Genomic DNA, 57,671 nt, shown 5'->3' on the forward strand with positions numbered 1-57,671 from the left:
ACGCCGCCGCCTACGGGCAGGCGGACGACAACGTCGGCGTTCTGGCCCCAGCGGTAGTGTAGCTTGGCGAGGTTGTTGACGATCTGGTTGAACCCGCAGGTTACGAAGTCGCCGAACTGCATCTCGACCATGGCTTTCCCCCCGGCGATACCGTATCCGAGGGCCGCACCGATCACGCCGCTCTCGCAAAGGGGGGTGTTGCGGACACGCTCGGTCCCGAATTCTTCGACAAATCCCTGCGTAATCTTGAAGACGCCGCCATATTCAGCGATATCCTGTCCCATCAGGACAAGGTCGGGATAGGCGCGCATGGCCTCCCGCAGCCCGTCGCTGATGGCATCGACGAAGCGGAGTTCCCGCGCTTCTCCGGGCCGGGACGTCACCTCGGGGGTAGGGGCAAAGAGGTCAGTTACTTCGGTGGCCGTATCGGCTACGATCTCCGGAAGTTCAGCGGCTTCCTGGAGGCCGGTTTCTATTTCCTGACGAATGGTATCCTTCAGGCGGTTTTCCATCTCCTCGTTCAGCAATCCTTCGCGGTGCAGGTAGGCGGCGAACGTATCCACCGGGTCGCGGGCCTGCCACTCCGCGATCAGTTCGCCGGGTACGTACTTGACGCCGCTGGCTTCCTCGTGGCCGCGTACGCGGAAGGTCCGGCACTCGATGAGTACCGGTTCCGGATGTTGGCGAAGCTCCCGGGCGAGTTGGCGGACGGTGTGGTAGACTTCGATCACGTTATTCCCATCGATCGATAAGCTCCGCATGCCGTAGCCGGGGCCGCGGTCCGCCAAACTGCTGCAGGCGTACTGCTCGCTCACGGGCGTGGAGAGCCCATAGCCGTTATTCTCCACGACGAAGATGACCGGGAGTTTCCAAACCGCGGCGATATTCAACGCCTCGTGAAAGTCTCCCTCACTGGTGCCGCCGTCGCCGGTGAAGGCCAGGCTGACTCGCGCCTCGTCGTGCAGCTTATGCCACAGCGCCACGCCGGCGGCCAGCGCGAGCTGTGGACCCAGGTGGCTGATCATGCCGACGATGTGGTGTTCCTGCGATCCGAAATGGAAGCTGCGGTCGCGGCCCTTCGTGAAGCCGGCCGCCTTGCCCTGCCACTGCGCGAAGAGCCGGTAGAGGGGTACCTCCCGGCTGGTGAAAACACCAAGATTGCGGTGCATGGTGAAGATGTACTCTTTGGGGTCCAGCGCCAGGGTACAGCCCACGCTGATGGCCTCCTGCCCGATACCGGAGAACCACTTGGAAATAACGCCGCCGCGGAGCTGCTTCAGCATTTTTTCTTCGATCAGGCGGGGGCGGAGAAGGTTCTCGTGTAAACGCAGCAGGGTTACTTCGTCCAGGTTGTGGCCGGAAAACGACAGCGGGGTAGGGGTGGCGGTCATACCGGCAAGGTAAGGGGGGAGAGGGAAGATTAGGGTTTACTGTAATGGATTAATATCCGGCACTCGCCGGATGCCTATTTCCTGGATGGCGTGATCTTGTAGCTATTAAAGGTTTGCGCGGATTTAGCCTGTGCCTGATAGACGATCACCGGCAGGGCACCGGCCGCGTATGCGATGAATCCGACGTTCCAGAGTGCCGCGGTGGCTACTAGTCCGGCTACGCCCCCGATGACGGTAATTACCGGATTAGGCTTAGCCAGTATTTGATTGACGTGAATAGATCCGGGCTTGTGGCAGTGTGCGCAGTTAGCGGAGAACCGTTCCCCGCGTTCCCGCTCGAGATCCACGCGGTCGGTAGCGGAGGTGGCCACGTAGGTACTTTCGTGACAAAATTTGCAGACGAAGTATTTCTTGATGAAAATCATTAAAGGTAGAAGTGAATAGCTGGTGACCTCCGGACACTGCCGCCACATTCCATACCGAACAACGGCCATGGCTGTACCGATACAAGGTATAAACCATTTATAGACATGACCAACGTAGAAGCACAAAAAAAATTCGGTGAGGCCGTCAATACCGGTAAGCTGGAAATGATCCGCGATGTAGTCGCCCAGGACGCGAAGGACCACGACCCCGCCCCCAATCAGGGCCCCGGCCCCCAGGGGTTCATCGACTTTTTTACCATGATGCGCACCGCCTTTCCCGATCTCAACCTCGAAGTGGACCATATGGTCACCGATGAGGACAATGTCTCCTTTGCCTACCGCGTATCCGGCACGCACCGGGGCGAGTTCATGGGGGTGGCCCCGACGGGTAAGTCCTTCAAGGTACGCGGCCTCCAAATCGGCCGCTTCGAAAACGGTAAGCTAAAGGAACGGTGGGGTAGCTCGGATGAACTGGGTATCCTCAAGCAACTGGGCGTGGAAAAGATCCCATCCTAAATAAATGCCGCTTATCGCCAGGAGCCAAAAGGAAGCGAAAGGGTAGTGATTTAGCCGGATGAGTGGTAGATTGCCGGTATGCTTGATCGCGCGCTGTTCTTTCTTCTCTTCTCTCTCATAACCCAGGTCGCGGTGGCGCAGCAGCACCCCCGGGAAGTGCTGGCGCGCCTCTTTGACGCGATGCGATCGGCCGATACGACCGGCATGGCGCAGCTGTTTCACCCGGCCGCGGACCTCCATTCGGTGAGCGTGGACCAGCAAGGACGGACCCAGGTACAGGAAGGGTCGTTACCCAACTGGATGGCCGGCATCGCGGGTGCCGAGCCGGGCGCCCTTGACGAGCAGTTGCACTATACGGCTATTCGCGAGGACGGCGGACTGGCCACAGCCTGGACACCCTACACCTTCGTGTTAAACGGAGAGGTGAGCCACTGCGGTACGAACGCGTTCCAATTGGTGCGGGACGGTCTGCAGGGTCAGTGGCGAATCATAAACATCGTGGACACGCGCCGCCGGGAGGGGTGTGAGCCGGTGGATACGGCAGGCGCGGTGCCCCGTATCGAGGCACTGGCTACCGATTGGCACGCCGCGGCTGCGCGGGCGGACAGTGCTGCTTTCTTCGATGCTATGATGGACGGTGGAATTTATATCGGTACGGATCCCGGCGAGCACTGGACGAAGGAAACGTTCCTGGCCTTTGCCGCACCCTACTTCGCAAGGGGAGAGGCTTGGAGTTTCGAGGCGGCCGAACGGCATATATTCTACGATGAAAATCAGGACATTGCTTACTGGGATGAGCTCCTGGACACCTGGATGGGACCCTGCCGGGGAACGGCCGTCGTGAAGCGCGTTGGAAACGGGGACTGGAAAATCGCCCACTATACATTGAGCGTGGCCGTACCCAACGGTGTCATTCAACCGTACCTCGAGCTGCTGGAAAAAGGAAATTAACGGATCGGCTGCTTACCTTGCAGTATCCCGACATATAAATTGTCTTATTGACAATTAATAATTACTTTTGTGTTATGAAGGCCTACGATCAGCAATCCCGCCTCTTAGTGGCCGTCGACTGCATAATATTTGGTTTCAAGGAGGGGAAGCTGAATTTGCTGCTTATACGTCGGGACTTCGAACCACGGCGCGGGGAATGGTCGCTCATGGGGGGCTTCTTAAAGGAAGATGAAAGCCTGGATGATGCCGCCGCCCGGGTCTTAAAGGAACTGACCGGCCTCACGGAAGTGTACCTCGAGCAGTTCAGGGCCTTCGGTGAGGTAAACCGGGATGAAGCGGAAAGGACGGTCTCCGTTGGGTACTACGCGCTCGTGGAGCAACCCGTAGTGGATAAGCAGCTTTCCCGGGACTATGCTGCCCACTGGGTTTCCGTTGATGACATTCCGCCGCTGGTTTTCGATCACCGGGAGATGGTCGCCGCCGCCCTTCGCCGTCTGCGCCACCGGGCCACGCACGAGCCGGTCGGCTTTGAATTACTGCCCGAGAAATTTACCATCACGCAGCTACAAGCACTATACGAAGGTATTTTCGGCACTTCCATCGATGCCGGCAACTTCCGCCGTCGACTGCGCAAGATGGATTATCTCGAAAGACTGGCGGAGAAGGACACCTCCGGCTCCCGTAAAGGCGCCTGGTACTATCAATTTAAATCCGAGCGCTACGCCGCCGCCAAATCCGAGGGGTCGGATTTTCTGCTTAAACCATAACGATTATGCAAGTTTCAGACTACACCATTGGCATTGACTTCGGCTCCGATAGCGTCCGCGCCCTCATCGTGGACGTGACGACGGGCGAAGAGATCGCGACGGGTGTGTCCTACTACCCCCGCTGGAAAAAGCAGCAGTACTGCGATGCGGCCGCCAACCGCTTCCGCCAGCACCCCCTAGACTACACCGAGAGCATGACCGACGCCGTCCGGCAGGCCGTAGCGGAAGCACCCGACGGGGTAGCCGATCGGGTAATCGCCCTGGCCGTCGATACGACCGGTTCCACACCGGTGGCCGTCGATGAATCGGGCACGCCGCTGGCATTGCTGGATCGCTTCAGCGAGAATCCCAACGCCATGTTCGTGCTCTGGAAAGATCACACCGCCATCGGGGAAGCCGCTGAGATCAACGCCGCCTGCCGCGCGGCGGTTACCGACTACACCAAATACGAAGGAGGCATCTATTCCAGCGAATGGTTTTGGGCCAAAGCCCTCCACGTCATGCGCGACGACGATGCCGTCGCCAAAGCCGCCTACTCCTGGGTGGAGCACTGCGACTGGATTCCCTTTCTGTTGAGCGGCGGAGCGCAGGTAAAAAACATGAAACGGAGCCGCTGCGCCGCCGGGCACAAGGCACTCTGGCACCCGGAGTGGGGAGGCCTGCCCCCCGAGGAATTCCTGACCGGTCTGGATCCGGTGCTGGCGGGAATGCGGGACCGGCTCTTTGACGAAACGTACACTTCCGACGAAGTGGCCGGAAACCTGACCGGCGAATGGGCGGATCGCCTGGGCTTACCCGCGGGTATTCCGATTTCCGTCGGCGCCTTCGACGCGCACATGGGCGCCGTCGGCGGAGAGATCGAGCCCTTCCACCTTTCCAAGGTCATGGGTACTTCCACCTGCGATATGCTGGTCGTTCCCGCCGGACACGAGGGCGCCGGAGCGCAGGTAAAGGGCATTTGCGGGCAGGTGGACGGTTCCGTAATCCCCGGCATGATGGGCATGGAAGCCGGTCAAAGCGCCTTCGGAGACGTATACGCCTGGTTTGCGCGTCTCGTCGCCTGGCCGTTAGAGAACGTACTCGCGAAGAATACCTCGCTCGATGAAGCGACGCGTACCAAACTGATCGAAGAAACCCGTTCCGCGATCATTCCTCAACTGAGCGAAGCCGCGGAAGCGCTGCCCATCAGCGACGATATATTGGCCCTCGACTGGTTCAACGGCCGTCGCACCCCCGATGCCGACCAGTCGCTGAAGGGCGCGATCATGGGCCTGAACCTGGGGTCGGACGCGCCACGGGTCTTCCGGGCACTGGTGGAATCGACCTGCTACGGTGCCCGCCGCATTGTCGAGCGCTTCATTGAGGAGGGCATCCCCGTGGAAGGCCTGATCGGGCTCGGGGGGGTCGCCAAAAAGTCGCCCTTTATCATGCAGACCATGGCCGACGTCATGGACCGGCCGATCCGCATCGCCCGCTCGGAGCAGACCTGCGCCCTGGGGGCCGCGATGTTCGCCGCCGTCAGTGCGGGGAAATACAGCGACGTATCGGCCGCGATGGAAAAGATGGGGGGTGGCTTCGACGCCGAGTACCAACCCGACGCCAAACGTGCCGCCGTCTACGAGGGGCTGTACCAGCGGTACTTACGGCTTGGGGAAGCGATTGAAAAAGAAACGCATGAGGACCGCGACGATGCCGCCGCTCCGAAACCGGACAAGCGGTCGGTAGCCGAGCCCTCGGAATCCGAACTGCTCTGAGGCTATTCGGATTCATCTTATCCTGCGCTCCGGCGCCAAAAATTAGATATGAGTAAGTACGCAACGATCAAGCAGGCGGCCTACGACGCCAATATGCGCCTGCCCGAACTGGGCCTGGTGCTTTTCACCTTCGGCAACGCCAGCGCGGTGGACCGGGAGCGGGGAGTATTCGCCATTAAGCCGAGCGGTATGCCCTACACCGAGCTAAAGCCGGAGGATATGGTCGTGCTGGATTTTGACAATAACGTATTGGAAGGCGACAAGCGCCCCAGTAGCGATACCAAAACGCACGCCCTGCTGTACAAGGAATGGAAGACCATCGGAGGCATCGTGCACACCCACTCCACCTACGCGACCGCCTGGGCACAGGCACAGGCCGCGATCCCGATCATGGGCACCACCCACGCCGACCACCTGACCGTCGATATTCCCTGCGCCCCGCCCATGGCCGACGACAAGATCGCCGGTAACTACGAGCACGAGACGGGTTGGCAGATCATCGACCACTTCCGGGAACTCAACCTGGACCCGGCGGAAGTCGAAATGGTGCTGGTCGGCAACCACGCCCCCTTCACCTGGGGTAAGAATGCGGAAAAGGCCGTCTACAACGCCGCAGTCTGCGAGGAAGTAGCGAAAATGGCCTACCTGGCCCGCCAAATCAAGCCCGATGCGCCCAAGCTGAAGGACAGCCTCATCAAAAAGCACTGGGAGCGGAAGCACGGTGCGGGGGCTTATTACGGACAGAATTAGGGTTTAGGTGATAGGGTAGAGGCTATAGGGCATACCCGCCAACTATACCCTATGACCTATGTCCTATACCCTACTCCCCAAACTCCTACCAAGACAATCAGACAACTAAAAATCATAACCCTTGAGTAATCCATTAACCATCACCGGCAAAACCCTCTATTTTCTTACCGGTTCCCAGCATTTGTACGGTGAAGAAACCCTGCGGCAGGTCGCCGAAGACAGCCGGCAGGTCGCCGATGCCCTGGACGGAATTGCCGGACTACCCGTACGGGTGGAGTGGAAGCCGGTGCTGAAGACGCCGGATGAAATTTACCGGCAGCTACGCTTGGTGGAAACCGACGACGACTGCATCGGCGTGATCTGCTGGATGCATACCTTCTCGCCGGCCAAGATGTGGATCAAGGGATTGCAGGTCCTGCACAAGCCGATGTGCCATTTGCATACCCAGTTCCTACGGGACATCCCCTACGCCAATATTGATATGGACTACATGAACCTCCACCAGAGCGCGCACGGCGGGCGGGAGTTCGGACATATCTGTACCCGACTGGGTATTCCTCGGAAGGTGATCGTCGGCCACTGGGCAGCCGAGCCGGTACAGGCCGAGTTCCGCCGTTGGTGTGGCGTGGCCCTGGCCCGCAATGCCGACCGCAACATGAAGGTGGCCCGCTTCGGCGATAATATGCGGCAGGTGGCCGTGACCGAGGGCGATAAGGTAGCCGCGCAGATCACGATGGGCTACAGCGTGAATGGCTATGGCATGGGTGACCTGGTCGAGCGCCTCGACGACGTCAAGGAAACCCAGATCGACGAGGTCATCGAGGAGTACCGCTCGCTCTATACCCTGGCGGACAACCTCCTCCCCGACGGCGATCGCTACCCGAACCTGCGCTACAGCGCCCGCATCGAGATCGGTATGCGGGCCTTCCTGGAAGACGGTGGCTTCACCGCCTTCACCGATACCTTCGAGAACCTGACCGGCATGCGACAGCTCCCCGGCCTGGCCGTACAGCGCCTGATGGCCGACGGCTACGGCTTCGGTGGGGAAGGCGACTGGAAAACCGCCGCCCTGGTGCGCACCATGAAGGTAATGGCCACCGGAATGGAAGGCGGGAACAGCTTTATGGAAGACTATACCTACCACTTCGAGCCGGGCAATGAGTCGGTGCTCGGCAGCCATATGCTGGAAATCTGCCCGAGCATCGCCGCCGACAAGCCACGGATCGAATGTCACCCGCTCGGCATCGGCGGGAAAGCGGATCCCTGCCGCCTGGTCTTCAACGCCGGTGCCGGCGAGGCCCTGAACGCTAGCCTGGTCGATATGGGCGATCGCTTCCGCTTACTGGTCAATCCGGTCACGGCCGTTAAGCCCGGTGGTGATCTGCCCCTTTTACCGGTCGCCCGCGTACTCTGGCAAGTCAAGCCCGACATGAGCAGCGGTGTCGAAGCCTGGATCAAGGCCGGTGGCGCCCACCATACCTGCTTCAGCCAGAACCTGAGCGTGCGCCAGTTGGTGGATTACGCGGAGGTTAGCGGTGTAGAAGCTTTGGTCATCGGCTAGCTTCGTCCGCCGATTGGAGCGTAGCGTAGTTCGTCTGCCGAAGCGATTTATTGTCGGGTGTCAGGTGTCGCCGGGCCCGGCTACGCCGTGCGTCGGCGTCTGGTTTAGCGTCGGAGGCGGGGTTACTAATTTTGGAATAGCACGCTCTTGGAGGTAGGAGGGATTTGAGGAAGCGCTGGGGTAGATATTCGTTGCCTCTCGCTGCGCTCGGGTTCGCCCGCTTCATGACTTGTAATCGGGTCATTACGGTGAGTAATGATTCAGGCGGGGATAAATGCCGTAGCGCAGAAGAGAATCACTGCTGACTGCCCAACAGGATCGATTAGAACGCCGGAACGGGAAAGACTGGTAAATCGGCGTTAAATACTTTTGCCGCACACGGAGGGATCGGTCTGGGCGTCTATCTTCCAGATATGAAACCCTACACCTTTACCCTGATCCTGCTTTTTGCAGGCCTGCACGCCTTTGGCCAATTGCGGCAGGGCGACGTCACGCTTAGCTTTTCCGATCGGATGTACCTTTCTCCGATACCGGCGCCTGCGGGCTTGTCGGACCAGTTGAGCGGAATACGAACGTATCCCGGAACGGCAACCGTTGCCCATATTGCGCCGAAAGCCTTTCGGATGGTGAGCGAACGTTTGGGCGTTGGCGGTCAACTCATCGTCGTTGGCGGATTGGGGGGCGGCTTTCCGCTCATCGCCTCGCTTGCCCCCGCGGTACGCTACTATTTTCATAATGATGCCCGACGGATGTGGTACGGTTCCCTGGGACCTACCTTTTTATGGAATGATACCTGGAGCTATGGCGTACAATTAGGGGGCGGCCTCCAGATACCGGTTGCTTCATCCGTGCTCTTCTCGCCTAACCTGGTCCTGGACTATGGTGGCGAGCGGGTAATTCCGGTTTTGGAAGCTGGTATCGAGCTTCTTTTGGGTAATAATCGCGGCCCGGCCGAGCGGAGGGCTCCGGAATTACACCAAGGCAGCTTTTTACTGGGGGCATCCTCTTTCCAATTAAGTGCGGTGAAGGATCTGCAGAATTGGTCGATGGATTTGTCGGCCCACTATTTCGTGCTACGCAGGTTTGCCCTCTCAGGACGTGTGTTGGCCAACGTTTCCCGACTAGAAGCCGATGGAGAGAACTGGACTACGGCGGGACACATCGAGCCCGGTATCGGACTCCGGTACTACTGGAATGCCGGACAGTCGCTCTTGTGGTTTACGGATGTCGCCATTGATTTTGGTACGTATTCTTCCGGCACCCTTGCGGGCGGTGTAAACTACTTTGTCGGTCAACACCTCGCCCTGGAGTACGGATTGTATCTACAAAGTTCGCTGGATAACAATCCGGTGTTCGGACAAAGCTTCGGAATGCGGCTGTATTGGGGGCAATAGAGCGGTCGCTCAGGAGGTGTCACTACTCCAATCGCCGCAGGGCTATCCGTCGGTAAAATACTTCCGCGCCTTCGGCCTGTAAGGCGATGTGGCCTTCGGCGAGGGGTTCCCATATTTCGTCATCGACGGGACGCCATTGGGCATCGGTAATCGCATTGACCAATTCTCCGTTGAGGTAAAATTGGGCTTGTTGACCGTCTACAACGATGCGAACGACGTTCCATCCGGGAAGCTCCGTTGCCGGGCGGCGGGTGAAGCGGACGTAGCGATTTCCGGTACGTCGCGCAGGTGTACCGCTCGGATCGAAGACCTTGCCGTCGGGACCGCGCAGACTGACGGCGCGGGTGCCGATGAGCCAGGTGTCGCCGGTGTCGTTTTCCTGGATCTGGTATTCCAGCGAGGTGGGCCAGAAGGCCGTATTCTCCTGAGCGTGAAACAGGATCCCCGCATCGCGGGGGGCATCCGTCCGTGGAGCGAATTTCTTATCTCCCCACCGGTATTCCAACGTCAGGGTATAGCTCCGGTAGGTGCTGTCGGTAATCAAAGCCGCGAAGGGCTGCCGGCTTCCCGCGACTGCATCGGGCAGTATATGAAGCAGGCTGTCTTCCCATACAAAATGGCGTTGTGAATCGACGGGGACCGACCCTTCGCCCTTCATTATTACGTGCCAGCCGCTCAATGTCGAGTCGGCGAGCAGGGCCTCGGCAGACTGGCCGGATGCGGCGGTGCCAATCAATAGGAATAGTAGAAGGGTAGGGAAGCGGACGATCACGGGCGGAAGGCTAGACTTGGGTACGAAAATGACGGGGTGAGTCTGCATACCACCGTCCGAATTACCGCGTACCGGTTTTACCCGGACTGACCGCGGGTCAGGTAATCAATAAATCATACTTACCACCTACTGGGTTCACGATCGTAACGCCGTGGGGGGGTCTCTGCTAGTCCTCGAAGTCGATCTTGTTCCCCTCGAAGTCGTACTCCAGTTCCATTTTATCACCGCTGAGGCGAAACTCGACTTCGTAGTGATCGTCATCTACGTCCCATTCGACGTCGGTGGCATTGGGGTGATCGGCGGCGAAGGAGGCCTGGATTTCGGCAGGTACTCCATTGCTTGGGTAGTCGACGGTGACTTCTTTATCGTCGGCGGTGGTTTCGTTGCTGTCGCAGGCCACAAGACCGAAAGCGAGGAGACAGGGAAGGATCAGTTTGCGCATAAGCTAATAGTTATTCGGAGAGGCAAGTACATCCTTTGGCTTCCTAACAGCGTATTGCCGGAGCATGCTCACTTCGTATTTGTTAAAGTACCATAGGTGAGTCCCCGAGCGTCATCGAGTCTGGCGACGATGCCCCAGCCGTAGAAGAAATTCGTCACGGCAATGAGCAATTCATTCTCCCCGGCCCGTAGGGGCAGGTCCCAGCTGCTGTTGTTGACGGACAGCCTGCCCTCGGGTTCCGTCATGCCGGGGGCCAGGTAGACCGTCCGGTCCATTCCGAGCAGGCCGCCGTTGAGGAACAGGAGCACGCCATCGCTAAAGCCGAGGTCCAGGCGGCGGACCTGAGCTTCTCGGGCGGTGATCGTCGTGCGGAGCCATACGACGCGTTGCTCCCCGGAGGGCGTTGCGCCGAATTTCCGGCTCAGGTTAATCAGTCCGAAAGTTTCCGATTCAATTGGTTGCCAACCATGACCGTCACCGGGGAGATCGACTTGCTCGTTTCCGATGGGCATAGCCAGCGGGGTCTGGTTGAGTTCCAGGCTACTCGGTGGTCCCACTTCCCACCGGCGGAGGTAATTCGGGTCGTTGTCCGTCAGGTCGAAACCGGCACCCGGGGGCAAATCGCCGGTATCGTTCGGGTCGATCCGCACATTTGAAATGAACACTTTACCGTCGAAGCCCACTGAGGAAGCTGAAAGGGGCCCATCGGTGCGCGGTACCACCAGGGCCGGCTTTTGCATGTCATTGACGTAGGCCACCAACCGTCGGTCGCGCATGACGATGCGCACGTGGTTCCATCCGTCGAAATGCAGGGATGCATTGGACTGGTATTCCGGCCGGAGGTCCCATAGGTTCGTACCATTGACCTTCGCGGCGTACTGGATATGGTTGTTTGCGAGCGAATCCCTTCCCTTACCGGTCCGGAAATAGACGTGCTCGTAATCATCACCGTCGATCCGGAAGTAAAGGCTGGTGAAGCGGGTGGAATCCGTGAAGGCGACATCGTACTCGATGGTGCCGTTGCGGAAGTCGGTGAGCGATTTGGTGAGTGCGCTGCCCCCGTCGGCGGGGGGCTGCATGGCCGCGCGACCGAGGTGAGTGGTAAAGCTAGGGGCGACTCCCCTGGCAGTCCAGGCATCGGGTCGGTTGGGAACGCTGACCGATTGCTGGGCAAACGCGGCGAAAGAGCAAATAAGGCAAGCGATTAAAAGGGGTAGAAAGCGCATGTTGTGATTGATTTGGCTGCCAAGTTGCCAGTAGGCGCGCGTTCGCTAAACCCAAGGCTGGTTCATCCTCGTTCAAATCCGTGCAAGGTAGGTAAGGTGCTGTCTATGAAGGTTTTACGCCCGGTAGGCGAATCCGCCCCCTATTTGTCTCTAGGGTAGTTTCCTTTTACCTTTACCCGATGTCGGAAGCTCAACTTTTGCAAGCCTGCCGGAAACGCATCGAGCAACAGCTTGGCTGGGGCCCGTCTGAGCAGTGGACGAACGATGATTTTCTGGCCCTCAGCGAGCGTATCGGCGAGCGCACTTCGGTTAGCCTCAGCCCGACCACCCTGAAGCGGTTGTGGGGGAGGGTGGCCTACTCCAGCAGCCCGAGTACGACCACGCTGGATGCACTGGCCCGCTTCGCCGGCTTCGACCACTGGCGTCACTTTCGAAGCAGCATCGCGCCCGAAACCCCCACCCGTCACCCTACGATAGAGCATTTTAGCTGGCTCGTACCCTCATTGGCTGTCGCCGTCATTCTGGCTCTGATCCTTTCCTTTGCCCTGCCGGCGGTCGATCGAACCGCAGGTCAGCCTGATGGGGCTACTGCATCCGTAAGGTTTACACCGGCGGATTTTGCCTTTGATTTACAGCCGGTTGCCGGCGGCATCCCCAATTCCGTCATTTTCAAGTATGACGCTACCGCCGCCGGCGACTCCGCCGTATACCTACAGCAGAGCTGGGATCCCAGCCGGCGGGAATTACTGGACCCCGCGGGAGACACGCACACCTCCATTTACTACCTCCCTGGCTTCTTCCGCGCCAAACTCGTGGTGGGAAGTCAAATCGTACAGGAGCGGGAGCTGTTCCTCCCCTCCGGCGGATGGATTGCGGCGGTAGCGGGAGAAAATTCCCCGGTGTACCTGAAACCCAGCGAAGCAAGGCAAGAAGGGCAGCTGGCGTTCACTCCGCAAGCCCTTGAGCGATACGGCATCCCCCTGGAACCGAACGTGCCTTCTACGACGCTGGTCAACGTCCGGGAGATGGACGGCCTACGGACGGACGACTTCACCTTCCGCACCCGCTTCCGGCATACCTACGCCGAAGGGTCCTCGGTTTGCCAACGGACGTGGGTAACGCTCATGCTTAAAGACGGAGCGATTAGGCTACCCTTTAGTGCACCCGGATGCGTGGCTGACCTGAGCGCCTACGTCGGTGGGCAATCGCTCAATGGACAGACTACCGACCTCTCAGTTTTCGGCGTGATGGGCCCCGATTGGACGGAGCTGGCGGTAACCGGCAAAGGGGATAGCTTATTTGTGCGCGTCAACGACCGCAGCATACTGCGCCTCGGACGTCAGGAGGAGGTCCGCGATATCATCGGGCTGCAGTACGATTTCAAAGGGACGGGGGCCGTGGATGCTTTTTCCTTCTATCGGAATGAAGACGTCATCTGGGCGGAGGCATTTTAGCTTCGTCCGCCGAATGGAGCGTAGCGGAATTCGTCTGCCGAAGCGGGTCGGGCCCCCTCGTTTCGTCGAACGAAGCGCCCCGATGGTCGAACGAGCAGGCTTGGGGAGTCTTAAAGAGTACCGTAGCTGGAACCCCACCGTTTGGAAGTCAACTTGGTAGTGGCACTGTACCTGGATCACCGCTGCGGTCGGTAAATTCTGCGGGCTGCTACCAACGTCTGCCGATAGATGCCCGTCTAAAGCAGTTTGTAGATTTTTTTTGCGCCACCTAGGCGCCCGACACCCCAACTACACCTCATGAAGAATTTTTACCTAGCATTTCTATTCCTGTCCTCCATACTTAGCGCGCAGGAAGGTTATATCCTGCCACGCTCCAGCAGTTCCTTCCGGCAGGACATGACGGTCACCCCCCAGGGCGACCGCATCCTCATCGGTGAAGTCACCCTGGATACGGTGATCGGCCTCGATCTCGATCCCGGCCCGGGCACGAACCGCTTCCAAGGGGTGCTGAAGAAAGACCCGGGTGACGGGGCCTTCGTCGCCTCCTACGATCCGCAGGGTAACCTCAACTGGTCGGTGCTCATCGCCGACACGACACTTGACCACAGCGACGTACGCGCCTTTTACGTCGACTACGACGACGAGAGCAACATCTACGTGCAGGGCGAATTTTTCGTGAGCGCCGACTTCGCGCCGGGCGACGCGGAATACCTCGTCACGCCCCCGGCGGGAATGTACTGGATGACCTTTATCGCCTCCTATACCCCGACGGGCGAATTACGGTTCGTGGTTACGCTTCCGACCTACATTCCCGCCATCTTTGCCGACGGCCTCCTGCGGCAATTCGGCGTGGACGGTGCCGGGAACAGCTACTCCATGATCGGCTATTCGAGTGAATTCGATTACGACCCCGGCGACGGCGAATCCATCATGGACGGCAAGCAACCGGTCATCGCCTCCTACGATAAGGACGGGAACTTCCGCTTCGCCTTCGAAACGATGGGCGCTCCCTACGTTCTCGGCGTATCCAAGATGGGGGATTTTTACGTCGGCGGTGATCACCGGCAGGAAGAGTACGGCGTAGACCTCGACCCGAATCCGGATAGCGAATACTTTATTCCCGAAACCGAAAAACTAATCTCGAGCATCGTGCTGTCCTTCGATACGGATGCCCAATTGAACTTCGCCCAGGTGATCGAGGGTGACGGGGTCTATCCATATATGCTCGACGGCGATAAGCACGGCAATCTCTACATGGCTGGCCCCATGCAACCCGGGAAATCCGACTTTGACCCGGGGCCGGATACCGTACTGCTGGAGGTGATCGATTCCTTCGGGTCCGAGGCGGACTTCTTTATGGCCAAATACCGGCGCGACGGCGAACTCGTCAAGGCCCTGCTGCTGGAAGAAAAACCGGGATCGTTAGCCCTGGAAGGCGTGCAAGATTTTGCCCTGAGCGACGACGGCGAACTCTACCTCAGCGGCCGCATCCTGTGGGATAGCCTGGACCTGGACCCCTCCGAGGAAACGCACTACATCAGCGGTCAGTACCCCTACGCCGAGCGAGCCTTTGTCGCCGGCTACGATTCCAGTTTTAACCTGTTGTTTGGTTACACCCTCGGGGATTCGCTGCAGGATGGGCTAGGCAAAGATGGCCGGTGGTTCAAAGTCGCCCCCGCGCCGGTTTGCGGCGACTACGTTCTGATGGCCGAGATCCCCCTGCCCCAGACGATCGATTTCGACCCGCGCGAAGGCTCCGAATATGTTCCTACGGCCATAAATTCCGGTACCGATACGATCGGACTGGCCGTGATCACCTACAGTCACGACCTCGACGCTGGGGGAATGGACTGCTTGTTATCCGGACTTGCCGGGCGAGACAAGCTAAGTGCTTTACCGCTGCGTGTATTTCCCAATCCCTCTGCTACGGGCGTGTTCGAGATGAAACTTCCCTTCGCGGGGGACAACCTGGCCGAATACCTCATTGCCGATCTGTCGGGAAGAATCGTCCGTCAGGGTGTCGTGCATAATTCTGATGAACCCATCAAGCTTGACCTGAGCCAACAGCCTGCGGGTGTCTACATCGCAAAAGTTTCTTCGGCGGGGCGCACCGCTGTTGCCAAGCTGATCCGGGGTGCCATCCGTTAACTAGCGCACTGTGGACAAAATCGTTATCCGAAATCCGTTTCGGGGGCATCCCTAACGTATTGAATTCCGGTCCTCCCCGGGAATAATCTTTTAAACGGGGAGGCTGCTTTTTTGGAATAACCTTCGAAGCTTACCACACTAAACCCCTCATGAAAAACCTACTATACCTTCTCCTATTTTTACCCATAGTAAGCCGGGCGCAGTCGTCCTTCATTCTACCCCAGGACACCGTCACGCACCGCAATGACCTGGCGATAAGCCCCACCGGCGATCGCATCATCATCGGAGAGGTCGCCTACGAGGGCCAAACCTCCGTGGACTTTGATCCGGGTCCGGCAGAAAAGCGACTGTCCCTTATTGGAACCGACGGTGGTTTTGGAACCTACGTCGCCTCCTACACCCCCGCGGGGGAATTGAACTTCGTTTTTGCAATTAACGATCCGGAACGCGTGTTCACCTGGGTCGAGGCATACTACGTCGAAACGGATAATGCGGGCAACATTTACCTCCAAGGTTCCTACTACGGAAGCGCGGACTTCGATCCGGGACCGGACACCTACCGGCTATCGGCATCCCGACCCAACGAGGATCGCATTTTTGTCGCCTCGTACACCGCGGCCGGCGAATTCCGTTTCGCCCTCGATTTCCCGCACTACGATCCGCCTATTCACGAGTGGGTGAAACGCAAGACCTTCGACGTGGACGGTGACGGGAACGTCTACGTGATCAACACCAGCCTACGGGCCTTCGATTACGACCCCGGCCCCGGGGAATACTTATCCGGGACCGACCGGGCGGTGCTGGCGTCTTACGACAGCACCGGAGCCTTACGGTACGCCTTTCCTACGGTACGCCTCCCGGCGCTGCTTAGCGTGGGGCACAACGGAGACTTTTACCTTATGAGTGAGTTTCGGAGCGAGGATGTCGGCTTCGACTACGATCCGAGCGAGGACGGGGAGCATTACCCCGATGCCAAATTAGATTCCACGGGTACGATCATCGCGGCTTACGACCGCGAGGGCCGTTTCCTTTTCGCTCATCCCTTTGCCGGTCAGTTGGTGTCCGTCGACTTGATGGACGGAGACGCGGACGGAAACGTGTACATAGCCGGATTTCAGTCGCCGGTTTCGACCGATTATGCTCCGGGACCCGATACCAAATGGCTTCGCAACCCCGCCGAGAACGCCGACGTAGCGATGTACCTGGCAAAATATACCCGCCAGGGGGAACTCTTGCTTGCCGATACGCTCGCGGATGCGAACCCGGAAGACGCTTATAATTACCTTATGGACTACCACCTCACTCCGGAGGGAAACCTGTACCTCAGTGGAATGCTGAGTGCCTCTTCGGTCGATTTCGATCGTGACCCGGACGCCGCGGCCGTAGTAGAGGGAGGGGTCGATCTGAACCATCGGGCTTTTGTCGCCAGTTACGATGCGAACCTGGACTATCGGTTCGCCTACACCATCGATGGTACGGAAGGTAAGTACTTAAGGGGTCGGCCCCTGCACTTTCGCATCGAACCCTCCGGGGACTGCGGTGAATACGTGCTAATGAACGACGTGGCGCTACCGCAGACGATAGATTTTTTGCCGGGCGATGAAACGTTCATACCCGAGCCTGCCTCGGAAACCGAGGACTCCTACGGGGTGGCCCTGGTAACCACGAATTACGGGAGCGCGGTTTCTACCCCTAATTGCGATCAACTGTCCAACTTAGGGTCTGCACCAGGGCGGTCGGTCACTTACCCGGTAACAGTCAGCCCAAATCCGTCCGTATCGGGAATCTTTACCGTCGACCTGTCGTTTGCCGCCGGTGAGGTTGTCCACTACCTGATCGTCGATGTTTCGGGGCGGGTCATTCGTCGGGGAGTGGTACACGAAACCTCCGTGTCTTTTCCGTTGGATATGCAAGCCGAGCCGGCGGGCATGTATACGGTCAGGTTCTGGGACGGGGAATCTGCCGCCGTAGCCAAGGTGATCCGGGGTGGGGGGCGATAATTAGCCCTCTTCATGGACGTGGATCGCGGACTGTGAGCTTTTGTTATTCGGATGGATTTTCCGGATATATGGGAGCATTGCGCTAAGGCGTAATGGTGTTAACCAGCAAGGGTCGCGAAATATTGGATTCACCCTCACCAGTTATGACAATATGAGATACCTATTTAGCTCGTTAGCGGTCCTCTACCTTTGTACCGGCATTGCGGGACAGGACTTTGCCGCTGATTTTACCGTTTCCCAGGAGTCGGGTGATACCGCCAGGCAACTTCAAATACTCGGAAAATGGGAGATAGATAATCCCCGGGATCCGGCTCTTTTCGTAGCATACTTTAATTACTACGTAAATACAGCAAGGAAGGAGGTTCTTTCCATGTCTGCGGAAAATCCTGGAGGGGAGAGTATCATGCTGCAGGACAGCATGGGTAAGACGGCCGGATTCATCGAAAGCCGTATCATCTACGACGAAAAATTACTCGAGCAGGGGCTAAATAAGATCGAGGAGGGAATCAAACGGTACCCCGACCGATTGGACATGAGGTTTGGCAAGATCTTCGCGCTGGGCGAAGCCGGATACTGGGGAAAATTTAAAGACGAGATTGTCCGGGCTATCAGGCAGTCGAATAAGATTGATAATATTTGGAGATGGGACACGAATGAACCGCTGGAAAGCGGAGCTGAAATATTTCTCTCTTCCCTACAAGACTACCAGGGAGCACTCTTCAATACGGGGGACCCAGCATTACTCCCCCACATTCGTACTATTGCCCAAAAGGTACTAGCGTACCATCCTGATCATATCGAAAGCTTGTCGAATTTGTCCGTCACCTACTTACTGGCCGGGGAATACGATAAGGGAATAGTGCCCCTGCTAAAAGCCGAAAAGCTTGATCCACAAGACGCCATCGTACTGGGAAATATCGCCTATGGCTATATCCAGATGGGCGAGAAATCAAAGGCGATCGAGTACTACAAGAAGGTTATCGACCACGGTGACGACGAATCCATTGCTTTCGCCAGGGAGCAGATAGCCGCCCTGGAGTAGTAAGGCCGACCCTGTTAACTCCCTAAGTACGCGCTATTCAGGTATCATGAGCAGATACGGTAACCTATTCAATGCACCGCCTCGCTATCCCACTGAAAAGCGAGATACGTGCAGGCGCTTTCCCCCGTATTACGGATTGCATGCGGAACCTGCGACGGCAAGTAATAGACGTCACCCGCCCTGGCGCTATAGCGGTCGTCACCGATCTCCATCTCGGTGGTGCCCTCGATCATGATCACGATCTCCGCGGCCCGGTGGACGTGGGGTTCGTGACTCTTGATGCCCGGATTTAGTTGGGTCTTGTGCATTTCGTAGTAGGGGCAGGTCGGGGTGGACCGCCGGAAGTAGTTCCATAGTCCGCCCCGGTCGTGGGGCTGGAAGGTGAGTTCCCGGTACGGCACGACGAAGGAAGCTCCCGGCCTCACCGGATGGTTAGCAGAGTAGTCCATACGGTAAGCTACCAGGCTATCCGCATTGACCGGGCGAAAGACGGCCACGTCACCTGCGGCCAGGAACAGGACGCTTTGCGGGCTTAGCAGCCACGTGCTGTCACCGATCTCGACCTTCATGCTTCCTTCCCGGACGATATAGATCGTTTCGGAGTCCGGGCTGCTATCCCAATTGCTTGACACCTCCGCGGAAGCACTCCATCTCATCATTACGAGGCTTTTAAAGTGTGCGGTGGGGCCACGGAATAGGATGGAACCCACACCCGCGTCGGGAAAAGAATAGACGCCCGCCTCCACTTGCCAGGGTACGTCTTCGGCAGCGGCCCGCAATGCGGTTACTAGCGCGGCGGTTGTCTCGGCCTCCGGCAGTGGCTGCCACTGTACGTCCTCGGCGACGGGGATATCCATGCGGCGTATTTCAGATAGTATCGCTTGCCGGCGCTCATCCGTATCCTCCGATAAGAGAACGGCGGCAACAGGTCGGATGGCCCCTTGCGCGATCAGGTTGTCCAGTATCCAGGGCAGGTAAACGGTACCCTTACTATCCAGCAATGCGGAGGGGTCGGTTACGATCGCTAGGGAATGGATCGAATCCTTGCCCGGCGGCAGATATACCGCCCTGGTGCCGTCAAGGTCCTGCGCTACTCGGCCGTGGGGTAGATTCTCGTAATATCTTCCATTCGGACTGGTCTGCTGCGCTATTACCTGGACGGAGAGCAGAAGAAGGGGCAGCAATCGGAGTAAAGTCATGGCATATTCGTTAACGGGCGCGCACTACATTCGCTCAGGGTAAGATACCCCGCCACCGAACACCAGCCTCCAAAACAAGCTCTAGGAAGGGTACGGGGCGGACAAATTCCACCCCGCAGATTCTTTGCCAATGTCGATCCACTATTCCATCCCGATCACGCTTTTCACCCTTTGCTCCCTGCTTATGACTTCCCCACTTTCCGCTCAACATCCAACCACGGGAATCTTCGATCGCGCACAGGATATCGGGAAATTCACCGAGCCGGGCCAGACCAGCTACGATGCTTCGACCGAGACATATCACCTGACCGCTCCCGCCGGCCCGGATGCCCGCCGCTTTGTCTGGACCACTGTCCAGGGCGACTTCATCCTGCGTGCGGAAGTCCGTATTCCGGCTTCTTCCACCCTCACCACCGGCTGGGCGGTGCGCGACCACCTGGGCGCCGCGGCGCCCGAGGTCCTTGGTACCATTGGGGCCGCCGAAGCTGCGGATCAATTCGTCGTACTGGAGCTATCGCGTGAGGGGGACAGCCTGACCTTCCGGACCGCGCGCTTCGGAGAACCGCTACACGAGCAGTGGACGCGGGAAGACTCCCTACGCAACGAGGTATTCACCGGGCTAACGGTTGCAGGGGGCGACGGAGCGCAGGTAGAATACCGTAACGTGCGGATTACCTACCCCGCCCCGGAAAGCCTGGTTCCCTACCGCGACTACCTCGGCAGCCGGCTGGAAATCCTGAACGTGGAGACCGGCCTCCGCACCATACGCCTGACCAGTGATCATTCCCTGCAGGCCCCGAACTGGACACCGGACGGCAAATACCTCATTTACAATTCCAACGGCTACCTCTACCGCTATCGACTTACCGACGACCACGTCGTGATGCTTAATACGGGCTTTGCGACGGATAACAACAACGACCACGTACTGAGCTTTGACGGGCGGCAACTCGGCATCAGCCACCACGTCGCGGAGGAAGACCGGGCCAGCACCATCTTCGTCCTCCCGGTAGAGGGCAGCGACGAGCCACGGCGGGTCACCCTGCCGAACGCCGGCCACTCCTACCTACATGGCTTCTCGCCGGACGCCAAGCAGGTCGTCTTCACCGCCGGCCGCAACGACAAATACGATATCTACCTGGCCGATGTCGCCACCGGCCGGGAAACCCCCGTGACCGACACGCCCGGGCTCGACGACGGCCCCGAGTTCAGTGCCGATGGCCGCTACATCTACTTCAACAGCAACCGCAGCGGCATGATGCAACTCTGGCGGGTGGAGGCCGACGGCTCGAATCCGACCCGGCTAACGCACGACCACGACTACAACGATTGGTTTCCCCATCTCTCTCCCGACGGCGATGACATCATCTTTCTCAGCTTCGGTACCGACGTGGAATCCAGCCAGCATCCCTTCTATAAGCACGTAACGCTCCGGACCATGCCGGTAGGCGGTGGCGAGCCGCGTATCCTGGCCTACCTCTACGGGGGGCAGGGCACCATCAACGTACCCAGCTGGTCGCCGGACGGGAAGAAAGTGGCCTTTATCAGCAATACGGGTCGTTAGCGGTAATGGGGGTGGCGGAGCTCCAGCTCCGCCAATGTATATGAGGAAGCACTGCCCGGAGCTGGAGCTCCGGGACCCTGGGCGGGGTGGCCGAGCTCCAGCTCGGCCGGTGTTCGTCTGACGGGGCCCCGCACCCGCCAAAGTGGCCATAACCCGCATCCGGTCACCATGAGAATCCTCCCCATCCTTGGCCTCCTCTGCCTCAGCCTCCTGGGATACACCCAAACGCCCCAGCGTATTCCGGCGTCGTTTACGCCCATCGACATCACCTTCACCTATGAACAATCCGCCTACCTCCACGAAACGGCGGTACGCGATACGACACGGGAGGGGTACCATCCCGGAATGATCGGCAACCACCTCTCCTTTACAGGACTGGCCCGGAAGGCGATGGTGGCCTTTGAAGGCGACAGCCCGGTGATGGCCATGGATACCGTGCGTTTCACTCGCTTCGTGGACTCCTTTCACGCCGTTGCGGCGGTTCCTACTATTCTCGGGGATGCGGAGCGGCACGAGGTCGTCATCATCAATGAAGCCCACCACGAACCGCGCCATCGCGTTTTTACCCGTTCCCTTTTGCAGGGGCTCTACGACCGGGGTTACCGCCACTTCGGACTCGAAACACTGGCAAACTACGAAGGAGCCGATAGCCTTATCCAGGCGATGCCTTACCCCACTTTGGCGAGCGGATACTATACCCACGAGCCCGGATTTTCGGCCATGGTACAGGCTGCCCGGGACATCGGCTTCAAAATATTCGGCTACGAATCCAACCATATCCTGGGCAACGAGCCCAGCCACCGGGAAACCGAGCAGATGATGTATATCGTGGCCTACCGGAAAAAGCATCCGGAAGGTAAGTTGTTGCTGCACGTCGGTTATTCCCACGCATACGAAGGCGAGCTGGGCGGTAGCTGGGGCAAAGCCATGGCGCAACGACTGGCCGATACCACCGGCCTTGACCCCCTGACCATAAACCAGACGCATTTTCGGGAAAGCGTGGATACCTTCCGCGAACGTTACGAGTACCGGGCCGCGGCCTCGGCCGGTTTGAGCGAACCGAGCCTGTTCGTCAACGACGTGGGTGCACACTGGAATTTTGACAACGACATACGCTGGTTTGACCGCTACGTCTTCCATCCTCGCACGGCATACCGCTACGGCCGGGCGGATTACGTTTTTACCTTCGGCCGCAAACCTGTCTATCTGGACGTCAATGTGGGTACGGAAGGGCCGTATCTATTGCAGGCCTATCGTCCCGAAGACGATATGTCGCAAGCCGTCCCGCGCGACGTAGTAGAAACTTCCGCAGCAGATCAACGCGCGCTGGCCCTCGAGCCGGGGGATTACCGGGTGCTGCTGATTGCTCCATCCCGGAAAATGTGGGTGGCGAATATCCGGGTGGAGTAGTAGGGGAAGCGTTCGAGGGTGGCGGAGCTCCAGCTCCGCCGGTGTGTATGAGGGAAGTACTCCCCGGAGCTGGAGCTCCGGGACCCTGGGCAGGGTGGCGGAGCTCCAGCTCCGCCGGTGTGCATGAGGGAAGGACTGCCCGGAGCTGGAGCTCCAGGACCCCGGGCGGGGTGGCGGAGCTCCAGCTCCGCCAATATGTATAGGGAAGGACTCCACGAAGCGGGAGCTCCGGGACCCTCACCTCCGGGACCCCGATACACCATGAAAGCCCGTACCTTCTGGCGCAGTAATCCCCTGTATATGCGCTTTACGCTCCTTCTGCTCATTTTCGCATCGCTACCCGTAGTCGGGCAGTCCGACACCTCGGCCTTCGAAAAACTACTGGTCGAGTACCAGACCTACGAGCGCTACGACTCCACCAATACCTGGGGCAGCGAAACGCCCGCCCAGGTAGCCGAGGAACTGGCCTTCATGCAGGATCTCCAGGAGCGGCTGGAGGAACTGCCGGCTATTCCGGATTCCATTCACATCGACCGCGAGCTACTCGAATTCGTACTGCAGGACCGAATCTATCGACTCCAGTTCGGTACGTATCATTTCCCATTGAATGCGGAGGGGGGCTTTCTGACGGACATCGTTTACCGCTTCGGAAACCGCCGCGTCCGCTCGGAGGAGGACCTGGGCCGCTACCTCCGGGAGCTGCGAAGCATCCCCGCCCACTTTCGGGCGCAGCAGGCAGCCATGACCGGTGGCCTCGGGGTGCAGCGGACCAACCCGCGGCTGGTGGTCGACCGGGTGCTGGCACTCATCGACCGTACCCTGGACCCGGAGTCCGGCCGTACGCTTTTCCTGCAGCCGGTTGCCGATTATAATGCCGGGGTGAATTCCGTGAATGCCGTGCTGCAGGATTCCATTCTGCCCGCTTATCAGTCGCTGCGCGACTTTCTCACCGATAAGTACCTGCCCCAACTGCCGGAAGGACCGGGCATCGCCACCATCGAGGGGGGAAAGGAATACTACCGTCACCTGATCCGCTACTTCACCACGACGGACGAGATGACGCCGGAGGAGGTTTTTGAAACCGGCATGCGGGAAGTGGAGCGCATCCGGGCCGAGATGCTGGAAGTGATGCGGTCCACCGGGTACGAGGATGACTTCGCTGCATTTCTTCAATACCTGCGCACCGACGCCCGATTTTACGCCGAAACGCCCGCCGAATTGCTGGAGCGGGCCGCCTGGATCACGAAAAGGATGGAGGGCAAATTGCCGGAATACTTCACGCAGCTGCCGCGGATGCCCCTGACGGTCAGTCCCGTACCCGCCGCCCTGGCGCCGAACTATACGGGTGGGCGTTACAGCCCGGGATCGTACCGGGGGCGCCGGGCGGGGGCCTTCTGGGTCAATACCTACGACCTGCCGAGCCGCCCGTTCTATACCCTGCCGGCCCTGGCGTTGCACGAGGGCGTGCCGGGTCACCACACGCAGATGATGCTGGCCGCGGAGCAGGAGGGGCAATCGAATTTTAGGAGGGGATTGTACCTATCGTCCTTCGGGGAAGGGTGGGCGCTGTACTGCGAGTACCTCGGGAAGGAGGCCGGCATGTACGAGGATGCGTACGAGGATTTTGGCCGACTAACCTACGAGATGTGGCGGGCCTGCCGGCTGGTGGTGGATCCGGGCATCCACTATATGGGCTGGTCGCGGGACCGGGCCGTACAATTTATGGCCGAGAACACGGCGCTGTCGATACGGGAGGTGAACTCAGAGATCGACCGCTACATCGGCTGGCCCGGGCAGGCGGTCAGTTACAAGATGGGGGAATTAACGATCCGCCGGCTCAGACGGGAAGCGGAAGCGGCGCTGGGCGATAAATTCGACCTGGCGGAATTCCACAGCCTCGTGCTGGCCAACGGATCGGTAACGATGTCGCTGCTCGAACGGATCGTCCGGCAGTACATCTCGGAGCGGAGCGGGGACTAGTCCTCGTCCATCATCATTTCCTCGCCGGTGCTGGAAAACTCGGCTTCCATTTCCTCGCCGTTCATGTCGAACTCGACTTCGTAGTGGTCGTCCTCTTCTTCCCACTCCACATCGGTGGCGCCGGGGTAGGCGGACTCAAATGCGCTTTGAACGGCGGCGGGTACTTCAACGGCTTCGGCGCTTTCGTCACAGGCGAAAAGGGCGAAGGCAAACAGGGTGGAAAAGACTAATTTCTTCATCGTGGGTGTTTTGAAGGAATGGAATTTCCTGTCGCTTCTCCGCATTTTTGCGGCGGAGCGCAGGTATGGTATCTTTCGGTAAACGGGAAAACTGTCGGGATGTGGACTATTGCCCCTATTTTATTCACCCCGTACCGTATAGCTGCGGTGGACGGACCGCTACCGGTTGTCGTTATACCGATGGTCCGCGGACCAGTTTCACCTAAACCCTCCATAACATGCGTAACCTCTTTCTGTCGCTACTATGCTTCGGCTGTGGCCTTTCCCTCACCGCACAGATGACCCGCGGCGACCAACTGATTGCCCTGACCTCTTCCTTCCCCGCCGCCCAGACCGTCGGGGCCTGGTCGCTCCCGCAAGCCGCTCACAACTTCGGTCTACAATACGACGGTCGTTCGGAATCTACCGCCCTCTACTACGGCGGCGAATACAGCTATGCGCTGCTCGACCGGCTCATGCTGGGTGCGGGTGTCTTCGGAATCAAGGAATTCGGAGAAAATGGCACCAGCAGTATCTTTTTTCAGCCCCGGCTGCGCTACTACCTTGTCAATGCACCCAGCCTGCAGGTCTTCGGTCAGGTAAGCAGTATCGTGGCGGGGGCAGATTCGGACAGGCAATCGGGGGGCGTGCAGCTGGCCGCCGGGGCGCATTATCCGCTGACCGATGTCTTATTGCTTACCCCCCAACTATCCTACTATATTGATGACGGTAAAAATTCGCTTATGCTGGAGCTGGCGTTGCAGTTACGCCTAAGCAAAAAGCAGGCCGATAAAATTTCGGCCGGTATCCGGCGGGGACGGGTAATGGTGGGTGCGCAGTCAGCCCGCTTAGCCTTTCGGGACGGGGCTACCGGTGCCGGATTGGAGGTCGGAGGACACTACTTCATAGCGGATCGCCTGGCCATTGGCGGGCAGCTAGGTTACAGTGGCGACTATCTGAAATTAGGCACCGGGGGTGGCAACTCGGCTACCCTCGATTACGTGCAGTGGAACGCCGCCGCCGCCGTCCGGTATTATTTATCGACCGCCGGCCGCCTGGCATGGTTTACCGAAGCGGGCACCGGACTGAGCCGGACGTCCATTTCATCGGATATCCAGATCGATGTCGATACGGCGTCGCGGGAGTATCTCTTCTTGGGAGGTGGTCTACAATTTTTTACGAGCGAGCAGTTTTCCCTGGAGGCGGCCCCAACGGTACGGTACAGCTTCGAATCGGAAGATTGGAGATACGGGCTGAATTTCGGTGTGCGGTACCTGCTTTAGCTTAGGCGTAGGGGATACCGCGGCTTACGACCTAAAAACACCCATGCGCATCTGATATAAGAGAAATTATGGAGAATCGGCGTAACGGCCCGGGCTGGAAACGTATGAAGCGGCACAAAACATCCGTGCCGTATCATGAAAAAACTTTGCCTCTGCCTGCTATTTCTTTGCATGCTCTCTTCCTTATCGTACGCCCAGATCAGGAAGGGCGACGGGTTGCTGTACCTGGATCGGACCACCTCCCTACAAGCGCCCCTGCCGATCTCCCCGTTTTCCGTCGGTGGTGGACTGTACCGCGATGGCGGGCTGGAACGAACGACCTTTCACCTGGGTGGTAGTTACGGGTTAGCCATTGTCGATCCGGTGGTTGTGGGCGCAAACTTGTACGCTGACGTGAGCTTAGGCGAGTTTGGCGGCCGACAGGTGGAGATTCTGCCCTTCGTGCGCTATTATCCACTGAACACCGCCGCCCTTATGGCTTATGCCGAGCTGTCTTCGGGCCTGTATGCCTACCGGGGCGGCTCCGAGCTGTTCAAGTCCGCCAGGTTGGCGGTGGGGGTCCACCTGCCGGTTGGCGGTGGGGCTTTGCTCACACCCAATTTGGGATACACGGTGCGGGAAGGCCGTAACTCGCTCATGCTGGGTGCCGACCTCCAGCTGCGTCTTCGTGCGGGCGAAGACGATGAAGCTCCTGTCGCGGATTTCAGCCGGGGCACCTTTATGCTGGGAGCGGAAAGCATCAAGCTGACGCTCTATGAGAACGGCAACGACATTGGTGCCGATGTTGGCGGCCACTTCTTCCTGGCGGACGGATTTGCCGTGACGGGGCTGATCGGCTACCAGCGCAGCTACCAGAATTACCCCTTCGGGGGGAACACGGCGGACCGCTACTTCCGCCTCAGCCGGCTACATCTCGGAGCCGGTGCCCGCTACTACCTGACCCGCGACGCCCGGCTGGTATGGTTTGGTGAGGGCGGCCTGGGCCGGGTGTGGGAAAGCCTGGATACGAACTACGGCATCGACTACCTGGACCCAAGCTTCACCTACCTGACCGCCGGGGTAGGGGGGCAGTACTTCCTGACCCGCCGGATAGCGGTGGAAGCCGGGCCGCAGGTCCGCTACGACCTGACGCACGAGTCGGTGATCGCGGGTATAAACTTCGGGGTGCGCTGGGTGCTGTAACTTCGGGGGGCTAACCCGCCCGCCTACCTTGCTTGCCGCCTGTATCGTACTGTATCTGCTGCTGACGTTGGGCATCGGTGCCTGGGCCAGCCGGCGCATTCATTCCAGCCAAGATTTTACGCTGGCCGGGCGGCAGCTGTCCACCGGCCTGGTGGCGGTGACGATCTTTGCCACCTGGTACGGACCGGAATTCATCATGGGTGTACCCGGCTACTTCGTGCGGGATGGTCTGCTGGGTACCATCACCGACCTGTTCGGTACGTTGCTTTGCCTTACGCTGGTGGGTACGCTTTTCGCCCGGCGGCTCTACCGGATGAAGATCGTCACGCTGAGCGACTTCTTCCGCCGCCGCTACGGAGCGCGGATCGAAATAGCCACTTCCCTGATCCAGGTGCTGGCCTACTTCCCCTGGATCGCGGCCCAATTCGTCGCCCTGTCTTACCTCTTTCACTCCGTGTTGGGAACGAGCGTACCGCAGGGAATCCTGCTCGGGGCCGGGATCGTGGTGGTGTACACCTACATTGGCGGGATGTGGGCGGTCACCCTTACCGACCTGCTACAGAGCGTACTGATCGTAGCCGGGTTGGGACTCGTACTATCGCAGCTGCTGGGAGAGACCGGGGGCCTTGGCGAATTACTCAGCGATCGCCCCAATACCTTTTATGATATACTTCCCGCCAGTGACCTGGCTTCGTGGAGTGACTACCTGGCGATGTGGATGGCTTTCGGGCTCGGGGCCATTCCTTCGCAGGAAATCTACCAGCGCTTATTCTCGGCTCACTCCGCTACGGCCGGGCGTAACGGGGTGCTGCTCAGTGGCGTGCTTCTCTTCTTGGTGGGGGCGGTACCCCTGCTGATCGGCCTCGCCGCCGCCAAGCTCCACCCGGAGCTGATGGATGTGGACGACGGTCAGCACCTCATCCCGGCGATGGTGCGGGAATACACCTCCCTTCCGGTGCAGATCCTGTTTTTCGGTGCGTTGATCTCCGCGATCCTGAGTACGTCCAGCGGTGCGATGCTGTCGCCGGCTACCGTCATCGGGGAAAACCTCATCCGACCGCGTATGCCAAAGCTCACCGACCGGCAGCTGTTGCGATGGACGCGCGTGAGCATCATCGGGGTGGCGGCCGTGGCCAGTGCATTCGCCCTGAACGACAGTCACATTCACGGATTGGTGGTGGATTCGGCCGTATTGCTGATGGTATGCCTGCTGGCGCCTCTTGCGCTGGGGTTGTACTGGAAGCGGGCGAATACCACCGGGGCCTGGACCGCCATCCTCACCGGTGCCGGGGTCTGGTTCCTGACGGATCGTCTCGGAACGATAGTGGATGCTACGATCTACGGCACACTAGCGAGTTTTGCGGGCATGGTATCGGGCAGTCTCCTCGGTCGGAAGGCGTAGTTTTGTGGGTCCCCAATTCCTTCAAGCATATGTCCGACCACCGCGATCAAGCCGTCACCTTACTCCGCCAACTGATCGCTACTCCCTCTCTGAGTCGACAGGAAGAAGCGACCGCCGCGGTCTTGGAAGCGTGGCTACGCGATCACGGCGTACAACCGCAACGGCACCTCAATAATGTGTGGGTAACGAGCCGCAACTGGATGGAGGGACGCCTGACCGTATTGCTCAACAGTCACCACGACACCGTCAAGGCGGCCGCCGGGTATACCCGAGATCCCCACTCCCCGGACATCGAGGACGGCAAACTTTACGGCCTCGGCAGCAACGACGCCGGGGGAGCGCTGGTGAGCCTCATCACCGCCTTCCTGACCCTGGAGAACGATCCGACGTTACCGGTCAACCTGGTGTTGGCCGCCACGGCCGAGGAGGAAATAAGTGGGCCAAACGGTATTGTGGCCCTGTTACCCCTCCTCCCGGAGATCGACTGCGGCATCGTCGGCGAACCTACCCTCATGCAACTGGCCGTGGCCGAACGCGGGCTGGTGGTCATTGACGGCGAGACGAAAGGGGAGAGCGGACACGCGGCCCGGAAGGAGGGAATAAATGCTTTGTATTTAGCCCTGGACGATATCGCCGCCATTCGTGACCACGTATTCAGCCGGCCGAGCGAGAAACTCGGGCCTACGGGCGCGGCGGTCACCGTCATCCAGTCCGGTACCCAGCACAACGTCGTCCCCGACCGTTGCACCTTCGTGGTGGACTTACGGGTGAACGAAGCGTACAGTAATGAGGAGGCGGTGGCGGAACTGCAGTCCGTGTGCCGGCACGCGCAATTAACGCCGCGCAGCCTGCGGCTTCAGTCGAGTGGTATTTCCGACGATCACGTATTACTAAAAGCCGCCCGGCGGATGCTGCCCACCGCCGAAACCTACGGATCGCCCACCCTCAGTGACCAGGCCCTAATGCCCTTCCCGACATTAAAGCTCGGCCCGGGAGATAGCGCCAGAAGCCATTCGGCAGATGAGTTTATCTGGGTGGAGGAGGTTGAGAGTGGGGTGGAGGGGTATGTTGGCTTGATTCAGGCTTGTGGGTTGTTTTTAGGTCATAGGTCATAGGTCATAGGTCATGGGTCATAGGTCATGGGTCATGGGTCATGGGGTGTAGGTCATAGGCATAGGTTATAGGGCAGCATTAGTATGCGAATGTGGCTAGAGGGTTGGGCATGGGGACTGGTGGATCACTTAGGCCTTTCGTTTTGCTTTTTCGGCTTTGCCCACGAATTTTTCGGGGTTTCGTTGCATGTAGCTTAGGAGACGGGAGACTTCTTCACATGCCGCCTGGTAGGAGGTGTGATGGCCTCTGGAGATGTAACCATGATCTCGAGCAAACATTAGCCATACTTCTGTCTCGTGGTTCTCCCCGGCGCAATCCGTGAGCTTGGCAATGAAGTGTTTTGGGTAGCGGCGCTTGGCATAGCATTCGGCTAAGTTGGCGCAGACTGATCTAGAGGAGCGGAGAACCTGATCGGTAAGCGCATATTTTTCCGCGGGTGGGAAAGTCTTACACAGATTGTAGATGGAAGCAGCGAGTCTGCGACTCTTCTGGAAAGCTAGCCAAGTGGTAAAGTGAGATGTACTCATAGGGGATTTTTTCCTCAAGGTGAGGGGCCCCGTAGTAATATTCCGTTTCTAAATGTTTATATTCGAATATATGCGTTTACAAACGCCTAGTGGGTCTTGACTTCCAGGTAATCAATAGCCGGAAGAATGTTATCAAAACCTGATTCTGACCTAGAAATATACGGTGATGGGAGAAGTGACCAAGGTGCTTCACTCTGTAGCATTGCACAAATCATTCACTAGCGGCCGAACGGTTTTACACGGTAGGCGCTCAGACACCTACAGCCTCAGGGTACAACTATATCCTATCACCTATTCCCTAAATTTTTCTGTTTGCAGAAAAATTCTCCCCCCCCAGGCAGCGAACACCAACCCCCCACCGTTACCCCTTTAGTTTTGATGATGGAATAACAGCAGCCTCACTTTATACTCACTAGTTCAACTAGGCTGTAACGCAAGCAGGGGAAAACGGACGCACCGTTTTCCCCTGCTGCTTTTAGGTAATCTCCGTGAAGACTGGCTTAGTCACGCTGAAGCACCGCGAGCAAGCGCAGGATCTCCAGGTACAACCAAACCAGGGTGACGATCAACCCAACCGCGCTGAACCACTCCATATACTTGGGTGCACGCATGGCGGCCCCGCGCTCGATACTATCGAAGTCGAGGAGGAGCATGAGGCTGGCGATGCCGATGATTACGACACTGATGCCAATGCCGATGGGGCCTCCCTGGTGGAGGTACGGTACGCTCATTCCGAAAAAGCCGAGTACGATATTCAGTACGTAGAGTAGGACGACTGCACCCAGCGCCATCATCATACCCGAGCGAAATTTCTGATTGACTTTGATGATGCCTGCTTTATAAACGAACAGCATCATAAAGAGAACCGAAATGGTACCCAATATGGCGTTGAACACCAGTCCGACACCAAAGCCGGCGGCGTAGGTGGCGGTTATAGAACCGATGAAAAGGCCTTCCAGGAGGGCATAGATCGGAGCCAGCGTGCCGGACATCTTTGGCTTGAAAGTCATGAAGATGACCAGGGCAAAGCCACCCAGTAGGCCGCCCCAGACGAACAGTTGGCTGGGGAAGAAAAAAGAATACACGGCAGTAGCGGTCAGCAGTGCTCCGAGCAGGAACGTTTTGTTGACAGCTCCGTCGACGGTCATGACTTCACTGCCGGAGCGTTGGATAACACCTCCATCCAGCGGTTGCGAAGACGCTTTGGCCAGTCGTTCCTCGCTAAGTAGCGGGTTACTGGATTTGCTAAAGCGATCGGATAAGGACATGTAGATAAGATTGGTTGTTATATAAAACGCCTGAAAGGCATTGTCGTTGCGGTTTAAACGAAATACTGAACAGCCAGCTCGTAGCCCCGCAGACCAAAGCCCACGATTACTCCCTCGCAGTAGGGCGAAAGGTAGCTGTGGTGGCGAAAGGCCTCCCGTTTGTGTACGTTGCTGATGTGCACCTCGATCACCGGCGTCTCGATGGCGGCGATGGCGTCGGCAATCGCGATACTGGTATGGGTATACGCCCCGGCGTTTAAAACGATCCCGTCGTAGTCGTAACCGATCTCGTGGAGCTTGTCTATCAAATCCCCCTCGTGGTTACTCTGGTAGTATTCCAACTCCACGTCGGAGTCGACAAACTTGCCCTTCAGGTGCAGCATGAAGTCGTCGAAGGTGTCCTCTCCGTAAATTTCCGGTTGCCGCCGGCCCAGGAGGTTCAGGTTCGGGCCGTTAATGATCATGACGCGTAGCAAGGTGAGTAGTACGGTAGTACGGTAGCGGGTAGTACGGTAAGCTTTAGTGGTCTGTTAGTCTTTGGGTACGTCCACCGCCGCTGGGTGAGTAGATACCGGAAAGATAGGTACTGCCGTACTACCGTACTAAAGCCGCCCGTACTACCGTACTAAGTACCACCGTACTATTGTACTACTAATGCTTGCCTCCTTTTTAAAGAACGTCCTACTGGTACTGGTCCTTAACCTGGCGGTCAAGGGTATTTACCTCTTTGGTATTGAGCGGACGGTGCAGAACCAACTGCCGGAGGGGGATTACGGACTGTACTTCTCGTTGCTGGGCCTGGGCATGGTGCTGCAGGTGATTGCCGACTGCGGCCTGCAGTTGTACAACAACCGGACGCTGAGCGGGCACCGGCAGTTGCTGGCGAAGTACTTCCCGTACTTTCTTGGGTTAAAGACGCTATTGGGTGCGCTGTTTTTGGGGGCACTGCTGATTGTCGGTTACGTGGTCGGCTATCGGGACTGGGAACTAGTATTGCTGATGATCATCGGTTTCGGTCAGTTGCTGAATAGCCTGGTCCTCTACCTACGGTCGAGCTTGTCGGGACTGGGTCGCTACGCCCTGGATAGTACGTTTAGCGTGCTGGATAAGCTCTTGGTGATCGCCATCATCGGCGGGGTGCTGATCTGGGCTCCCGACCGGCTCAGCATCGGACTGTTCGCGATCACTCAGGTCGTAAGTTGGGCGCTGACGGCCGGGGGGTTGGGGTACGTGCTCCGCAGCAAACTGGACCGGATCCGGCCGAAGTTCGAGCGACGGATGTTGCTCATGCTACTGCGTGGGGGTGCGCCTTATGCCATTGCCATCCTGCTGCAAGCGGCCTATACCCGTACGGATGCGGTCATGATCGAGCGCTTACTACCGGACGGAGCCGTGGCGGCCGGTCATTACGCGGCGGGATACCGCTTGCTTGACGCCCTGAATACCGTGGGCTGGCTGGTGGCCGGTCTGCTGCTTCCCATGTACGCCCGGCTTTACGCCCGGCGCGAGCCTTTTTCCGATTTGCTTCGCTTTAGCGTCCAGTCGTTGGTAGGGGGCGCTTTGGTGGTCAGCTTTGCGGTGGCGGCCTACGCCCGGCCGATCGTGGATTTACTGTACGACTTCGCGGAGCCGCGTACGGCGACCATCCTCTTTTTTCTGGCGCTTACCTTTATAGCGCAGTGTCTGAATTACGCCTATGGCGCGCTGCTGGGCGCGACGGGGCACATCGGCCGGATGAACTATATTTTTCTGGGGGGGATCGGGCTGAACGTGGCCGGTAATCTCTGGGCTTTACCGCGTTACGGTGCACCCGGTGCGGCTGCGGTAACGCTCGCGACGCAGTCGGTGATCGCGGGCCTTCAGGCGGTGTTAGCACACCGATGGTTGCAAATCACGGCGGGTAAGGTAGCCTGGTGGCATCTGATCATGCTGGGAGGTATTCTGCCGGTACCGATCGTAATGATTGCAAGTCTGCTGCACGTCGACTGGGTTTCGGATATGCTCCTGGCTATGCTAACGGGGATCCTGCTGCTACTGGCCTTGCGCCTGGTCGATCTTCGGGAATTATGGAGGTTATTCAGGGAACGAGCCTAAGCAATATCCTAGGATTCGGGGCAATGCGGGGTGCAAAAACTTCGCTATAGCAGGGTATAACCCCGCCCATGAAGATAGCCTTACCCTGCTTCCGCTTCTTTTTCTCCGTATGCTGTACGTGCCTCATTGCCTGGCCCTTTCATCATGTCATCGGGCAGGACGCCCGTCAATTAACCAGCTTTGAGGATACGCAGTACCGCAAGGATGCTATCCACGCCCTAAGTGTGTTTGAAGGTAAGGTTTACGCGATGAACATCGCGGGTGCGGCGGACCGGAAGGGTCGGTTCAGCATAATTGACACCTCCACGGGTGTAATGCGGTCGCTGACGGAGAATTCCGAATTTCTGGGAGAGTCAACGACTATCTATGGCAAACGACCCTTTCAAAAACTTGATGATAAGTTGTTTGCCCAGTACCGGGCGGATCCGACAGGTGGTGAGTTATACCGCATTGAGGGGGAGCGGGCCACTCGGTTGACCGACCTGCGCACGGAACCCATTAGCGACCTCGTCAAGCTAGGCGGCATGTACTATTTTCTAGTAGCGGGACGAGCGACCGCCATGCCAGCCCATGCTGACGTTAAAACCCACTACACCGAACTTTGGCAAACGGACGGGACACCCGATGGCACCTCGTTGGTTGAGGAGCTGCCGATCCTGAACTTCGAAGATGATACAGGTTTCAATGTGTACCCCCGTAATTTACTTACCGCCGGTACCGAAAGCCTTCTGATCTCCGGCTATTCGACGGTACGGGGACAGCAGTACACCAACTATTATCTATACCGGCCGGGGGGTAAGCTTGCCGCCGTAACGGCTCCGCGGATCAATGGCTTCGGATCGCCCCATGTGAAGGTCTTTGGCTGGGGTACCCGTCCGGTCGTCGCCTTCGGCAGTGGGTTTTACCTGATCGGAACCCGATCGGGGAGTACCGTTCCCGAATTGCTTCGCATTGAGGAAGCGAGCGAAGAGATGCTTCCGGTAACCGGTATACTGAACGGGCGGTACGGCGTTTTCGGACAGGAAGACGTTCGTTTTGCCGTGTTACAGGACAGCTTTTATCTCTACTGCAATGACAGGCAGCTTGGGCAGCGATTGTACGTGACAGGCTTAGACGAGCCAGAAAATTTTCGAATCATCCGCATCGCAGCGGAGGGAAGCCGCAGCGCAGTGATCACCACCTTCGGTGACAGTATTTACTTCGCCGGAGGCAGCTCAAGCGGCACACCCGCGCTCTTTCGGTACGTGGCTACGACCGGGGTGGTGGATACCCTATTCGTACGTCCGGAATTTAACGAGGCGTACGAACTGCTTGCCAATGACGGGATCGTATACTGGCCGGGCAACTCCGGTGGAGCGGGTGTTGGTCGCTACCGAATCAAAGATGACTCCCTGTCATTCTTTTTAGGGCTAAACCCTTCGGGACATACCGGAACCATGCACCCTAGCCTGACGCTCATTGGTGACGCGGTCATTTACCTCGGTGAGCGAGAAGACTGGCGCAGCGATAGGCCGCCGTTGTTGCTGACCCCTGAGGCAAGCGGGCCGCGGAATCTCCTCGCGTCGAATCCCGCCCCGCCCGCCGGCGTCTCCTTTCTGAATGGACAAGACCAACACGGAAGTATCCTCTTCCGGGCGCCTGCTCTAGACAAACTCGGTCGTTATTTTCGCTACGACACTACGCTCGAAACCGTCGTGCCCATCGCCTATCCGACATCCGAAGAATTGTATAGTGTAGCAGACCTACGCACCACCGTTGCCGGAGGACCTATGGTGCCATATTGCTGCGATACGGAGGACGGATCCGGGTTTACGGTCCATTTGGTTTCCGGAGACAGCCTCAAGCCCGCGCGATATGCCGATACCAAAGAAATCGTGCGGATCCAAAAGCAATGGATGCTAAAGTATCCACTGATAATAGAAGAAGCGCCCAACCTGACTTCCGTCTACCGCTACCACTTTGAGGGACTGACGATGGTGAAAGAATTAAGACAAAGTATCTCCGGAAGAGGGGCGCAAATTGCTTACCTAACGGACGATCTGGTTCGCATTAGCGTGAGCAGTGAAGAATATGGCCTTAAAACCGGCTATCTCCTCCGCCCGGACGGAAGTCTGGTATATCAGTTCGATTACCCGGAGAACCTGGCGGTGCTCGCCACGGATACGATGGGCTATTACCTGCTGGATATGCCGGCTGACGAACCGCCCACCATCGCTTACTACGACATTGGCGGCGCCGAGACGATCCATTTCGAAGTTCCCAATGGGGTCACACCCGTATACCCTAAATACTGGTTGCCCCTGTACCGTATGGTGGGGAATCGCCTCATTTTTCAGCCCCACGATCCCAATACGGGAACGGAACTTTACGTGGCCGATCCCGCCACGGGGCGGATCACCCTTCTGCGGGATATCCATCCGGGCTCGGGCGGCAGTGATCCTCACGCTATGACCCGCGTGGGTGACCGTCTCTTCTTCGCCGCATACGACCTTACCCACGGCACCGAACTCTGGCGAACCGATGGAACTCCGGAAGGTACTTACCTCGTGAGCGATATTCATCCAGGTGTGGCCACCAGTAATCCCGGTAATTTCGAATTGGGGCAAAACCAGTTATACTTCCGCGCTACTTCGGATGTAGGAGCGGAAGCTTACGCGGTGGATTTAGAAAGCGAGATGGTCCGCCTGCTGGCCGATATCAGCCCGGGCCGGGGCGGATCATATCCTGAGCAATTTCTCGAAACCAAATCTGGCCTCTATGTGCTTGCAAGGAGCCATGAGGAGGCCGGCAAACAGCTATTTCAAATTCAAGCGGACGGCAATACTACCAACGTGACGTCGATGATGCCGGAAGTAGGATACTTAAGCATTTTCCCAAATCCGGCTTCTAACTCGGTCGTGGTACGCGCTCAGGCCGGTGACTACCTCGAACAGCTTCGGCTTTTCAATATGACCGGTAGTTTGTTACGGACCGTCCCCGTTAATGGGGCGGAGACCTCGCTGTCGACACGGGAGCTGCCGTCCGGACACTACTTTGTGGTGGCTCGCTACCGGTCAGGAACATTCAGCACCGGCAAACTGGTGGTAACGCAGTAGGGCTAGCTTACCAACCCGCCCGTTCCGTACCTATTGATCCATGATCGCGAAGAATAAGCTTTTGTACTGGTTGAGGTTAGTGCTGACTTGGTGGGTAGCTACCTTTCTTTTCAGCTTTCTGCGGCATTATGGGTGGCCGGAGCGGATGGCCTTCGCGCCGGACTACCTGATTGCGCCGGCGCTGGATTTCTCTTTGGCGCTCATTGTAGGTACGGGGTACTTCGGTATTGAGTTATTGCTGAACCGGCAAGCGTTCATGCGGCTCTCTTTTCTGTGGTGGGCGCTTTTGAAGGTGGTCTTACAATTCCTACTCGCTATAGCCCTGTTTGCCGTTGGTCTCAACCTGTACCCGCTTTTCAACAGTACGGCCGTCCAAGATTTAACCCTTGAAGAATTTCTGGGCAGTAAACTGATGGTGGTGGTGCTGGTATATTTCCTTTTAATTAGCCTGCTCATCACCCTGTTTCAACGTATGTACCAAAAGGTGGGCCCGGGAATTTTCGGCAATATGCTGGTGGGCAGGTACCATAAACCCCGGGAGGAGGAACGGATATTCCTGTTTATCGATCTGCGTGACTCTACTCCGATTGCCGAAAGGCTGGGACATTTGTTGTTCTCTCAACTCATTCAGGACTGCTTCGCTGATGTTACGGATGCCGTAATACACCATCAGGCGGAAATCTATCAATACGTGGGAGACGAGGTCATTCTCTGCTGGAAAACCAAGCCGGGGCTGAAACACAACAACTGCATTGCTGCCTTTTTCGAGTTCGACCGCATCCTCGCTCGCCGCTCTGGGTACTACGAATCTAATTATGGGTTCCACCCGGAATTCAAAGCCGCCGCGCATATCGGACGCACTACGGTGGCGGAAGTAGGCGTCGTGAAACGGGAGTTGGCCTACCACGGTGACGTGCTGAACACCACGGCACGCATTCAGAGCAAATGCAACGAACTGGGCGAACAGTTACTGATCTCCCCGGCCTTGTCCGCCCGACTGGACCTCGACCGTGATTATATCACACACGAATACCCGCCGGTCGAGCTTACCGGGAAGCGGTACAGCTTACCCGTTATCGGCATTCGAGCGCGGAGCTTGCCTGTATAGTAGCAGTTGATTGAACGAAATACCGCACTGATTCGCTACGGGATAGCGTAGAAGTTATCAAACGCAGGGGGCTATGCCCCAGTCCTCTGCTATCTCGTCACCACGAGTTTGTAACCGGGCCGCCGCGGTGAATTGCTCCGTTGGTAAATTCCAACGATTATGTCGAATGGTATAAAGCCAGACCGAAGGTGCCTCAGAAACCGGTTCGCGATAGGGCTTTTACCTGCGCCCCGCCGCCCCCTGAACGGTCACTACGATACAGCACCCAGGTGCCCGATGTCGCTGCTCTCCAGGATCTTTTGCGGCTGGGGGGACAGGGCGCACCTGATCATCGCTAAGCCGAGTTGCCGGTCCGAAACCGACCAGCTAGCTCGACGCATGAGCGGGAACAGTGGCCGCAACACGCCGTACAGGGCGCCGATCCAGCGGGTCTTCGTCGGCAATTTTCTTTCGGGCAGTAACATGCCCAAACGGAACATGTAAGCATCCCGAAATCCCATGTTCAGCAGCGCCTGCTCCGTCCGGCCTTTCACGCGGGCCCACATTTGCGAGCCGTCCGGATCGGTACCCATTCCGGAGACGTAGGTAAAAACCAGGTCGGGATTCACGTCATGCAGGTCGCGGGCGAAGCCGGTCACCAGATCGAAGGTCAGGCGGGTATAGGCGGCTTCATCCTTTCCAACGGAGGAAACCCCGGCGCAGAAAAAGCAGGCATCGTAGGAACGCAGTTGATCGACTATGGGCGACAGGTCAGAAAAGTCACGATGCAGCACCTCTTCTAACTTTTCGTGTTGGAGGTCGATCGAACGTCGGTTGATCATCAGGACCCGGCTGACGTACGGGCTATCGAGGCACTCCAGCAGCACGGCGCGGCCGACCATGCCGGAGGCGCCGGTGAGCATAACGCGTAATGATGTATCAGTCCTTTGGTCGTTCATCCCACTTCTGTTGCAACTTGGGCAATTCCTCTTTGAGGAACAGGAAATACTCCTTTATATGCTTGAGCTCCCGGTTGAAATCGGAGTTTTCCGTACCCTCGCGCAGATCGATGACCTTACTCAGCGTATTGATAAAGGGGCCGATCTTGGCCAGCCCTTCCCGCATCTGACCCAGCCATTTTTCTCCGGATACCCGGAAATAGCGCTTGCGGTCGCCGGGCTTGGTGATGTAATCGATGCGGCCATCGTCCATCAGCCGGCGTATGGCATTGCTGATGGAACTCTTGCTGGCCTGGAGAAATTCCTGGATGGCGAAAAAATCCATTTCCGGCGGATCGGCGAGCAGCAAGAGCGCAAATACCCGGGCTTCGGTTGGCGTTAGTCCGGTCTGCTCGAAAAAGACACCGATTTCCTCAACGCGACGCTTGATGTCGGAAATATGGGGATTGGCGTTTGCGGGGGATGGAGTGTCGGACATTGCGGAACGGTGGATGGATACGGTCAAAGATATGGTGGACGCCGAAGTGCGGGCCTCGATCAGACGAAATGGGCTTCCTCATCGCTAGCTGGTGTCTTTTCCCGGATACCGAAAAGAAGTTTGTATGTAATCGGGACGAAGATCAGCGTGATCACCGTACCGAACAGTAAGCCCACCATGATGGCGATGGCCATCGGCTCCCAGATCAAGCCGCCCCCCAGGTAAAGCGGAATTAGGCCGAGGGCGGTGGTGAAGGTAGTCAGCAGAATGGGGCGGAATCGTTGCTGGCAGGCATCGACGATGGCGCGGAACTCCGTCTTGCCGGCCCGTTCCTCGATCTCGATGCGGTCGATAAGCACGATCGCGTTATTGATCAGGATGCCGGCCAGGGAAATGACCCCCAGGAAGCCCATGAAGCCGAAGTAGCTTTGGAAGAGTAGCAAGCCGAGGATCACGCCGATGATGCCGAGGGGGATCGTGGCCAGCACGATACCCATCTTGCGGAAACTGTTGAACTGGAGCATCAGCAGCAGGACGATGATGAATCCGGCCAGGGGCAACTTAGCGGCTACGGCACCCATAGCCTCGCGGCTGCGTTCCGACTCGCCACCCAGTTCGTAGGTGTAGCCGGCGGGCCACGAGTCGGCCAGGGAATCGAGGCGGGGCGTCAGCTGGCGGGTGACATCGGTGGCCGTATAGCCCATGACCGCATCGGCCTGCACGGCCAGGGTACGGACGAGGTCGTGGTGTTTGATCTTGGCGTATTGCCAATCGACGTTCACGTCGGCTACCTGCGCCAGGGGGACGTTGTTGCCGCTGCCCTGGGCGAAAACATTGAGCCCCTCGAGGTCCTCCACGCGGTAACTTTCGGCACTTCGGCCGCGCATGACGATGGGAATGGATTCGTCGCCCTCCCGGTAGCTGCCGGCGGTGAAGCCGCTGACGTTGGTCCGCAGCGAGACGGCGATATCCTGATTGGTGACACCCGCGGCGCTGGCCTTGTCCGGGTCGATATCCACGACTACCTTCTTGCTTTTCGGACCCCAATCGTCGGTGATGTTGGTGGCGATGAGGATTTGGTTAAGCGTGGATTTTACGTCGTCGCTGATGCGGAAGAGTTCGTCGGCACTCGGCCCGCTGATGCGCACCTCGACGTCAGCCGTGGCTCCTCCGCCGCCGGAAAGCGGGTTTACGCTGATGTCGGCGTCCGGAAACTGCTCCCGGCCGTAGGCTTCCAGCCGTTCGATCATTTGGTTATTGGCTTCGAAGCGGTTCGTGTTGAGCAGGACGTGGGCGTAGCCGCTATTGGCCTCGCCGGGTTGGTAGCCTAAGTCGTAGCTCTTAGGGCCTTCACCCACGAAACTCGTATAGCTGGCGATCCCCAGGGCATCGGGGTCGTCCGTTAGCAACTCGGAATTGATGTAGGCCTCCATGCCCTCCGTAACCTCGGTGGTCCGCTGGATATCGGTGCCCTGAGGCAGTTCGATATTCATGGTGATGAGGTTACGGTCGCTATCCGGGAAGAAGATGAACGGTAACCGGCCGAACAGGGACAGGCTACAGAAGAACAACACGATCACGGAAGTCAGGACGATCCACGGGTGCTTTAGCGACCAGTAGATCATGCCGCGGTAGCGCTCGTTGAGGCGCTCGAAAATGTTGCCTTTTTGCGGGGCGGCCTCCGCTTCGGGAGCGGTTTCGGCCTCCCCGTCCTCGCCTCTCTGCTTCACCCGGATCAGGGCGACCCCGAGCATGGTGACTACCGTCATGGCCAGGATCCAACTGCTGAGTAGCGCGAAGGAAATTACGACGAAGAGGTTGCCCATGATCTCGCCCATGGTATTCTCGGCCAGGAAGAAAGCCAGGAAGGCCGCCGAGGTGGTCAGGGAAGAGATGAGCAGCGGGATGGCCAGTTCGGAAGTGGCCTGGTAAGCGGATTTCTTAGGAGAAAGTCCGTTCTCCATGCCCACCATCATCGATTCGGAGATCACGATCGCGTTGTCCACCAGCATACCCAGGGCCATGATGAGCGCGGCCAGGGTCACTTTGTTGAGGCCCACGTCAAAGACGTTCATGAGCAGCAGTGTCATGACGATGGCCAGGGGAATGAGGCTCGCCACGACCAGCCCGGTGCGCCAGCCCAGGAAGAGGAACATGACGGCCAGTACGATAGCAACGGACTGAATGACGTTGGAGACGAAGTTGGTTACGCTGGCCTGGACGAAGGTATCCTGGCTGGCGATCCGCCGGGCTTCCATGCCCACGGGGAGTGTCTGATTAAAAACCTCCAGGCGGCGGTTGATATCCTCGCCCAATTCCACGAGGTTGGCGCCCTCGCGGACGGCTACGGCTACGACCAGGCCCTGCTCCCCACCCAGGCGTACCAGGCGCTCGGCCGGGGTGGCGTAACCACGGGAAATGGAGGCGATCTCGCCCAGTTTGGCCGTCTGCTCATCGCCGAGATTGACGACGGTGTTGGCCAGGTCGTCCAGGCTCTCGAAGTTACCGCTGGGCTCCAGTACGATCCGCTGGTCGCCGAGCATTACGTCGCCGCCGGCGAATACGATGTTGGTGGCGGAGATCGTCTGCTGCAGCTGGTTGGCCGACAGCCCGTAGCGGGCCAGGCGGGCATTGTCGAACTCCACGAAGATCTGCTCCTGGCGCATACCGGTGATCTCCACCTCGGCGGCGTCGGGGAGGGTGACCAGGTCGTCGCGGATATCCTCGGCGGCGTCTTCCAGCTCGCTGAGGGAGTAGCCCGATCCGGTAAGGCCCACCTGGATTCCGTATTCCACGCCGATGTCCTCGTCCTTCACCACGATGCTGCGCACGCCGTCGGGCAAATCGGGCCGGATCACGTCGATCTTGCGGCGCAGGCGATCCCATACGGGCTGCATTTTTTCGGCGCTGACGCTGGGGTCCAGCTCCACGTTGACGATACTGAGTCCGGTCCGGCTTTCGCTGGTAATCTCCTTCACTTCGGGCAGTTCCTGGGCTACCCGCTCGATGCGTTCGGTGATGAGTTCCTCGATGCGTTCGGGGCTGGCCCCGGGAAAGGAGGATACGACCGAGGCCACGCGGATCGTGAAGGGCGGCATGGCGTTGCGGCTGAGGCTGTTGTAGCCCACGAGACCGAGGACGGCCACCATGAGGACGACCAGGATCGTAACCCGGTTGTTTTCGACGGCTAATTTGGAGATATTCATCTTGGGGGAGTTGGTCGGGTAAAGGTTACTGGGTCAGGAGGCGGACCGGCATGCCATCGAGTAGCTGCTTCAGGCCGGCCGTGGCGACGAGATCGCCGGGGCGCAGGCCATCCCGGACGACGAATCCGGAATGCGTGTAATCACCTACCGTTACGGGTACGCGGCGGGCCACGTACTGGTCGGCGCGGTCACCGGCTTCGAGGCGGAAGACGTAGCGGCCATCGGGGCCTTCAGAAACGGAGGCGGTGGGGGCTACGATGAGGGTGTCGCGGCCGCCGGTTGCGTCGCCGAACTGGAACCGGACGGTGGCGGCCATGCCGGGGCGGATGGCTTCGGTCTCATCGTTGACGGCGATCGTGACGGGATAGCTGGGTGAACCCGCGGCGGCGTAGGCCACTTCCGAGATCGTGCCGGTAAAAGCTCGGTCGGGAATGGAAGAAAACGTAATTTCCACCTGCTGCCCGGAAGCGAGGCGGCCCACGAAGTCTTCGGGTACGCTCACTTCCACCTCCGGGTTCTCCTCGGTACTAAGCGTCACGATGGCCCTGCCGGAGCCGGCGTACTCGTTTTCTTCCACGTGTTTTTCGGTGATGACGCCGGCAAAGGGTGCGGGGAGGCGCGTATAAGCGACCTGGTTGCCAGCGGCCTGGACCTGCGCGCCACTGGCTTCCAGCTGGCTACGCGCGGCTTCCACCTGGGCCTGGGCGCTTTGGAACTCACTGCGCACCTGCTCGAATTGACTCAGGGAAACGCTGTTGTTTTCATAGAGGCGGGAGGTGCGCTCGTAGGCGGCCTGGGCGGCGATCAATTGGGTCTGGGCGCTCTCCAGCTGGGCCTGGCTGGCTTGTCGTTGGGCATTTGCCTGCGATTGCTGCACCCGGAGGTCCGCCGGGTCGAGCGTGGCGATCAATTGGCCGCGGTTTACCCGCTGGCCCAGTTTCACCGGCAAGCTGCGCAGGGTGCCCGCTACGCGAAAGGAAAGGGGCGTCCGACCCGCGGCTTCCGCGACGCCGTTGAACACCTGGCTGCTGGTGCCGTCGTCAACCGTGACGTGTTGGGCGCGGACGGCTCGCACCGGCGGCTCGACGGTAGCTTCCTCATCACCGCCACCGCAGGCAGTAAGTAGGAGAAGAAGGGCGAGAAGATGGAAATATTTCATCGGTTGGCTATTCGGGGATAAGTAGGGGAGGGAACGCATTACTGCGCGTCGCGAAAGGAGAGAAAGCGTTGGAGAAAAGCGGTCTGCTCGGCGGGCTCGGCCAGAAACTGGTAGCTGCCGGTGGCCCGCTGTACGGTCAGGAAATCGGCCACGAATTGGTAACCGAGGTTGGTCGCGTTGATGCGGGACTGCAGGACCACGTTCTGGGCGTCGATGAGCGAGGTTACGTTAGCCGCCCCGCTGCGGTACAAGTCTTCAATGATGTCGAAGTTGCGCTCGGAGGTAGCCGCCGCTTCCCGGGCCAGGCGCAGGTTCCGGTAGCTGGCAACCAGGGTTTCCACGCTGGAGTAAAGCCGCTGCACGAGCTGGTTTTCCGTATTCTCGCGCTGTGCGGTTGTTTGCAGAGTAGTGAGCTTGGCCTGTTCGAGTTGGGCCTTGCGCAGCCCACCCTGGAAGATGGGAATGTTGGCCCCGACCGCAATCGTATAGGTGCCACGGGGCCGGTCGGCCGCCGCGAAGTCGAAATTGAATTCCGGTGGCAGGGGCGTGGTGGCATAGTTGCCGATCCGGTAGCCCAGCTGGCCCTCAACGGCGATCTGGGGCAGGTAAAACGCGCGTTCGCGGGCTTTGGCCTGCCGTTCCTGGGCGGCAATCGCCAGGTCAAGTTGCCGGAGACTGGGCAGATTACGTCGTGCCTCGTCGGCCAGGAAGTCGGCGAGCCGGTCAATATCCCGGGGGGTATTGAGCAGCGGAAGCAGGGTCTTTCCGATTAGCCCGAGGAGGGAGTCCTGCCCGGTGAAGGGCGGTAGCCGGAAGTCGGCGTTGATGTCGTGGTCCAGCAGCTGGTTAAGCTGGTAGCATGCCTGGGCCAGCTGGGCCTCGGCATCGTTGACGTTGATGGAACCGAGCGACAATTCGCTTTCCCAGCGGTAGACGTCCGTTACGGCGGCGGCGCCCAGGTCCTGTTGGTTAACGGCCAGGTCGTAGTTAGCGCGGGTAACGTTCAGGTTCTCATTTTGCAGGCGCAGGAATTCCTTGCTCTGTAGTACGTTGAGATAGGCGGTGCTGACGTCGAGTACCACGTCCAGCTGGCTGGATTGCAGAGCGGCCTGCTGTCCCTCCGCCAGCAGGCGCTGGATCGCTACGTTGGCGAAAACGGGTTCGGAAAGGATGACCTGATTGAGCGTGGCGGAGCCCGTCCAGTTGTAGCGGCCCTGCAAACCGAAGCTGGAGGCAGTGGTCTGTGGGTCCAACATAGTCAGGGAAGTTCCCGCGCCCAGCTGTGGAAAAAGGTCGGCTTTTGCCACGTTAACGTCTGTACGCGCCAGGGCGACTTCGTACTCGTCAATGCGGTAGCCCAGGTTTCGGGCCAGCCCTTCCACAATCGCTCCTTCAAGCGTCAGAACGGGGCCGGACTCCACCGCCACCGGGTTAAGCAGCACGGAGCGGCGCATTAGGTCGAAGGAGGGGTAGATACCGGAAGTACGCGCGGCCCCCATATTGATGATCAGGCTCTGGTTGGAACCCTCGATACTGGTCGAGAAGGTGGCGGGATCCACACCGTCCGTGATGCGCAGTACGTCCAATGCCACTCGGCGGGGCAGGCGACTGATGATATCCTCGGAAGAGTAGGCGGCCAGCACGCCGAGGTCCAGCATGGGGTAATCGAGCAGACTCATGGTAGCGACGCCGCGATCGTTCAGCAATTGCAGGAGCTCCTCGGTTTCCGCAGGAGGGAGAATCTCCGTTACCGGCGTAAAGTAGACGGCCCCGGTATTCTTGGGGATCAGCGACCAGGTGGCCGCCGCGGTGGGTTGGGCCGCTATTACCGTGACGGAGGCACCGGCATAGTCGGCGAGCTGCTGGCTGAGTGGCTCCCGAAAATATTTCGAAGTAACCACGGTAAGCCGATCGTATGGTTTGAGTTTGGCCAGGGTGTCCAGATCGCGCTCGATGTCGAACGGAGATCGCACATAAGTCAGGTTGTTTACGCCACTCCCGGTCGAGTCTTGCGGAGCAGCGGGATCTACTACGATGGCGGCAATAGTTGGCTTCGGATAGTTCTTACGGTCCAGCAGCGCCTGGCTGCTACCGATACTGGTGCCAATCACGATATCCGATTCGCGGTATGCATCGTCTAGCCGTGCTTCGCCGAACCGGGGGAGACTGTATGCATCAACTGTAAGGTTAAAGCGGGTACCTAGCAGTGCCCGTAATTCATCTTTTAGCAGGCTATCCAATCCGATCCCGGCGGGTTCTGTCCCATCGCTGAGCAGCGCAATCCGCAAAGGCGATTGTCCTGTGGCTTGGCTACACAGGAAGAGTAAGGCCCCGAGTAACAGCGCGGAGCGGAGCAGAGAAGAGAGACAGCTTAACGGTCGACTGGGAAGTGAAGAGCGGGCGCGGGAAATCTGACGCATAGTATAGAAGTATGAGTCAGGAAAACGGGTGTAAATCTACTTAGTTCTGTTTTAACAGAACTAAAAATATCATCCAGAACAAATTAGTTCGGCTTGTGATTGGCCGGCTGCAACTTTGTTTTGCTCACTTGGCATGGAGTATGTCCTTGACGGGGCATTTGCGGGAGGGAACGAATAATTAGCGGATTTGAAAAAGGCAAATTCATCTTTCCAACACTTACTAATATGTCTGGATATGCTACAGGGAGGGTGACTTTTTTCTATTTTTCGAATGAATTTGGTGGCGTTCCGATTTCTTTCGAGGTTGGAGGCCACTGCATGTACGCCCCAGAAAACTCACGATGAAGACTCCCCCCCGATGGCGATTCTATCCATTTTTGATTTGCCTGTTGGTAATGGTCACAGCCTGCCTGAGTGGTCAAGACAGTTCCGGACCTACTATACAGACCTGTAGCGACCGACAGATTTTCTGCTTGGCCGAGGACAAGCTTGACCTCTGTGTACGCGTCAATGTTCCGGAGGGCTATTCTAAAACCATCAAGTCCCTGAGTATAAACTGGGGGGATGGCACCGACGCGTTCACGCGGGGGGCGGGAAACGATCCCTTTGAGACAAACCACCGCTACGACTTTAAAAGGTTCTTTGAAGAGTGTACCTACGAAAACGGACCGTTCTACGTTACCCTCTCCGTTTACGTAGAGGGGGAAGTGGATCCGATCCAGAGTATATTCCCCCTGACCGTGCGTAACCCGCCCAAGGCCAGGATCGACAACTTCCCGAAGACGGTCTGCACGGGAGAAGAGATTATCTTCCAGAATACCTCCTGCCCTTCCATCGGCCTATTATCGGAATGGGACTACGGCGATGGTTCGTCTGTGGACGAATTTGGCAGGCACGCTTACACCAAGGCCGGGACCTACCAAGTGCGCCTTCGAGTAAGCAATTATTGCAACACGGACGAATTAAGTTCCGACCAAATAACCCGCGAAATCACCGTAATCGAACGTCCGGTCGTCCGGGTGTCAGCCGACTCCGGCATCGTTGCGAGCTACAACGATCCCTACCGGGTCTGTTTGGATGGTCGGGCGGTGGTGAGGCTGGATGGGTCGGGCTCCGAAGGTATCAGTAGCGCGCAATGGACGGCCTATCCGAGTACCGGCGTGAATTTCGAGAATGCTAAGCGTCGAAACACCCGTGTGACCTTCACCTCCCCCGGTTCGTACCAGTTGATCCTTTCTGGAATAAACGATAATTGTCAATTCGCCGCTGCGGATACCCTTGATATCGACGTGCTCGAAAGCACCGTGTTACGACTCGAACATCAGGAGGATCGCTGCGTGAGCTTTTCGTACTGCCCCGAACCCTTTCTGCCTGAAGCTACCTATACTATCAATGGTGAATCCCTCGACGAATGCGGTCGTATGGTAGAAGAGGGAACCTACGTGGTCGAAGCCTTCCTGGCCAACCCAATCTGTGGAGACGCAACCCGGCGCGATACATTCGTCGTTTCCGCTACTTCAACCGCCGTCATCATCACGACCGATACGGCATTGTGTGACCGGGATGACCCGCTGCGGCTGGAAGCCGTACCCGCCGGCGGACAGTGGGCCGTCGACGGGCAACCCTTCGACGGTACCATTGACCCCAGCGTGCTCAGCCCGGGAATTCACCGCATCACCTACGGCAACGAACCCTGTCTGCTGTCCGACAACATCACCGTAGAAATCGTCAGTTCGGCGGTGACCGTGCCCGACGATACCGAGGTTTGCCTGGATGGGGGAGTGGTCCGCTTTTCCGCGAGCCCGGCCGGTGGATCTTTCGTAGGCACCGGAATTGATTCGACCGGGCAGTTCGATCCTACCGTAGCGGGGCTGGGCACATTCCAGATCTCCTACGAGTGGGAAGATGGGGAGGTTGTCGGCTGCGGCGGCAGCAATACCTTCCAGGTCACCGTTTCCGAACTCGGTACCAGCTTCGAGACGCTCGCCTGCAACGGGAACGAAGTATGTTTTTCCGTGGATACCCCCGGTGCCTACGAATCCGTGAGCTGGAAATTCGGCGACGGACGTACCGCAACGGGAGACGCCCCCTGCCACACCTTCCCCGGTGCCGGCAACTACGAGGTGGAGATTTCCGTGACCCGTGGGCCCTGCGTAGCCACTTTTAGCCGTTCGGTCAGTATCGCGCCCGCTCCCGTCGCTTCCTTTAGTCTGGATTACGATAGCGACCGCTGCTCCGACCTGCCCGTCACCATCACGAACACCTCTACGGGCACCAACCTGACCTATACGTGGCGGATCAACGGGGAAATCTTCGCGGATACGGTAGCTCCCGCTGACCTGCTGCTGGCCTCCCGCCTGCGCGATTCCCTCTTCGAGATCAGCCTGGAGGTGAGTAATGGCTGCACAACCAGTACAGCAAGCGAAGAGATCCTGGTGCGGCCCCTCCCTACCTCCGATTTCGGAACGGACCAGCAGGCCTACTGCTCCGGCGATACCATCCTGCTGGCCAATAACGCCATCGGCCAACCCACCGCCTACGAGTGGTCTGTAAATGGGGAGCGTATCGGTACGGATTCCCTGCCTCCCCTGATCGTTCATGAAACCGCCTCCCGCGACACGCTGGAAGTATGTCTGACCACCTTCAACGACTGCGGTTCCACGACCACCTGCCGGCCGATCGTCGTCACGCCCACCAACGTCGAAGCCTTTTTCAATGTCTCCGCCACGGTAATCTGTGTTGACGATACGGTACACCTGACCAATTTCGCCACACCCGGGGTAGGGGTACGGTACGACTTCGGTAACGGCAACGGCAGCAGCGAACCCAATGCCTCTTTCGTGTACCAGCAAGCCGGTGAATACACCATCACCCAACGCGCCTTCGGCTGCGGCTCCGATGCTTTCGAAAAAACGGTCCGCGTCGTGCCGCGCCCGACCGCCCGCTTCAACGCGCCGGCGGCCATCTGCGTGGGTGCGGAGGCAAGCTTCGAAAACCTCAGCGGGGATACCCTGAGGGCTATTTGGGACTTCGGTGACGGCAGCGCGCCAGTCGCGGATTACCGTCCAAGCCACGTCTTCGACACCGCCGGCGTGTACCAGGTTTGCCTCACGGTGACCAGTATGGGACCGGACGGTTGCGATCATACCGTCTGCATTGACGTCGAGGTAAGCGATACCCCAACTCCGGCCTTCACCTATACCGATAGCCTCTGCCTGGGTTCCGAACTGAGCGTCCGCTCCGAGGCGGTGGGAGATGGCTTGAGTTGCCGCTATCGTTTTGGCGACGGCGCCTCCGCCACGGACTGCACCGCCAGTCACCAATACACCACGGCGGGTACCTACAACATCACTCAGGTTGTTACCGATAGCCGGGGCTGTCGGGACAGCATCAGACAAGCGGTTACCGTTCGGAATCTTCCCCGCGCCGATTTCCGCCTGGCTTCCCCGGAGCTTTGCTATCCGGATTCCTTCCGAATCACGAATCTCAGTACCGGTGCCGAAACCTATAACTGGGACTTCGGGAACGACGACGGCCAATCAACGGAGCATCCCGTTTATGGCTACGACGGCCCCGGCCAATACACGATCACCCTCACGGCTTCCGACCTGTTTTGCAGGGCGGCCTACGCAACCGCAGTGACGGTACACGAAAGCCCGGCCGCCGCGATCGTGGCACCCGACACAACGGCGTGCTTTGGGGAAAGCTTCCCCCTTTCGGATGCATCCTCCGGCCCGGTGGATACCCGGTCCTGGACCTTCGGTGACGGGACCACCGCTTTCACACCGGAGATCGATCATCCCTTTCCATCACCTGGGACCTATCCCGTCCAACTGCGCGTATCCACGGCCGCCGGTTGTACGGATTCCGTCCTTCAGTACTTGGTTGTTCACGAACCCGTGACCGGCGATCTTCAACAGACGGACCCCATCAATTGTAACGGTGCCACCACGGCCGGACTGCGGTTTGTCACGACGGGAGGTGCCGCTCCGTATTCCTTTGCCTGGTCGGACGGTGGCGTAAACGATACGAACAACGACCTCTCCGCCGGCACCTACGGACTCACCGTGACCGATTCGAACGGCTGCTTATTAAGGGATTCCGTGACCGTCACCGAACCGCCACCCATTCTGCCGGGAACGGATGTCGGAGTGGTGAGCTGCGCGGGCGGAGCAGACGGTAGCCTCGCACTGAATCTTTCCGGAGGCACGACCCCCTACCTCATCCAGTGGGCGGATGGCGGATCGGGTGTCTCCCGCGAAGCGCTCGTGGCCGGAGAATACGACGTGACCGTCTCCGACGGAGCGGGGTGTATCGTCCCCTTCACGCTGGAAGTGCCCGAGAATGCCGCGTTGATGGTCGTTGACTCCCTTACAGGGATTTCGTGTTTTGGAATGGGCGACGGAGCGCTGGATATAAGCAGCGTAACGGGCGGAGTGGGCCCCTATGCCATCACGCTAACCGGAACCGGATACCGGGAAAGCGGCAGCACGATTACCCGCTTCGATCAACTGCTTCCCGATGTCTATACCCTAGAAGTGGAGGACGCGCTAGGGTGCCTGCTGGAACGGGAGGTATACGTCCCCGAACCGGACCGCGTAACCCTGGACGTATTCCCCGACAGCGTCTTCCTGAAGCTGGGGGACACCGTACAACTGACCACCCGCTACAACGCCACTCAGCCCACGTTCAGCTGGACGCCGGCCTACGGCCTGAATTGCAACAACTGCCCGACACCGGTAGCCCAGCCGTACTTCACCCAGCATTACACCGGCCTGATTACGAACAGCCGGGGCTGCTCGGCGCGCGACACCGTGACCGTGGAGGTAGAGATTAATCGGGACGTATACATCCCCAATACCTTCACGCCGAATGGGGATGGGCGCAACGACGTGTTTCGGGTCCGCACCGCTTACCCCGAGGCGGTTGCCGAAGTGGTCAGCTTCGAGATCCGCGATCGTTGGGGGATGCTGCTCTTCGACCGCCAGTCCTTCCCACCGAATGACCAAACCTTCGGTTGGGACGGTACCTACCAAAACAACCCGGTTACCGCCGGGCAGTATGTTTACCAGGTACAGGTTCGCTTCGTTGACGGATTTGAAAAGACAATGAGCGGAAGTATCTTGATCCTCCGGTAGGCATAGCGTGACCGCTTGTAAATAAAAACCAACCTAATCGTAAGAGGGCCAGAGTATTCATATAATCAATTGGGGAAATGTTCATTCCGTTCGCTGAATTTTAATAAATTCGTTGAATCGGATTTTGCGTTTAAACAGCTATTCCCGAGCTACCCGGGAACGTTGACCCCAATACACTATGAAACCTCCGTTTCTCCATCGTCCCTTAACGGACATCCCCCTGATCGTTTTTCTTCTATTTGCCTCTTATTTAGCTGAGGCACAGACAGTTGGTGCGCCATCCATACAAATCTGTGAGGGGGGGCAAACGGTATGTATAGAAGACAATGTAGTAGACCTCTGCGTGAAGATCACCGTTGAGCCAGGCTATCCGGAGAAGATAGATTCCTTCCAAATCAATTGGGATGACGGAACGCATCCCCAATCATTGGTAGGCTCCAATTCCTCCTTTAATCTTTCCTACCGTTACGACTTCGGTGCACTTTTCGAATCCTGTAATTACCAGAGCCGCAAACTGGTCAGTCTCAGTACTTACATTAATGGAGATGATCGGCCCATTGTCAGCTTCTTTCCCCTGACGGCCCTCAACCCACCCGAAGCCAAGTTCGATCGGTTTCCCAGAGTCGTTTGTGCCGGCGAACAGATCGAAATCTATAACGCATCTTGTCCGGCGGAGGTGTTAGAAAGCGTATACGACTTTGGAGACGGGACGCAGGCAGGAAACAGCCCCTTCCACACCTATACGGATACGGGCACGTACACCGTCACGCTGGCCGTTGCGAACGACTGTGGCGAGGATATCACCACCCGGCAACTTCGGGTGATCGACAAACCACGGGCGGTGGCCTTCCCGGACTCCGGACTGACCAAAACCGGCAACGACATTCCCCTGGTCTGCCTAAACGGAGAGGCGACCATCCGGCTGAACGGAGCCTCGTCCGTTGGCTTGATAAGACGCAACTGGTCCGTAACGCCTCAGGCCGGCGTCACCCTCAGTCGCCCGGGGCAGTTACTCAGTCACGCAACCTTCACGCAACCTGGACGATACCGATTCAGCCTGTCCGGAACGAACGGTAACTGCGTGACGAATTCCTCGGACACCTTTTCCGTGGAAGTAGTCCGTGCTTCCGAATTGACGCTGATTCCCCAGGCCGATGCGTGCATTAGCCTTGACTATTGCCCGACCCCCTGGGTGGAGTCGGCCACCTACCGTCTTAACGGTCAGGTGATCGATAGCTGCCTTACCGCCCTGACCCCCGGAACCTACTTTTTGGAGGCAAGTACGCAGAATCCTATATGCGGAGACGTCACGCTTCGCGATACCTTCATCGTAAGTCCGCAGGCGGTTGCCGACATTGTACAATCCGATACGACAATATGCGATCAATCCGGATTGATGATTCTTCACGCAAGCCCTAAGGGCGGGCGTTGGGCTATTAACGGAGCTCCCTTCGATGGCGTAATCGATCCCCAAAGCTATTCGCCCGGCCGGTACCGGGTCACCTACGGTAACGAGCCCTGCCTGACAACCGATGAATTATGGATAGAGGTGACCGCCGCCGAAGTGACCGTACCCCTGGATACCTTTCTCTGCCTGGGCAGCGATCCGGTGACCTTCCAGGCCTCACCGGCGGGCGGAACTTTCAGCGGGGATTTCGTTACCCCTGAGGGACTCTTTGATCCTAATGCCGCCGGTACGGGAACCCACCGGATCCACTATGCTTACCATAATCCGGATTTGGCAGGATGCGCCGATCAGGCCAGCTTCCAGGTCGTCGTTTCCGACCTGGAGGTTGATTTCGTGACTCAAAGCTGCGGCGGTGAAGAGACGTGTTTCGCTCTGGTCGGGGAGCTGCCGTATGAAAGAGTAGAATGGTCTTATGGCGACGGCTCGGTCAGCGAGGGCCGGCAGATGTGTCATACCTACGCCGAAGCGGGAACTTACCCCGTTACCGTCACCGTGTACAGCGGACCCTGTAGCAGTTCGCTTACCCGCGAGATCAGTGTGGCCCCGTCTACGACTACACCCCCACACGCCGAGTTCGTCGTTCATTATGATCCGGACGACTGTTCGGATTTGGAGGTATCCCTAGAAGACGACTCTTACGGAAGCGACATTATCCGGACCTGGTACCTCGGGGATAAGGTAATCAGCACGAGTACGGTACCTGCCCCCCTGACCCTTCCTTCCAGGTCCTACGATACCCTGTATACCGTTACCCTGGAAGTACGCAACGGCTGTTCGATCAGTAGCAAAACCGATTCCATCTTCGTACGGGCCTCCCCGGTCGCCAGCTTCGGTACCGATCGCCAGGCCTACTGTAGTGGAGATACGATTCGACTGGTCAACCAGACGTCCGGAGAAGCACAGACCTACACCTGGTTGCTTAACGATAAGGTGATCGGTACCGGCCCGGTTCCCCCCACCGTGGTACACGAAACCGAGGTGTTGGAGACCCTGACGCTGTGCTTGCAAATCACCCATCCCTGCGGAGTAGACGAGCAGTGCTACGAGGTGACGGTCGGCCCGGGGAATCTAAACTCCTTTTTCCGGCTCGAGGCGGCGGAAGTCTGCGTCGGCGATACCGTCCGGCTAACCAACTTCACGGCTGCCGGTGCCCAGATCAACTACGCGTTCGGTGATGGGAACGGCAGCGCGATGCCCGATCCCGTCTACGTCTACCGCCAACCGGGCACCTACCGCATCACCCAGATGGCCAGCGGCTGTGGAGCGGATAGTTCCAGCATGGAAGTTACCGTACTGGAAAGGCCGACCGCCCGGTTCGACGCACCAGCAAATGTCTGCGATGGGGAGGAATTCCAGCTTACCCACCAAAGCGGGGAACACCTGTCTGCGACCTGGGACTTTGGCGACGGGAGTCCCGTGAGCCACGAAAGCAGTCCTTTCCACATCTTCCCGGGACCGGGTACTTACCGCGTGTGCCTTACCGTCCAATCCCGCAACGGGAACGGTTGCTCCCATTCGGTGTGTACGGATATTACCGTTAATGCCCGCCCATCCGCATCCTTTACCGTACCGGATACGGTTTGTGCCGGTCAGGCAATAGCGCTACGCAGCACCGCGAGCGGCGACTTACTGAACTGCACCTACAAGTTCGGTGAGTCGGCTACCCTGGTGGATTGCGAACCGGAGTACGTCTTCCCGGAGGCGGGCAGCTACCGTGTTCTTCAGATCGTGACCGATGCCCGTGGCTGTCAGGATAGTACCGAAGAGTCTGTATACGTCAGGCCCGCGCCCGTTGCCGCATTCTCGATGGCCAAGGCAACGGCTTGTGTTTCCGAACCCCTTCTCCTGGCCAACGAAACGGAGGGAGCAACCCAGGTAACCTGGGCCTTCGGTGACGGGAATATATCCTCCGAAGCTTCTCCCGTTCACCCCTACGATACGGAGGGGGTCTACGACATAAGTCTGGCGACATCCGACGGGTTTTGCGCTACTTCCGTTACGAAAAGCGTAGAAGTACGCCCGGCACCCGTTGCCCGCTTTGGGGTGAGTGATGGTACGGTCTGTGTCGGTCAATCCATCCAGTTTACCGGATCTTCTACGGGTGACGTGCGGCGCCGGCGCTGGTCCTTCGGCGACGGCGAAGCTTACGCCGGAACCGACCCGACTTATACCTTTACCGAGGCGGGCAGTTTCGATACGCGGTTGCAGGTATCCGACGATCGCGGTTGCTCCGATTCCGCTGGCGTAACCATTACGGTGCTCGAACCGGCAGCGATCGGTATACGCGAAATGGCCCCCGTGACCTGCAGTGACGGAACCGACGGTATCCTTGTGGTAGAGGTGATGGAGGGGGTAGCCCCCTTTACCTATGCGTGGTCCTCAACCGGTGAAAAATCCGCTAAGCTCATCGGAGTAGGGGCGGGAACTTACACGGTCGAGGTAACGGATAGCCGTGGCTGTGTCAGTTCGGAAAACCACGAGGTAATCGCTCCGCTACCCATTCAGGTCGTTCCGGATATCGCCGATGTAAGCTGCTACGGGGGGCAGGATGGCGTAATTACGCTGCGCCTATCCGGCGGGGAAGGCCCGTTACTCGCTAGCTGGGATGATGGGGATCAAGGAACGAGCCGGAGCGGATTGGCCGCCGATACCTACGCCTTGCGGGTGACCGATAATATGGGTTGTACGCTGGACACCGCCTTTACGGTGCGGGAGAACGAACCCCTCTCCATAAGCTACATGGCGGCGGACGTGAGTTGTTTCGACCATTCCGATGGGGTCGTGTCGTACGGAACCCCCTCGGGCGGCGTGGGGCCTTACCGGATAAGCCTGCTAGGTACCGAGATCGACCGGAGGGGGGCGCCGAACTCCCGCTTCACGGACCTCGATGCCGGCATTTACATCCTGGAAGTAGCCGATGCCAATAACTGTGCGGAAGCTTACGACATCCAGATCATGCAGCCGGAGCCGCTGGTGCTTGATATCCTCCACGACACCCTCACCCTGCCGCTCGGGGGTACGGTCGAGTTGCTCACCCGGTACAGCGACGACCAACCTTCTATCACCTGGTCTCCGGACTACCACCTCAGCTGTGATGAATGCCCCGTGCCCCTCGCCAGTCCTTTCCTCAGCCAGGACTACACGGCGAGCATTACGGACGAACGAGGGTGCAGCATCCGGGATACCGTTCACGTTGCCGTCGAGATGGGCCGGGATATTTACCTGCCGAACACCTTCACCCCCAACGGAGACGGCCTCAACGACCGCTTCCGGGTGCGCGCCCACCAACCCGAGGCAATTGAACGGGTCGACTATTTCGAGATTCGGGACCGCTGGGGGATGTTGGTCTACAGCGCCAATGATTTTCCGGCCAACGACCCCTCCTACGGCTGGGATGGTGTGTACGGTGGCGAACCGGCCGATCCGGGTACCTACGCTTACCAGGTGAAAGTGAGCTACGTGGACGGATTCGAGAAAACGATTAGCGGCTCCATTTTAATTATTCGATGATGAAGCGTACCCCTCTACCGAATTGGATAATCTTTCCCCTCCTGCTGCTCCTGGTGGGGCGGCTACAGGCGCAGGATCCGGTCGTATCCGACTACTCGGCGATCACCCCGCAGTTGAACCCGGCACTCACCGGTTTCATTCCGGGGCAGGCGACAACGCGCTTCGGCATCGTGGCGCGGGAGCAGTGGCGCAGTTTTCTGGAAACGGCCAGCTACCGTACGATGGCGGCTAGCATCGACCACCGGATCTGCGGGAGCCGGCGGGGAGACTACTTCGGACTCGGCTTTAATGTTCTCTCCGACTGGCAGGGCGATCCTACGCTGCGCCGGGTCGACGGTATGTTCAGTGCTGCCTTCACGAAGAACCTCAGTGGTAGCTATTACGGAGGTACGTCCGTGAGTGTAGGGGCGGAAGTCGGCTTGATACAGTACGACCTCGATGCTTCCCAGCTGACCTTCGACCATCAGTTCGACAGCCCGGGCGCGTCGGGCGAACGGCTGGCGTATTACAATTTCGGCTTCCTCGATTACGGGGTAGGGGTGGCCTTCACCTGGTTGGAGGACTCCCGGAACGCCCGCAGCATCACGGGGGGCCTGAGCATCAAGCACCTGGGGCGGCCCGCAACGACCTTCGTGGATGACGGAAGTCCGTCATCGGTCGCTTCCGATTCGTCCGCTCACCTGGCGATGCGCTGGTCGCCGCACGTGCAGGCTACCCTGCCCGTATCCGCAACCAACAGTATTAGCGTATTCGCCATGTACAGCTACCAGCGACCCCACAACCAGGTGTACCTGCGGGGCATGCTCGACTTCAGGCGGCCGGCACGCGGCGGCCGCGTGCCCTCGCCCTTTCTCAGCCTGGGAGGCGGTTACCGGCTTACCCGCGGACTTTCGGGTTTCGGATCTGAATCCATCGTAGCTTCCGCCAGGGTAGCGGCCGGGCCCATGCGTATCGGCGTGAATTATGACGTCAATATCTCTTCCCTCCATGCCTCGACCAGCGGGGCGGGGGCCATCGAATTGTCGCTGACAACGGTGTTCGGGAAGTCGGAGTGTCTGCTTTGTCCGAGTTTCTAGTACGGAAGCAGGTTCCGGATTACCGGCGGACTTTTTATCCTGCGCTCCGTCGCAAAAATTCAGAGGCGCTTGGCGGGCAATATCCGCCAACCACTGAGGTCGTGGATTTAGAGGCTTAGCCAATTATAGCTGGCGGAGCCGCACAAATTAGCGCGTCACCCGTTGAGTAACCCAGCCTCTAACTGCTACATTTACCTTTATGAACAACAGCTACCGCCGCGAGCCCCTATGGTATAAAGATG

Annotated in this window: 40 protein-coding genes (2 of these 40 only partly in view); 25 read left to right on the top strand and 15 right to left on the bottom strand. The window is 58.4% G+C overall.

Going from position 1 to position 57,671, the window contains the following annotated elements; translation table 11 throughout:
* Positions 1-1,391, bottom strand: the 5' portion of a protein-coding gene (locus tag DRW39_RS16075) for a thiamine pyrophosphate-dependent enzyme (RefSeq protein ID WP_116108083.1). 601 nt of this gene lie to the left of the window's left edge; only the first 1,391 of its 1,992 coding nucleotides appear in the window; it begins with the start codon at positions 1,389-1,391; the stop codon falls past the left edge of the window.
* Between the two features lie 74 nt (positions 1,392-1,465).
* Entirely contained in the window at positions 1,466-1,816 is a 351-nt protein-coding gene (locus tag DRW39_RS16080; RefSeq protein ID WP_116108084.1) for a hypothetical protein, read from the bottom strand.
* 105 nt (positions 1,817-1,921) lie between these two features.
* On the opposite strand from DRW39_RS16080, the gene DRW39_RS16085 reads away from it, so the two are divergent.
* The 7 genes from DRW39_RS16085 (at position 1,922) to DRW39_RS16115 (ending at position 9,509) form a co-directional block, all read left to right on the top strand.
* A complete protein-coding gene (locus DRW39_RS16085) occupies positions 1,922-2,332 on the top strand; it encodes an ester cyclase (RefSeq protein WP_116108085.1) in 411 nt (136 codons plus the stop codon).
* Between the two features lie 78 nt (positions 2,333-2,410).
* A complete protein-coding gene (locus tag DRW39_RS16090) occupies positions 2,411-3,283 on the top strand; it encodes a nuclear transport factor 2 family protein (protein WP_116108086.1) in 873 nt (290 codons plus the stop codon).
* Positions 3,284-3,357: 74 nt separating this feature from the next.
* Entirely contained in the window at positions 3,358-4,050 is a 693-nt protein-coding gene (locus DRW39_RS16095; protein WP_116108087.1) for an NUDIX hydrolase, read from the top strand.
* A 5-nt stretch (positions 4,051-4,055) separates the two neighbouring features.
* Positions 4,056-5,804 (top strand): ribulokinase, encoded by a 1,749-nt coding sequence (locus DRW39_RS16100; RefSeq protein WP_116108088.1) that lies wholly within the window; start codon positions 4,056-4,058, stop codon positions 5,802-5,804.
* Positions 5,805-5,852: 48 nt separating this feature from the next.
* The gene (gene araD, locus DRW39_RS16105; protein WP_116108089.1) at positions 5,853-6,554 is read left to right on the top strand and encodes an L-ribulose-5-phosphate 4-epimerase AraD; all 702 of its coding nucleotides are present in this window, start codon (positions 5,853-5,855) and stop codon (positions 6,552-6,554) included.
* Positions 6,555-6,675: 121 nt separating this feature from the next.
* Positions 6,676-8,115, top strand: a complete 1,440-nt coding sequence (gene araA, locus DRW39_RS16110; protein WP_232830168.1) for an L-arabinose isomerase — start codon at positions 6,676-6,678, stop codon at positions 8,113-8,115.
* A gap of 413 nt (positions 8,116-8,528) precedes the next feature.
* Positions 8,529-9,509 carry a hypothetical protein gene (locus tag DRW39_RS16115; RefSeq protein ID WP_116108090.1) on the top strand — a complete coding sequence of 327 codons (981 nt, stop codon included), beginning with the start codon at positions 8,529-8,531 and terminating at the stop codon, positions 9,507-9,509.
* Between the two features lie 22 nt (positions 9,510-9,531).
* Here the strand turns inward: DRW39_RS16115 and DRW39_RS16120 are convergent, their stop codons facing one another.
* From DRW39_RS16120 to DRW39_RS16130, 3 genes are all read right to left on the bottom strand, one after another.
* A complete protein-coding gene (locus DRW39_RS16120) occupies positions 9,532-10,329 on the bottom strand; it encodes a DUF1080 domain-containing protein (protein WP_116108091.1) in 798 nt (265 codons plus the stop codon).
* 118 nt (positions 10,330-10,447) lie between these two features.
* Positions 10,448-10,723 (bottom strand): hypothetical protein, encoded by a 276-nt coding sequence (locus tag DRW39_RS16125; protein ID WP_116108092.1) that lies wholly within the window; start codon positions 10,721-10,723, stop codon positions 10,448-10,450.
* Between the two features lie 68 nt (positions 10,724-10,791).
* Positions 10,792-11,949 carry a hypothetical protein gene (locus DRW39_RS16130; RefSeq protein ID WP_157976166.1) on the bottom strand — a complete coding sequence of 386 codons (1,158 nt, stop codon included), beginning with the start codon at positions 11,947-11,949 and terminating at the stop codon, positions 10,792-10,794.
* Positions 11,950-12,128: 179 nt separating this feature from the next.
* Here DRW39_RS16130 and DRW39_RS16135 point away from each other — a divergent pair, with 179 nt between their 5' ends.
* From DRW39_RS16135 to DRW39_RS16150, 4 genes are all read left to right on the top strand, one after another.
* A complete protein-coding gene (locus tag DRW39_RS16135) occupies positions 12,129-13,403 on the top strand; it encodes a hypothetical protein (RefSeq protein ID WP_116108094.1) in 1,275 nt (424 codons plus the stop codon).
* 297 nt (positions 13,404-13,700) lie between these two features.
* Positions 13,701-15,551 carry a T9SS type A sorting domain-containing protein gene (locus tag DRW39_RS16140; RefSeq protein WP_116108095.1) on the top strand — a complete coding sequence of 617 codons (1,851 nt, stop codon included), beginning with the start codon at positions 13,701-13,703 and terminating at the stop codon, positions 15,549-15,551.
* Positions 15,552-15,700: 149 nt separating this feature from the next.
* On the top strand, positions 15,701-17,551 hold the full coding sequence (locus DRW39_RS16145) for a T9SS type A sorting domain-containing protein (RefSeq protein WP_116108096.1): 1,851 nt from the start codon (positions 15,701-15,703) through the stop codon (positions 17,549-17,551).
* Between the two features lie 151 nt (positions 17,552-17,702).
* Complete coding sequence (locus DRW39_RS16150; protein WP_116108097.1) at positions 17,703-18,593, top strand: tetratricopeptide repeat protein; 891 nt, start codon at positions 17,703-17,705, stop codon at positions 18,591-18,593.
* A gap of 68 nt (positions 18,594-18,661) precedes the next feature.
* Here DRW39_RS16150 and DRW39_RS16155 read toward each other — a convergent pair whose 3' ends face one another.
* The gene (locus tag DRW39_RS16155; protein WP_116108098.1) at positions 18,662-19,792 is read right to left on the bottom strand and encodes a cupin domain-containing protein; all 1,131 of its coding nucleotides are present in this window, start codon (positions 19,790-19,792) and stop codon (positions 18,662-18,664) included.
* 184 nt (positions 19,793-19,976) lie between these two features.
* Here DRW39_RS16155 and DRW39_RS16160 point away from each other — a divergent pair, with 184 nt between their 5' ends.
* The 3 genes from DRW39_RS16160 (at position 19,977) to DRW39_RS16170 (ending at position 24,746) form a co-directional block, all read left to right on the top strand.
* On the top strand, positions 19,977-21,356 hold the full coding sequence (locus DRW39_RS16160) for a TolB family protein (RefSeq protein WP_116108150.1): 1,380 nt from the start codon (positions 19,977-19,979) through the stop codon (positions 21,354-21,356).
* 168 nt (positions 21,357-21,524) lie between these two features.
* A complete protein-coding gene (locus DRW39_RS16165; RefSeq protein WP_116108099.1) occupies positions 21,525-22,766 on the top strand; it encodes a hypothetical protein in 1,242 nt (413 codons plus the stop codon).
* Positions 22,767-23,027: 261 nt separating this feature from the next.
* The gene (locus DRW39_RS16170) at positions 23,028-24,746 is read left to right on the top strand and encodes a DUF885 domain-containing protein (protein WP_157976167.1); all 1,719 of its coding nucleotides are present in this window, start codon (positions 23,028-23,030) and stop codon (positions 24,744-24,746) included.
* Here the strand turns inward: DRW39_RS16170 and DRW39_RS16175 are convergent.
* Complete coding sequence (locus DRW39_RS16175; RefSeq protein ID WP_116108101.1) at positions 24,743-24,985, bottom strand: hypothetical protein; 243 nt, start codon at positions 24,983-24,985, stop codon at positions 24,743-24,745. The two genes, DRW39_RS16170 and DRW39_RS16175, sit on opposite strands and share 4 nt — an antisense overlap.
* A gap of 218 nt (positions 24,986-25,203) precedes the next feature.
* Between DRW39_RS16175 and DRW39_RS16180 the strand changes: the two genes are divergently transcribed.
* The 4 genes from DRW39_RS16180 (at position 25,204) to DRW39_RS16195 (ending at position 29,946) form a co-directional block, all read left to right on the top strand.
* Positions 25,204-26,247 (top strand): outer membrane beta-barrel protein, encoded by a 1,044-nt coding sequence (locus tag DRW39_RS16180; protein ID WP_116108102.1) that lies wholly within the window; start codon positions 25,204-25,206, stop codon positions 26,245-26,247.
* Positions 26,248-26,382: 135 nt separating this feature from the next.
* A complete protein-coding gene (locus tag DRW39_RS16185) occupies positions 26,383-27,429 on the top strand; it encodes a hypothetical protein (RefSeq protein WP_157976168.1) in 1,047 nt (348 codons plus the stop codon).
* A gap of 28 nt (positions 27,430-27,457) precedes the next feature.
* Positions 27,458-28,831 carry a sodium:solute symporter family protein gene (locus DRW39_RS16190; protein WP_116108104.1) on the top strand — a complete coding sequence of 458 codons (1,374 nt, stop codon included), beginning with the start codon at positions 27,458-27,460 and terminating at the stop codon, positions 28,829-28,831.
* A 29-nt stretch (positions 28,832-28,860) separates the two neighbouring features.
* Entirely contained in the window at positions 28,861-29,946 is a 1,086-nt protein-coding gene (locus DRW39_RS16195; RefSeq protein ID WP_116108105.1) for a M20/M25/M40 family metallo-hydrolase, read from the top strand.
* Positions 29,947-30,072: 126 nt separating this feature from the next.
* Here the strand turns inward: DRW39_RS16195 and DRW39_RS16200 are convergent, their stop codons facing one another.
* From DRW39_RS16200 to aroQ, 3 genes are all read right to left on the bottom strand, one after another.
* A complete protein-coding gene (locus tag DRW39_RS16200) occupies positions 30,073-30,471 on the bottom strand; it encodes a four helix bundle protein (RefSeq protein WP_116108106.1) in 399 nt (132 codons plus the stop codon).
* 500 nt (positions 30,472-30,971) lie between these two features.
* Positions 30,972-31,739, bottom strand: a complete 768-nt coding sequence (locus tag DRW39_RS16205; protein WP_116108107.1) for a Bax inhibitor-1/YccA family protein — start codon at positions 31,737-31,739, stop codon at positions 30,972-30,974.
* Positions 31,740-31,792: 53 nt separating this feature from the next.
* Entirely contained in the window at positions 31,793-32,203 is a 411-nt protein-coding gene (gene aroQ / locus DRW39_RS16210; protein WP_116108108.1) for a type II 3-dehydroquinate dehydratase, read from the bottom strand.
* 190 nt (positions 32,204-32,393) lie between these two features.
* On the opposite strand from aroQ, the gene DRW39_RS16215 reads away from it, so the two are divergent.
* The 3 genes from DRW39_RS16215 to DRW39_RS16225 all read left to right on the top strand — a co-directional run bounded on the left by DRW39_RS16215 (position 32,394) and on the right by DRW39_RS16225 (position 38,036).
* A complete protein-coding gene (locus DRW39_RS16215; protein ID WP_116108109.1) occupies positions 32,394-33,833 on the top strand; it encodes a polysaccharide biosynthesis C-terminal domain-containing protein in 1,440 nt (479 codons plus the stop codon).
* 68 nt (positions 33,834-33,901) lie between these two features.
* Positions 33,902-36,928, top strand: coding sequence for an ELWxxDGT repeat protein (locus tag DRW39_RS16220; protein WP_116108110.1), 3,027 nt, complete (start codon positions 33,902-33,904; stop codon positions 36,926-36,928).
* A 40-nt stretch (positions 36,929-36,968) separates the two neighbouring features.
* Positions 36,969-38,036 (top strand): adenylate/guanylate cyclase domain-containing protein, encoded by a 1,068-nt coding sequence (locus tag DRW39_RS16225; protein WP_116108111.1) that lies wholly within the window; start codon positions 36,969-36,971, stop codon positions 38,034-38,036.
* 251 nt (positions 38,037-38,287) lie between these two features.
* Here DRW39_RS16225 and DRW39_RS16230 read toward each other — a convergent pair whose 3' ends face one another.
* From DRW39_RS16230 to DRW39_RS16250, 5 genes are read right to left on the bottom strand one after another with little or no spacing between them, the layout of a single operon-like run.
* Positions 38,288-38,938 carry an NAD-dependent epimerase/dehydratase family protein gene (locus tag DRW39_RS16230; protein ID WP_198664914.1) on the bottom strand — a complete coding sequence of 217 codons (651 nt, stop codon included), beginning with the start codon at positions 38,936-38,938 and terminating at the stop codon, positions 38,288-38,290.
* A gap of 16 nt (positions 38,939-38,954) precedes the next feature.
* Entirely contained in the window at positions 38,955-39,452 is a 498-nt protein-coding gene (locus DRW39_RS16235; RefSeq protein WP_116108113.1) for a GbsR/MarR family transcriptional regulator, read from the bottom strand.
* A gap of 59 nt (positions 39,453-39,511) precedes the next feature.
* On the bottom strand, positions 39,512-42,658 hold the full coding sequence (locus tag DRW39_RS16240) for an efflux RND transporter permease subunit (RefSeq protein ID WP_116108114.1): 3,147 nt from the start codon (positions 42,656-42,658) through the stop codon (positions 39,512-39,514).
* 25 nt (positions 42,659-42,683) lie between these two features.
* Positions 42,684-43,817, bottom strand: a complete 1,134-nt coding sequence (locus tag DRW39_RS16245) for an efflux RND transporter periplasmic adaptor subunit (protein WP_157976169.1) — start codon at positions 43,815-43,817, stop codon at positions 42,684-42,686.
* A 38-nt stretch (positions 43,818-43,855) separates the two neighbouring features.
* On the bottom strand, positions 43,856-46,237 hold the full coding sequence (locus DRW39_RS16250; protein WP_116108116.1) for a TolC family protein: 2,382 nt from the start codon (positions 46,235-46,237) through the stop codon (positions 43,856-43,858).
* Between the two features lie 473 nt (positions 46,238-46,710).
* Here DRW39_RS16250 and DRW39_RS16255 point away from each other — a divergent pair, with 473 nt between their 5' ends.
* The 4 genes from DRW39_RS16255 to treS all read left to right on the top strand — a co-directional run.
* The gene (locus DRW39_RS16255) at positions 46,711-51,375 is read left to right on the top strand and encodes a PKD domain-containing protein (protein WP_198664915.1); all 4,665 of its coding nucleotides are present in this window, start codon (positions 46,711-46,713) and stop codon (positions 51,373-51,375) included.
* A gap of 178 nt (positions 51,376-51,553) precedes the next feature.
* On the top strand, positions 51,554-56,353 hold the full coding sequence (locus DRW39_RS16260; protein WP_116108118.1) for a PKD domain-containing protein: 4,800 nt from the start codon (positions 51,554-51,556) through the stop codon (positions 56,351-56,353).
* Positions 56,353-57,429, top strand: coding sequence for a PorP/SprF family type IX secretion system membrane protein (locus tag DRW39_RS16265; protein WP_157976170.1), 1,077 nt, complete (start codon positions 56,353-56,355; stop codon positions 57,427-57,429). Before DRW39_RS16260 ends, DRW39_RS16265 begins: the two co-directional genes overlap by 1 nt.
* 199 nt (positions 57,430-57,628) lie before the next feature.
* Positions 57,629-57,671: the start of a maltose alpha-D-glucosyltransferase gene (treS, locus tag DRW39_RS16270; RefSeq protein WP_116108120.1), read on the top strand. Its footprint extends 3,239 nt past the window's final position; 43 of the gene's 3,282 nt are visible here — the first part of the coding sequence; it begins with the start codon at positions 57,629-57,631; its stop codon lies off the right edge, out of view.

Source organism: Lewinella sp. IMCC34191, from assembly GCF_003390935.1.
Taxonomy (GTDB): Bacteria; Bacteroidota; Bacteroidia; order Chitinophagales; family Saprospiraceae; genus Neolewinella.

Excerpts from the sequence above, each read along its gene's own strand:
- DRW39_RS16080 (WP_116108084.1), bottom strand. The coding sequence starts at position 1,816 with ATGATTTTCATCAAGAAATACTTCGTCTGCAAATTTTGTCACGAAAGT.
- DRW39_RS16085 (WP_116108085.1), top strand. The coding sequence starts at position 1,922 with ATGACCAACGTAGAAGCACAAAAAAAATTCGGTGAGGCCGTCAATACC.
- DRW39_RS16090 (WP_116108086.1), top strand. The coding sequence starts at position 2,411 with ATGCTTGATCGCGCGCTGTTCTTTCTTCTCTTCTCTCTCATAACCCAG.
- DRW39_RS16095 (WP_116108087.1), top strand. The coding sequence starts at position 3,358 with ATGAAGGCCTACGATCAGCAATCCCGCCTCTTAGTGGCCGTCGACTGC.
- DRW39_RS16100 (WP_116108088.1), top strand. The coding sequence starts at position 4,056 with ATGCAAGTTTCAGACTACACCATTGGCATTGACTTCGGCTCCGATAGC.
- araD (WP_116108089.1), top strand. The coding sequence starts at position 5,853 with ATGAGTAAGTACGCAACGATCAAGCAGGCGGCCTACGACGCCAATATG.
- DRW39_RS16115 (WP_116108090.1), top strand. The coding sequence starts at position 8,529 with ATGAAACCCTACACCTTTACCCTGATCCTGCTTTTTGCAGGCCTGCAC.
- DRW39_RS16120 (WP_116108091.1), bottom strand. The coding sequence starts at position 10,329 with ATGCAGACTCACCCCGTCATTTTCGTACCCAAGTCTAGCCTTCCGCCC.
- DRW39_RS16125 (WP_116108092.1), bottom strand. The coding sequence starts at position 10,723 with ATGCGCAAACTGATCCTTCCCTGTCTCCTCGCTTTCGGTCTTGTGGCC.
- DRW39_RS16130 (WP_157976166.1), bottom strand. The coding sequence starts at position 11,949 with ATGCGCTTTCTACCCCTTTTAATCGCTTGCCTTATTTGCTCTTTCGCC.
- DRW39_RS16135 (WP_116108094.1), top strand. The coding sequence starts at position 12,129 with ATGTCGGAAGCTCAACTTTTGCAAGCCTGCCGGAAACGCATCGAGCAA.
- DRW39_RS16140 (WP_116108095.1), top strand. The coding sequence starts at position 13,701 with ATGAAGAATTTTTACCTAGCATTTCTATTCCTGTCCTCCATACTTAGC.
- DRW39_RS16145 (WP_116108096.1), top strand. The coding sequence starts at position 15,701 with ATGAAAAACCTACTATACCTTCTCCTATTTTTACCCATAGTAAGCCGG.
- DRW39_RS16150 (WP_116108097.1), top strand. The coding sequence starts at position 17,703 with ATGAGATACCTATTTAGCTCGTTAGCGGTCCTCTACCTTTGTACCGGC.
- DRW39_RS16155 (WP_116108098.1), bottom strand. The coding sequence starts at position 19,792 with ATGACTTTACTCCGATTGCTGCCCCTTCTTCTGCTCTCCGTCCAGGTA.
- DRW39_RS16160 (WP_116108150.1), top strand. The coding sequence starts at position 19,977 with ATGACTTCCCCACTTTCCGCTCAACATCCAACCACGGGAATCTTCGAT.
- DRW39_RS16165 (WP_116108099.1), top strand. The coding sequence starts at position 21,525 with ATGAGAATCCTCCCCATCCTTGGCCTCCTCTGCCTCAGCCTCCTGGGA.
- DRW39_RS16170 (WP_157976167.1), top strand. The coding sequence starts at position 23,028 with ATGAAAGCCCGTACCTTCTGGCGCAGTAATCCCCTGTATATGCGCTTT.
- DRW39_RS16175 (WP_116108101.1), bottom strand. The coding sequence starts at position 24,985 with ATGAAGAAATTAGTCTTTTCCACCCTGTTTGCCTTCGCCCTTTTCGCC.
- DRW39_RS16180 (WP_116108102.1), top strand. The coding sequence starts at position 25,204 with ATGCGTAACCTCTTTCTGTCGCTACTATGCTTCGGCTGTGGCCTTTCC.
- DRW39_RS16185 (WP_157976168.1), top strand. The coding sequence starts at position 26,383 with ATGAAAAAACTTTGCCTCTGCCTGCTATTTCTTTGCATGCTCTCTTCC.
- DRW39_RS16195 (WP_116108105.1), top strand. The coding sequence starts at position 28,861 with ATGTCCGACCACCGCGATCAAGCCGTCACCTTACTCCGCCAACTGATC.
- DRW39_RS16200 (WP_116108106.1), bottom strand. The coding sequence starts at position 30,471 with ATGAGTACATCTCACTTTACCACTTGGCTAGCTTTCCAGAAGAGTCGC.
- DRW39_RS16205 (WP_116108107.1), bottom strand. The coding sequence starts at position 31,739 with ATGTCCTTATCCGATCGCTTTAGCAAATCCAGTAACCCGCTACTTAGC.
- aroQ (WP_116108108.1), bottom strand. The coding sequence starts at position 32,203 with ATGATCATTAACGGCCCGAACCTGAACCTCCTGGGCCGGCGGCAACCG.
- DRW39_RS16215 (WP_116108109.1), top strand. The coding sequence starts at position 32,394 with ATGCTTGCCTCCTTTTTAAAGAACGTCCTACTGGTACTGGTCCTTAAC.
- DRW39_RS16220 (WP_116108110.1), top strand. The coding sequence starts at position 33,902 with ATGAAGATAGCCTTACCCTGCTTCCGCTTCTTTTTCTCCGTATGCTGT.
- DRW39_RS16225 (WP_116108111.1), top strand. The coding sequence starts at position 36,969 with ATGATCGCGAAGAATAAGCTTTTGTACTGGTTGAGGTTAGTGCTGACT.
- DRW39_RS16230 (WP_198664914.1), bottom strand. The coding sequence starts at position 38,938 with ATGCTCACCGGCGCCTCCGGCATGGTCGGCCGCGCCGTGCTGCTGGAG.
- DRW39_RS16235 (WP_116108113.1), bottom strand. The coding sequence starts at position 39,452 with ATGTCCGACACTCCATCCCCCGCAAACGCCAATCCCCATATTTCCGAC.
- DRW39_RS16240 (WP_116108114.1), bottom strand. The coding sequence starts at position 42,658 with ATGAATATCTCCAAATTAGCCGTCGAAAACAACCGGGTTACGATCCTG.
- DRW39_RS16245 (WP_157976169.1), bottom strand. The coding sequence starts at position 43,817 with ATGAAATATTTCCATCTTCTCGCCCTTCTTCTCCTACTTACTGCCTGC.
- DRW39_RS16250 (WP_116108116.1), bottom strand. The coding sequence starts at position 46,237 with ATGCGTCAGATTTCCCGCGCCCGCTCTTCACTTCCCAGTCGACCGTTA.
- DRW39_RS16260 (WP_116108118.1), top strand. The coding sequence starts at position 51,554 with ATGAAACCTCCGTTTCTCCATCGTCCCTTAACGGACATCCCCCTGATC.
- DRW39_RS16265 (WP_157976170.1), top strand. The coding sequence starts at position 56,353 with ATGAAGCGTACCCCTCTACCGAATTGGATAATCTTTCCCCTCCTGCTG.